This window comes from Polaribacter pacificus (assembly GCF_038024035.1).
Lineage (GTDB): Bacteria > Bacteroidota > Bacteroidia > Flavobacteriales > Flavobacteriaceae > Polaribacter > Polaribacter pacificus.
This window is the reverse complement of record NZ_CP150664.1, coordinates 230,686-288,356: the sequence shown is the minus strand read 5'-3', so window position 1 is coordinate 288,356 and position 57,671 is coordinate 230,686. Positions and strand designations below refer to the sequence as shown.

General features: G+C 34.9%; 53 protein-coding genes (1 of these 53 running past the window's edge). 29 read left to right on the top strand and 24 right to left on the bottom strand.

All coding sequences use genetic code 11. From position 1 onward, the window contains the following. Together WHC90_RS01260 and WHC90_RS01255 are read right to left on the bottom strand one after the other, a co-directional pair. Window positions 1-144, bottom strand: the start of a protein-coding gene (locus tag WHC90_RS01260; RefSeq protein WP_188598814.1) for a DEAD/DEAH box helicase. Its footprint begins 975 nt before the window's first position; only the first 144 of its 1,119 coding nucleotides appear in the window; its start codon is at window positions 142-144; its stop codon lies off the left edge, out of view. Between the two features lie 37 nt (window positions 145-181). Further along, window positions 182-580 (bottom strand): acyl-CoA thioesterase, encoded by a 399-nt coding sequence (locus WHC90_RS01255; protein ID WP_188598815.1) that lies wholly within the window; start codon window positions 578-580, stop codon window positions 182-184. Between the two features lie 132 nt (window positions 581-712). Here WHC90_RS01255 and WHC90_RS01250 point away from each other — a divergent pair, with 132 nt between their 5' ends. The 14 genes from WHC90_RS01250 to WHC90_RS01185 all read left to right on the top strand — a co-directional run bounded on the left by WHC90_RS01250 (window position 713) and on the right by WHC90_RS01185 (window position 13,938). After that, window positions 713-2,050: an MATE family efflux transporter gene (locus tag WHC90_RS01250; protein ID WP_188598816.1), complete on the top strand. Its 1,338-nt coding sequence runs from the start codon at window positions 713-715 to the stop codon at window positions 2,048-2,050. Window positions 2,051-2,200: 150 nt separating this feature from the next. Beyond that, entirely contained in the window at window positions 2,201-2,614 is a 414-nt protein-coding gene (locus WHC90_RS01245) for a hypothetical protein (protein ID WP_188598817.1), read from the top strand. 211 nt (window positions 2,615-2,825) lie between these two features. Further along, window positions 2,826-3,947, top strand: a complete 1,122-nt coding sequence (locus tag WHC90_RS01240; protein ID WP_188598818.1) for an SIR2 family protein — start codon at window positions 2,826-2,828, stop codon at window positions 3,945-3,947. Between the two features lie 3 nt (window positions 3,948-3,950). Continuing rightward, window positions 3,951-5,813 carry an ATP-binding protein gene (locus tag WHC90_RS01235; RefSeq protein ID WP_188598819.1) on the top strand — a complete coding sequence of 621 codons (1,863 nt, stop codon included), beginning with the start codon at window positions 3,951-3,953 and terminating at the stop codon, window positions 5,811-5,813. A 165-nt stretch (window positions 5,814-5,978) separates the two neighbouring features. Then, window positions 5,979-6,659, top strand: a complete 681-nt coding sequence (locus tag WHC90_RS01230; RefSeq protein WP_188598820.1) for a hypothetical protein — start codon at window positions 5,979-5,981, stop codon at window positions 6,657-6,659. Between the two features lie 341 nt (window positions 6,660-7,000). Continuing rightward, window positions 7,001-7,537 (top strand): helix-turn-helix domain-containing protein, encoded by a 537-nt coding sequence (locus tag WHC90_RS01225; protein WP_188598821.1) that lies wholly within the window; start codon window positions 7,001-7,003, stop codon window positions 7,535-7,537. A 133-nt stretch (window positions 7,538-7,670) separates the two neighbouring features. Next, window positions 7,671-9,011, top strand: a complete 1,341-nt coding sequence (locus WHC90_RS01220) for a serine hydrolase domain-containing protein (RefSeq protein ID WP_188598822.1) — start codon at window positions 7,671-7,673, stop codon at window positions 9,009-9,011. 61 nt (window positions 9,012-9,072) lie between these two features. After that, entirely contained in the window at window positions 9,073-9,972 is a 900-nt protein-coding gene (locus tag WHC90_RS01215) for a PD40 domain-containing protein (RefSeq protein WP_188598823.1), read from the top strand. 246 nt (window positions 9,973-10,218) lie between these two features. Next, entirely contained in the window at window positions 10,219-10,644 is a 426-nt protein-coding gene (locus tag WHC90_RS01210; RefSeq protein ID WP_229664927.1) for a hypothetical protein, read from the top strand. A 239-nt stretch (window positions 10,645-10,883) separates the two neighbouring features. Beyond that, window positions 10,884-11,474: a S1 family peptidase gene (locus tag WHC90_RS01205; protein ID WP_229664928.1), complete on the top strand. Its 591-nt coding sequence runs from the start codon at window positions 10,884-10,886 to the stop codon at window positions 11,472-11,474. Then, window positions 11,474-11,896, top strand: a complete 423-nt coding sequence (locus tag WHC90_RS01200; RefSeq protein ID WP_188598826.1) for a hypothetical protein — start codon at window positions 11,474-11,476, stop codon at window positions 11,894-11,896. The genes WHC90_RS01205 and WHC90_RS01200 overlap by 1 nt, the downstream gene beginning before the upstream one ends. 102 nt (window positions 11,897-11,998) lie before the next feature. Further along, on the top strand, window positions 11,999-12,580 hold the full coding sequence (locus WHC90_RS01195) for a response regulator (protein ID WP_188598827.1): 582 nt from the start codon (window positions 11,999-12,001) through the stop codon (window positions 12,578-12,580). Next, window positions 12,571-13,608 carry a sensor histidine kinase gene (locus WHC90_RS01190; protein ID WP_188598828.1) on the top strand — a complete coding sequence of 346 codons (1,038 nt, stop codon included), beginning with the start codon at window positions 12,571-12,573 and terminating at the stop codon, window positions 13,606-13,608. Before WHC90_RS01195 ends, WHC90_RS01190 begins: the two co-directional genes overlap by 10 nt. A gap of 153 nt (window positions 13,609-13,761) precedes the next feature. Beyond that, on the top strand, window positions 13,762-13,938 hold the full coding sequence (locus tag WHC90_RS01185; RefSeq protein ID WP_188598829.1) for a hypothetical protein: 177 nt from the start codon (window positions 13,762-13,764) through the stop codon (window positions 13,936-13,938). A gap of 6 nt (window positions 13,939-13,944) precedes the next feature. Here the strand turns inward: WHC90_RS01185 and WHC90_RS01180 are convergent, their stop codons facing one another. Next, window positions 13,945-14,616: a DUF2461 domain-containing protein gene (locus WHC90_RS01180; protein ID WP_188598830.1), complete on the bottom strand. Its 672-nt coding sequence runs from the start codon at window positions 14,614-14,616 to the stop codon at window positions 13,945-13,947. Window positions 14,617-14,684: 68 nt separating this feature from the next. On the opposite strand from WHC90_RS01180, the gene WHC90_RS01175 reads away from it, so the two are divergent. From WHC90_RS01175 to WHC90_RS01160, 4 genes are all read left to right on the top strand, one after another. Next, complete coding sequence (locus WHC90_RS01175) at window positions 14,685-15,497, top strand: DUF1853 family protein (protein WP_188598831.1); 813 nt, start codon at window positions 14,685-14,687, stop codon at window positions 15,495-15,497. A gap of 48 nt (window positions 15,498-15,545) precedes the next feature. Further along, complete coding sequence (locus tag WHC90_RS01170; RefSeq protein ID WP_188598832.1) at window positions 15,546-16,175, top strand: TMEM175 family protein; 630 nt, start codon at window positions 15,546-15,548, stop codon at window positions 16,173-16,175. Continuing rightward, a complete protein-coding gene (locus WHC90_RS01165) occupies window positions 16,168-16,965 on the top strand; it encodes a LytTR family DNA-binding domain-containing protein (RefSeq protein WP_188598833.1) in 798 nt (265 codons plus the stop codon). Before WHC90_RS01170 ends, WHC90_RS01165 begins: the two co-directional genes overlap by 8 nt. A gap of 93 nt (window positions 16,966-17,058) precedes the next feature. Beyond that, window positions 17,059-18,009, top strand: coding sequence for a DUF5694 domain-containing protein (locus WHC90_RS01160; protein ID WP_188598834.1), 951 nt, complete (start codon window positions 17,059-17,061; stop codon window positions 18,007-18,009). A gap of 619 nt (window positions 18,010-18,628) precedes the next feature. On the opposite strand, the gene hisIE is transcribed toward WHC90_RS01160, so the two are convergent. The 8 genes from hisIE to hisG form a co-directional block, all read right to left on the bottom strand. Continuing rightward, window positions 18,629-19,228: a bifunctional phosphoribosyl-AMP cyclohydrolase/phosphoribosyl-ATP diphosphatase HisIE gene (gene hisIE, locus WHC90_RS01155; protein WP_188598835.1), complete on the bottom strand. Its 600-nt coding sequence runs from the start codon at window positions 19,226-19,228 to the stop codon at window positions 18,629-18,631. A 92-nt stretch (window positions 19,229-19,320) separates the two neighbouring features. Beyond that, window positions 19,321-20,076, bottom strand: a complete 756-nt coding sequence (gene hisF / locus WHC90_RS01150; RefSeq protein ID WP_188598836.1) for an imidazole glycerol phosphate synthase subunit HisF — start codon at window positions 20,074-20,076, stop codon at window positions 19,321-19,323. A gap of 1 nt (window position 20,077) precedes the next feature. Next, window positions 20,078-20,815, bottom strand: coding sequence for a 1-(5-phosphoribosyl)-5-[(5-phosphoribosylamino)methylideneamino]imidazole-4-carboxamide isomerase (gene hisA / locus WHC90_RS01145; protein ID WP_188598837.1), 738 nt, complete (start codon window positions 20,813-20,815; stop codon window positions 20,078-20,080). Window positions 20,816-20,970: 155 nt separating this feature from the next. Beyond that, on the bottom strand, window positions 20,971-21,552 hold the full coding sequence (gene hisH / locus WHC90_RS01140) for an imidazole glycerol phosphate synthase subunit HisH (protein WP_188598838.1): 582 nt from the start codon (window positions 21,550-21,552) through the stop codon (window positions 20,971-20,973). Window positions 21,553-21,627: 75 nt separating this feature from the next. After that, entirely contained in the window at window positions 21,628-22,764 is a 1,137-nt protein-coding gene (gene hisB / locus WHC90_RS01135; RefSeq protein ID WP_188598839.1) for a bifunctional histidinol-phosphatase/imidazoleglycerol-phosphate dehydratase HisB, read from the bottom strand. 244 nt (window positions 22,765-23,008) lie between these two features. Then, window positions 23,009-24,064 carry a histidinol-phosphate transaminase gene (gene hisC, locus WHC90_RS01130; protein WP_188598840.1) on the bottom strand — a complete coding sequence of 352 codons (1,056 nt, stop codon included), beginning with the start codon at window positions 24,062-24,064 and terminating at the stop codon, window positions 23,009-23,011. Between the two features lie 10 nt (window positions 24,065-24,074). Next, a complete protein-coding gene (hisD, locus tag WHC90_RS01125) occupies window positions 24,075-25,358 on the bottom strand; it encodes a histidinol dehydrogenase (protein ID WP_188598841.1) in 1,284 nt (427 codons plus the stop codon). Window positions 25,359-25,390: 32 nt separating this feature from the next. Then, window positions 25,391-26,248 carry an ATP phosphoribosyltransferase gene (gene hisG, locus WHC90_RS01120; RefSeq protein WP_188598842.1) on the bottom strand — a complete coding sequence of 286 codons (858 nt, stop codon included), beginning with the start codon at window positions 26,246-26,248 and terminating at the stop codon, window positions 25,391-25,393. Window positions 26,249-26,610: 362 nt separating this feature from the next. On the opposite strand from hisG, the gene WHC90_RS01115 reads away from it, so the two are divergent. Further along, on the top strand, window positions 26,611-27,807 hold the full coding sequence (locus WHC90_RS01115; protein ID WP_188598843.1) for an MFS transporter: 1,197 nt from the start codon (window positions 26,611-26,613) through the stop codon (window positions 27,805-27,807). A 9-nt stretch (window positions 27,808-27,816) separates the two neighbouring features. On the opposite strand, the gene WHC90_RS01110 is transcribed toward WHC90_RS01115, so the two are convergent. The 4 genes from WHC90_RS01110 to WHC90_RS01095 form a co-directional block, all read right to left on the bottom strand. Then, a complete protein-coding gene (locus WHC90_RS01110) occupies window positions 27,817-28,191 on the bottom strand; it encodes a hypothetical protein (RefSeq protein ID WP_188598844.1) in 375 nt (124 codons plus the stop codon). A gap of 92 nt (window positions 28,192-28,283) precedes the next feature. Beyond that, entirely contained in the window at window positions 28,284-30,056 is a 1,773-nt protein-coding gene (gene typA / locus WHC90_RS01105) for a translational GTPase TypA (protein ID WP_188598845.1), read from the bottom strand. A 136-nt stretch (window positions 30,057-30,192) separates the two neighbouring features. Then, window positions 30,193-30,492, bottom strand: a complete 300-nt coding sequence (locus WHC90_RS01100; protein ID WP_188598846.1) for an LETM1 domain-containing protein — start codon at window positions 30,490-30,492, stop codon at window positions 30,193-30,195. Further along, window positions 30,489-31,652: a proline dehydrogenase family protein gene (locus WHC90_RS01095; RefSeq protein WP_188598847.1), complete on the bottom strand. Its 1,164-nt coding sequence runs from the start codon at window positions 31,650-31,652 to the stop codon at window positions 30,489-30,491. The genes WHC90_RS01100 and WHC90_RS01095 overlap by 4 nt, the downstream gene beginning before the upstream one ends. Window positions 31,653-31,751: 99 nt before the next feature. On the opposite strand from WHC90_RS01095, the gene aroB reads away from it, so the two are divergent. Continuing rightward, window positions 31,752-32,810, top strand: a complete 1,059-nt coding sequence (gene aroB, locus WHC90_RS01090) for a 3-dehydroquinate synthase (protein ID WP_188598848.1) — start codon at window positions 31,752-31,754, stop codon at window positions 32,808-32,810. On the opposite strand, the gene bshA is transcribed toward aroB, so the two are convergent. After that, complete coding sequence (gene bshA / locus WHC90_RS01085; protein ID WP_188598849.1) at window positions 32,807-33,937, bottom strand: N-acetyl-alpha-D-glucosaminyl L-malate synthase BshA; 1,131 nt, start codon at window positions 33,935-33,937, stop codon at window positions 32,807-32,809. The two genes, aroB and bshA, sit on opposite strands and share 4 nt — an antisense overlap. A gap of 143 nt (window positions 33,938-34,080) precedes the next feature. Then, window positions 34,081-34,929, bottom strand: a complete 849-nt coding sequence (locus WHC90_RS01080; RefSeq protein ID WP_188598850.1) for a transketolase — start codon at window positions 34,927-34,929, stop codon at window positions 34,081-34,083. Between the two features lie 334 nt (window positions 34,930-35,263). On the opposite strand from WHC90_RS01080, the gene WHC90_RS01075 reads away from it, so the two are divergent. Beyond that, the gene (locus WHC90_RS01075; RefSeq protein ID WP_188598851.1) at window positions 35,264-36,955 is read left to right on the top strand and encodes a helix-turn-helix domain-containing protein; all 1,692 of its coding nucleotides are present in this window, start codon (window positions 35,264-35,266) and stop codon (window positions 36,953-36,955) included. Between the two features lies 1 nt (window position 36,956). Here the strand turns inward: WHC90_RS01075 and WHC90_RS01070 are convergent, their stop codons facing one another. Next, complete coding sequence (locus WHC90_RS01070; protein ID WP_373284671.1) at window positions 36,957-38,141, bottom strand: asparagine synthetase B; 1,185 nt, start codon at window positions 38,139-38,141, stop codon at window positions 36,957-36,959. A gap of 111 nt (window positions 38,142-38,252) precedes the next feature. After that, complete coding sequence (dnaB, locus tag WHC90_RS01065) at window positions 38,253-39,764, bottom strand: replicative DNA helicase (protein WP_188598853.1); 1,512 nt, start codon at window positions 39,762-39,764, stop codon at window positions 38,253-38,255. Between the two features lie 136 nt (window positions 39,765-39,900). On the opposite strand from dnaB, the gene WHC90_RS01060 reads away from it, so the two are divergent. From WHC90_RS01060 to WHC90_RS01025, 8 genes are all read left to right on the top strand, one after another. Continuing rightward, complete coding sequence (locus WHC90_RS01060; protein ID WP_188598854.1) at window positions 39,901-40,983, top strand: DUF3810 domain-containing protein; 1,083 nt, start codon at window positions 39,901-39,903, stop codon at window positions 40,981-40,983. An 84-nt stretch (window positions 40,984-41,067) separates the two neighbouring features. Continuing rightward, window positions 41,068-44,031 carry an amidohydrolase family protein gene (locus WHC90_RS01055; protein WP_188598855.1) on the top strand — a complete coding sequence of 988 codons (2,964 nt, stop codon included), beginning with the start codon at window positions 41,068-41,070 and terminating at the stop codon, window positions 44,029-44,031. Window positions 44,032-44,038: 7 nt separating this feature from the next. Continuing rightward, window positions 44,039-45,334 (top strand): amidohydrolase family protein, encoded by a 1,296-nt coding sequence (locus tag WHC90_RS01050; RefSeq protein ID WP_188599269.1) that lies wholly within the window; start codon window positions 44,039-44,041, stop codon window positions 45,332-45,334. 101 nt (window positions 45,335-45,435) lie between these two features. Next, entirely contained in the window at window positions 45,436-46,233 is a 798-nt protein-coding gene (locus WHC90_RS01045; protein ID WP_188598856.1) for a TrmH family RNA methyltransferase, read from the top strand. Between the two features lie 53 nt (window positions 46,234-46,286). After that, entirely contained in the window at window positions 46,287-47,519 is a 1,233-nt protein-coding gene (locus WHC90_RS01040) for a M48 family metallopeptidase (RefSeq protein WP_188598857.1), read from the top strand. Between the two features lie 59 nt (window positions 47,520-47,578). Continuing rightward, window positions 47,579-49,795 carry a RelA/SpoT family protein gene (locus WHC90_RS01035; RefSeq protein ID WP_188598858.1) on the top strand — a complete coding sequence of 739 codons (2,217 nt, stop codon included), beginning with the start codon at window positions 47,579-47,581 and terminating at the stop codon, window positions 49,793-49,795. Window positions 49,796-49,867: 72 nt separating this feature from the next. Next, entirely contained in the window at window positions 49,868-50,320 is a 453-nt protein-coding gene (locus WHC90_RS01030) for a Fur family transcriptional regulator (protein WP_188598859.1), read from the top strand. Window positions 50,321-50,343: 23 nt separating this feature from the next. Further along, a complete protein-coding gene (locus tag WHC90_RS01025) occupies window positions 50,344-51,618 on the top strand; it encodes an adenylosuccinate synthase (RefSeq protein WP_188598860.1) in 1,275 nt (424 codons plus the stop codon). A gap of 54 nt (window positions 51,619-51,672) precedes the next feature. On the opposite strand, the gene WHC90_RS01020 is transcribed toward WHC90_RS01025, so the two are convergent. From WHC90_RS01020 to WHC90_RS01000, 5 genes are all read right to left on the bottom strand, one after another. Next, window positions 51,673-52,911 carry an alginate export family protein gene (locus WHC90_RS01020; RefSeq protein WP_188598861.1) on the bottom strand — a complete coding sequence of 413 codons (1,239 nt, stop codon included), beginning with the start codon at window positions 52,909-52,911 and terminating at the stop codon, window positions 51,673-51,675. 18 nt (window positions 52,912-52,929) lie between these two features. Next, window positions 52,930-53,649, bottom strand: coding sequence for an SCO family protein (locus tag WHC90_RS01015; protein ID WP_188598862.1), 720 nt, complete (start codon window positions 53,647-53,649; stop codon window positions 52,930-52,932). 7 nt (window positions 53,650-53,656) lie between these two features. Further along, window positions 53,657-54,427 (bottom strand): formylglycine-generating enzyme family protein, encoded by a 771-nt coding sequence (locus WHC90_RS01010; RefSeq protein WP_188598863.1) that lies wholly within the window; start codon window positions 54,425-54,427, stop codon window positions 53,657-53,659. A 7-nt stretch (window positions 54,428-54,434) separates the two neighbouring features. Further along, on the bottom strand, window positions 54,435-55,883 hold the full coding sequence (gene nirK, locus WHC90_RS01005) for a copper-containing nitrite reductase (RefSeq protein WP_188598864.1): 1,449 nt from the start codon (window positions 55,881-55,883) through the stop codon (window positions 54,435-54,437). A gap of 208 nt (window positions 55,884-56,091) precedes the next feature. Further along, window positions 56,092-57,525, bottom strand: a complete 1,434-nt coding sequence (locus tag WHC90_RS01000) for a pyridoxal phosphate-dependent decarboxylase family protein (RefSeq protein ID WP_188598865.1) — start codon at window positions 57,523-57,525, stop codon at window positions 56,092-56,094. Window positions 57,526-57,671: the final 146 nt, after the last annotated feature.

Here is a 57,671-nt window from a genome sequence, read left to right as displayed (position 1 = left end):
TTGAGCCAAACCAACAAAATCTGTAGGTTCTTTAAGCAAAACCGGAAGTGCTTTTTCTTGTATATCGGTAGGGTTCTTAATCTTTAACTCATCAAGAGCTTTGATAAAATCTTTGGCTATTCCAAGCTGATTAAATGTAGACATAGGGTATCTTTTTAAGGCTACAAAGGTACATATATTTCTACGCTTGTAGTACTTTTAAAATCTTTTCTGTAATTCTGGCAGGCTTTAATGTATCTGCGTGTAACATGCACCAAACAGTTTTTGCTTTTACTAGCAAAACACCGTCTTTTAAAATCTCTATATGACGTACAGATGTGACTCCTGTAGTGGCTCCTACCCAAGTTTTAAAAGTGAGCAGATCACCTAACAAGGCCTGACCTTTATAATCAATTTCATGTCGGGTAACCACCCAAACAAAATTAAGATCTGGATTGTTTTTTGTTAAATCGCTCCAGTGTTTGGTAGAAATATCTTGAATCCACTGTACATAGACCACGTTGTTGACGTGATTTAGCGTATCAATTTCATCAGCAGTTACTATATGAGAGTAAGTAAATATATTTTTGGGGGTATCCATATAATCATTTAAGCTACAAAATTACAAAAACCTTAAAAAAAACACCTTTTTTAAATCCTAAAAAATCTTTAACATTTTTTTCAGAAACTTCACAAAGAAAGGATGCATCTTTGTAGGTAGTAAAAGCACTTCATGAACAAGATCGCCAACGAACTCGGTACCGAAAAGATTAGTAAACTATTACTCAAGCAAGCCATCCCGGCTTCTATCGGAATTTTGGTGATGTCTTTAAACATGATCGTTGACACCATTTTTGTGGGTCAATGGATTGGAGTAATGGCCATTGCTGCCGTTACTGTGGTGCTGCCAATTGCCTTTTTAATTTCGTCTATCGGAATGGGAATCGGAATTGGAGGTAGCTCTATCATCTCAAGAGCTTTGGGTGCCGACAAAACAGAAAAAGCCTTCTTGGTATTTGGCAATCAGATTACGCTAACTGTAGCGCTGTCTGTTACCTTTGTTATCCTCGGTGTGTTTTTTGGGCAACCTATTTTGCAATTGTTTGGCGCAAACGGAGACATTATGACTCCTGCAGCAGACTATTTTTATGTAATTATTTGGGGAGTGCCTTTTTTGGCCTTTGCCATGATGGGCAATCCGGTTATTAGAGCGGTGGGCAAGCCCAATTACGCCATGATGACCATGATTTATCCTGCCTTTGCCAATATAATTTTAGACGTTGTTTTTATCAAATTTTTAAATCTAGGCATGTATGGTGCAGGTTTGGCAACCACCATCTCTTATGCAGTAAGTGGACTTTTTGTACTCTGGTTTTTCTTATCAAAAAGATCCGATCTAAAAATCATGCCCAAATACTTTAAAATTAAGTTGAGCATCCTTAAAGAAATTATTGCTTTGGGTGGTGTGACCATTGTAAGACAAGGAACCATTAGTATTTTGGTTATCATCTTAAATTTTACGCTATTTAAATACGGTGGCGAAGTTTCTATTGCCGTTTACGGAATCATCAATCGGGTGATGATGTTTTCACTGTTCCCTGTATTGGGAGTTACCCAAGGATTTTTGCCTATTGCTGGCTATAATTATGGAGCCAATAACACAGAGCGCGTATACCAAACCATTAAAACGGCCGTACTCTTTGGAACCGTCATTGCCACGGTAATTTTTATTGGCATTATGCTGTTTCCTACCCAAATTGCAGCCATTTTTACCAAAGACACTGAGCTTTTAGCAATTACTCCTGATGCCCTTGTCATTGCCTTTTTGGCCACACCCGTGATTACTGCACAGCTAATAGGATCAGCCTATTTTCAGGCGATTGGCAAGGCCTTGCCTGCCCTACTCTTAACCCTGCTTAAACAGGGCTTCTTTTTAATTCCTTTGGTCTTTATCTTGCCTTGTTTTTACGGCGTTACTGGCGTTTGGATGGCCTTCCCTATTGCCGATGTCTTGTCTACAGCCATTACCGTAATTTACCTACGACGCAATTTGGCGAAGAATCGCGATTAACACCCACTACTTTTTTATTTCCACAACTCTGTTGATACCCTTTAGAACACTTTTTTTTAAAAGTAGTTGCAAATACGTCAATTTTAGTATCTTAGTTTTTTAAATAATGGGCAACTAGACATTGCTAAAAATTGCAAAAAAGAAAAAGAAATGAAACGAATACACACACTACTCTTAGGGCTTACAGTCCTACTTGCCTCTTGCACAGAAAAACCACTAGAAGACCCTCAACTGTCTAAAGTTCTTGAAGAATTAAAAGTAGCAGGTCAATTTGAGCAGGTACGTTATGAGTTTCCTGGGACTAGCAGTAAAAAAATACAGCAGCAAAAATTGCTTAAAGTCATCTTTACAAATACTAGCCAAGAAGATTTTGATGAAGAAAAATTTGGACAAAAAGCTGCCCAAAAAATTTACCAACTAAACTCAGACACCAAGAAGCTAGAAACCATTTGGATTGCACTAAGTGGCAGCAAAAAAAGCAAGCGTATTACTGTAGGAGATACCCCTGTAGATGTAAAGCTCTCTGGACGAAATTTAATGTATCAGACGGCTAGTTTTAAATAAAATTAGCAGGTTTCCTCTTACTCTACCTTGAAAATTGTTGATAAATATTAGCTTACTTACGGTTTTCCTGCACTTTTAAATTGCTCGTTTTTAGTATCTTGGCTTTTGCAACTGAACAAAGGCTTTGATAAAAGGAATTTTATTGGGGTTGTAAGGAGTTGGCGTGTATGCGAAAAAAGACAACATTGAACAATAAACAACCAAGTAAATAATGGATATAGAAAAATACAAAAACACAATCCAAGACTGTAATCTGAATTTCCTTGTTGGTTCAGGTCTTTCTGTTCCCTACTTTTCTACACTCGGAAATATTGAAGTTTTATTAACTGAACTTGATAAAAATACGACTCTCACACCAAATGAAAAAACGATTATTAGAGCTTCAATTTTAGGAAAGTACTTCAAAACTGTAATCAGCAAAAACCCACAGATTATTGACGAAACTATTCCTGATGTTAGTAGAGATGAGGTTTTAGTTAACTATAAAAATTTCTTGGTCTACTTAAACACAATTGTTCTAAAAAGAAAAAGTACCATCCTTAACAAACAAGTAAATTTATTCACGACAAACATTGATATATTTTTTGAAAAGGCATTAGAAAACAATCAATTAGAATATAACGATGGTTTTTATGGACGATTTAAGCCAACTTTCAATCTAACTAATTTTAAGAATTCTTTATTTAAAAAAAGTCTTCATTACGATAACACTTCAGAAATTCCCGTTTTCAATTTATTAAAAGTTCATGGTTCCCTGACTTGGGAATCAGATAAAGATAAAATAGTTTATTCAGGTTTGCGAGCAATTGATGATGTCCAAGTTAAATTTAATGCTGTTGAATCAGATTTGATTGATTTTACTAAATCAGCAACTATCGACTCTCATTTTACAACAGAAGTTAAGAGCAAAACTATTTCATCAAACTATTCCGAATTCTTAGAGGAGTATAAAAAATTCGCTGTCGTAAACCCTACAAAAGAAAAGTTTCAAGACACAATTTTGAACTTACAATATTATGAGCTTTTAAGATTGTTTTCGAACGAATTGGAAAAAGAGAATACTATTCTCATAGTATTTGGATTTTCAATGGCAGATGAGCATATAAGAGAAATCGTTACAAGAGCTGCAAATTCAAATCCGACTTTGACAATTAAAGTATTTGCATACGACAATAGTGCAAAACTTGAAATAGAAGCAAACCTTAAAAAAGGAAGTGCTGCAATTCGTTACAATAATATTGAAGTCATAGAAATTGAGGATACCACTAAAAAGTTCGATTTTAAAACTTTCAATGATGAGTTTCTGAAAGCAATCCTAGACAAAATTGATTAAAATATGTCAAATGAAAGTATAGTCGAAGATTCAATCTTTAGGATTGGCAAAGTAACTTCCGTTGATGGTAGAACTATTAAGGTCTCTGTAGACAAAGCGAAGAATTCTTCCCATTTAATATATAAGGGTGATTTAATTAAAAATGTATCCGTTGGCAGCTACATCAAAATAATTAAAGGATTCACAATAATTATTGGCAAAGTTGAGGGAGAATTTACGTATGAAGACAAAATTATTTCTTCAAAAGAATATAGTAGCGATAAGGAGAAAATAAATAGAACCCTAAGTGTCAGTTTACTAGGTTTTTTCAACAAGAAGGAATTTGAACGAGGAATTAAGGAAATGCCATTAGTGGATAGTGAATGTTACCTATTAAACAGAATAGAATTTAATCAAGTTCATGACTTTATTAGAAAAACTGATGAACCACTAGTTATTGGTACTCTGACCTTAGAAAAGGGTCAAAAAATAACGGTTGGTATTGATAGCTTATTTGCTAGTCACATAGGAATATTTGGAAATACAGGAAGTGGGAAGTCATATACTTTAGCAAAACTCTATTTTGAGCTTTTTAAAATCTACAAGAACAATGAGAAATTCAAGCAGAAATCAAATTTCTTTTTGTTAGATTTTAATGGGGAATATGTTACCGAGTCAGAAAATGTTATAATCCCGAAAGATTATAAAAATATTTATAGGTTGACCACAAAAAATAATGATGGTCAAAAGTATCCTATTTCAAAGGAAACACTTTATGACCATTCATTTTGGGCAATCGTACTTGAAGCGACAGAGAAAACTCAAACACCATTTTTAAGACGTGCAATTGGAAATAAATCACTTGCTGAAAAAATTAAAACGAATGATAGTCTAAAAGAACTAATTAAAAACACCTTTTGGCTTGGGATTGCAAAGAATGATGGTGAATTAGGTCAAAAAGTATTAATAGAGTTTTTATCTGAACTTTATTATTCATTAGGCCATTCAAATTTACTTAACATTAGAGATGCTATTAGAGAAAGAATTACATTCTATGCAAAAGATAATAAAAGAGAGTTTGTATACATAGACACAAAAGGTGAATGGTATTGGGATAACAATATGAAAACCAAAATTTTAGAACACTTTGAAGAATTAGAATTGCCAGATATAGAAATTAATGATTTAGATGTTCTTAAACTTCAAATCATATTTCAATACTATGATGAAATTATTAAGGGGTTTGCTAACATCGAGCATTTGGCACCTTTAATAAAACGATTGGGAAAAAACTTTAGTGACATTAGAAAGGTCATCGAAGCGAAAGAAGATGTATCAACTTCTAAAAACTTTACAATAGTATCTCTCAAGGAAGTCAATATTCACATGCGTAAGATTTTACCATTGTTACTATGCAAACAACTTTATGAAAAACAGAAGACTAAAAATGACGAGACCTCTCATTTAAATATAATTATTGACGAAGCGCACAATATTCTTTCTAGGGATTCCAACAGAGAGAGCGAACAATGGAAAGATTATAGACTTGAAACTTTTGAAGAAATAATAAAAGAAGGTCGAAAATTTGGTGTTTTTCTAACATTGGCTAGTCAAAGACCTTCAGACATATCTTCAACTATAATATCACAATTACACAATTATTTCCTGCATAGATTAATAAACAACAATGATATTATTGCTGTAGAAAAAACCATCTCATATCTTGACAAACTATCTTTTGAGTATTTACCAATACTACCTACTGGCACATGTATTTTAGCAGGACTTTCAGCCCAAGTACCTGTGGTTATTGATATTGGAGCGATTGACGAAGAGTTCGAACCAAACAACAAAACTAGAAGCTTGATTGAGAATTGGAAAGAATAAAGCACGACACACCAACACCGTATAAAATTAATTGCTAGTGCTGGTTTACTTATGAAAATCCCTGCCTGCCGCAGGCAAGCTCACGGACTTTCTATCTGTGATTTATTTGCTAAATTAGGTGCTTAACCACGCCACTACTCATAGCCAGACCGTCAAGCAACATTAATGAAAAACAGCAGTATTTACATAGTAAGTTTAGTATTATTACTGAATGTATTTTCTTGCAAAAAAGATACTAAACTGAAAAAAAACGAGCCAAAAACTGAAACAAAAGAAACTATTGTAAAAATTAAGAAAAATAAAATTTCGACAATAGAAAGAGATTCGACTTTGGAACTTCAAAAAGTAGATTTACTTTACACATATTCTGACAAACAAATTGACACGTTATTAGGATTTTGTAATTGCGAAAAGAACGTTAAACAAAACACCTTAAAAATTCAAATCAGAACTGAATTTCCTTCATTGAGTGAACTTAAAAAAGGAAATAGAAGTGCAACTGAATTTCAAATGGGAATAGAAAGACAATATAGATTTCTGACTTTTTATTTGAGAGATTCTATTGTGGAAAAAACAAATATTTTTAAAGCATCAACAGAATCACAGTTTGAAAATAAAAAAATAGATTCAAGTTCAATTAAAAATTATGAAATTAAAATTAGCAGATTTGACTATAAAATTGCTCAAAATGTTTGGGGAAGTTATGAATTAGAATTGCCAAATCCTTTTGGTTTTATTGAAAATGATTTTAAAATAAAAGGAACATTCCATTGTAATAATTGGAAAATTGTAGACTATGAAGAATTGCCAGATTGGACTATAAAAGGAAATAATTATATTGAATAAAAAACGTTGCCTAACACCGAGTACCTTGCCTGCGGATTTCCTGCCGAAGTGCAGGCAGGCAGGTAATTCATTACTAGTACTCACCTACTTACAAAACCCCTGCCTGCGCCAGACAGGTTCGGTTGATGGATTTATGAATGGGCAAGTAATTTTGTAGCTGCTTAAATAAAAACCACCACCAACACCATCTAAAATGTACAGCTTCAGGTGAGATTTTAGGTCAAAATAAAAGGACTATTTAATTTGTATAATTTCATTAACTTGCCTGCGGAAGACAGGCACAAAACACCTTGTGCGCAAGTATCAAAATTTGTCACTACTATAATTAATCGCTTAAAATAATGTCTAAACTTACTGAATATAGAGAAAAACTAAATTATACTCAAAGTGAACTTTCTCAAAAATCAGGCATCTCTGTAAGAACTATACAACGAATAGAATCTGGAGCAAATCTTAAAGGGCATACACTTAAAGCCATTGCTTTGGCTTTACAAGTAGATCCTTCTGAATTGAATGAAAGTTCTAAAGGAAAAACCGAATACAACTACCCTCTTATCAAACTCATAAACCTAGCTTCTTTATTATTTCTTATCCCTTTTGCAAATATTTTTATTCCATTTTTAATCGTGCATTTTAAAAAGGAAAAAAACATCATTACCAAACAAATTGTTTCTATTCAGATTTTGTGGACAATCATTTCTGTTGCGCTATTTTTTACCGCCGAAATTTTAAAAAATGAACTGCTACTAAACGAACAACTACCCTTCTTTGTTTTATTTATTTGTATGCTTATCAATGGCTATATCATTCTTAGAAATGCTATGGAAATTGGCAAAAACAACCAACTCCGTATTAAGCTGAATTACAGCATTATATAAATTATGTCAGCAAATTGACGCTATATTGTCGTGCGTTATTTTCCATTTTTATTTTGACATTCTTAGATATTTGCACCCTGGTCTATACCATAGTCCATGTTACATTTATTTATTCTTAAATCAGTCAAAAAAAATGAGAACAACCTTTGCAGTATTAATTTCTATTCTAGTATTTTTTTCTTGTCAAGACAAAAATAAAAATGCATCATTATCCGCTAATAAACCAGCAAACATCCCTTTAAAAATAGACAGCCTCTTAATTAAGTATGAGCAAAACGGGGCGTTTATGGGAAGTGTAATCCTTAGTCAAAAAGGAAAAACAATCTATAAAAACACTGTTGGTTATAGTGATGTTGAAACAAAAAAGAAAGCGAGTACAAACACAAGGTACCGCATTGGTTCTGTTACTAAAACATTTACAGCTACCCTAGTCTTTAAGGCCATAGAAGAGCATAAACTAGGCCTTAACCAAACTATAGAAAGCTATTTTCCCAACATAAAAAATGCAGATAAGATTAGCATTGCTCATTTACTGCAACACAGAAGTGGTGTTCAAAGTTATACAAAAGACAAATGGTTTTTTGAGAACCGAACCCAATACATATCCTCAGAAGATATGCTAGCTAAAATTTCTACCTATCAAAGCGATTTTGATCCAAATACTCAAGCAGAATATAGCAATTCAAATTATTTTTTATTGGCCTTAATTCTTGAGAAAATTTACAACAGTTCTTATGACACCCTATTGCAAGAGAACATCTGTAAGCCACTTGGCTTAAATGATACCTATGTGGGGAAAGAAATTAATATCCAAGCCAATGAATCGTATTCATACAGCTATGATAAAAAATGGCTAAAGTTTCCTGAAACTCATTTGTCAAGTGCCAAAGGAACTGGATCAATAGTTTCTACACCAAAAGATTTGAATCGTTTTTTTGAAAATTTACTTACAGGTAAAATCCTATCAGAAAAAAACCTGCTGCTAATGAAGGATATAAAAGACAGGTTTGGAATGGGGCTTTTTAGGTACAAAATAAATGACAGACAGGGTTTTGGACATCGTGGACGTATCGATGAATTTAGAGCTACGTCAATTTATTTTGCCAAAGAAAATTTAACCTTTACCTTGGTTTCTAACGGCTCTAAAATGGACATCAATGAGCTGTATCAAGAAATTATCAAGGTCTATTTAAATGATGCACTTGTAGAAATATCAGAAAATGACCTTAAAAATTTTGTAGGCGTTTATGTTTCTCAAAGTGACCCTGACGATACCGTTGTTTTTATTCAAGACAAGAATGTTTTGGTCAACTTTATAAAGAATGAATTTAAAGCTCCACTAGTCTATAAAGGAAACAATAGGTTTGTTTTGGAACAAATGTATGCAGAATCCATATCATTTACTTTTTCTGCCGATGGCAAGCAAATGGTGTTTGAACAAAGTGGCGGCAAATGGGACTACATAAAAGAGTAACTCTGTGTAATTAACTACGGTATAAAAAAGCTTAATTAATTAAACACAAATAACTTAAACAATGAGGCCTATCAACTTTATAATTTTAATACTGGTAATTACACTAATTTTAAATGCTTGTAAGAATAAAAATCCTAAAACAAATTACAATGATTCATCAGCTATAGAAATCGCTTATTTTGGACAAAAACCACCAGGTTTAATTCCTGAAATTTTTGATGACAGCTTCTTATCAGAAAATAACTGGAAATTAAAAGGTGTCGCTCAAGATATGAAACAAGTTTACCTCTCATCCAATGATGACTCACCCTTTTTCCGTTCTGTTATTGTCTTCCAGCAAGACGAAAATCAATACAATGTTTGGAATAAGTATAAGTTTACCCCAGCAAGCAACGGAAATGATAGTATTTTTTATTGTAAAAATAAATACATAGAACGAACTGATGCTGGTTGGTCAGAAATAAAAAGTCTTGGTTCTATGTTTGAAAGAGAAGACTGGGGTATTATGAGCCTGTCTGTATCTAGTAAAGGAACTTATGTTTTTGACGATTATAAAAACAATGATGTTATCCGCATATCGACAATTAAGGATGGTAAACGTGAGAAGCCAAGACTGCTTGGCAAAGAGATTAACACAGGTAAATTTACATGTCATCCCTTCATTGCGCCAGATGATTCTTATTTAATATGGGAGAGTGAGCGAGAAGGTGGATACGGAGGAACAGATTTATATGTCAGTTTTAAGCAGCAAGATGGTTCTTGGGGAACCGCAATTAATATGGGAAATGATATAAATACGTCTATAGAAGATGGCAGCGCAAATGTAACACCCGATGGGAAATATTTATTTTTTACTAGGATAGAAGAAAAGGCAAAAGAAGATGGATCTAAATATTGGACTGAACAAAAACGCTATTGGGTATCTGCGCAGGTTATTGAGAACCTTAGAACTAAAGAATAAATCATACGTTTGGTAAAAGTATATAAAAATAATAATGCTTTAATGGGCAAAACAAAAAAAGTAAGTGATTGAAAATCCGCTACTAACTATAAACAATACTTTTTTCAACCATATAAAAGATGAACAACTATGATAATACCTAATATGAATAAGATTTCAATTTTTACGTTTCTTATTGGAACAATAATTTTTACCCAATCTTGTCAAAAAGGAAAAAGCAGCTTAACTGATTTGGAAAAAAAAACAATGATTGATTCAGCAAAAGTTACGGTTAATAAAGTCTTTGAAGCCTCTAACAATCTAAAATTTATAGAGGGATTAGCTTATTATTCTGGAGAATCTGACAGCTATTATACAAACAACGGCACCGTACTAAGTTTGGCTGATTTAAAAAAATCATATGATCAAATTGGTTCATCAGTTGAGATTTTAAAAAACACCATAGATACATGGAACCCAACCGTTTTATCTAAAAATACAGTTGCATTTACCTTAGCCATACATATAAAAATAAAACTTGTTGGAACTCCTGAGTACAATGGTCAGCTTGTTTGGTCTGGAATTGTTCAAAAAAGAAATGACAAATGGATGATTATTCAAAGTCACGAATCTTGGTTAAACTGTATTGAAGTAATCACTGCTTTAACAGCATCAGGCACTACTGAAAACTAAAGTTAGTACTTCTCCTCTTTCTATTTCCAGAACATTGTTGATAACATTTAGAACACTTACGGCTTAACCGTAATTTAAATAACTGAATTTTAGTACATTGGCATTTGAAACTTGTTATGAGCTGAGATGGAAGGAGTTTATGTGAGTTTATAAGGAGTTGTAAGCAATTAAATAAAACCATGAATATATTTACACAAATAGTCGTTGTCGTTGGAAAGATAACACCAAATGGAGTCAGCATGTTAGGCACTGGATTTATCATTTCAAATGATGGTAAAATTGCAACTACTAAACATGTTGTAGGTTCTGACCCTTCAAATTTAGTAATACTTGCTCCACACATTACGGATATTAATTCTTATCAAGACACATCCGATACACGGTGTACACCAGTTCAAACTACTGTTCTAGAAATGGACCCAATTAAGGATTTATGTGTTTTAAAAGCTGATATTACATTTTCAGGGACTCTACCGCAATTAGGCTCTTTTGATGAAGTGAATATTGGAGAAAAAGTTGGTATTTTTGGTTATCCTCATTGTGTTGCAGGAAGAAGAGTATTGACTTTTCAAGAAACGGAAATCGGAGCAAAAGTTTTGTTAGAATCTAACTCAATTAAATCAAAACATGCTGTAATAAATACACAGGCAAGACCTGGTCAGTCGGGCGGAATAATTTTCTCTCCTAAACTTGGAAAGGTAATTGGGATACTAGTTGGAGCGTATGCCCCAAATCAAGGAGGAGGAATTTCACTTGGCGGAATCAATCCACAAGAGCTACATCAAACAACTCATTGTATTTCTGCTGAATACATAAATGACATGATATAATGGAAGCTATTAAAGATATAAATTTAGAGGACTGGTTGTCTGAATTGAAGGTATACCAAAAAAACTCAATTGAACAATTAGTCAGTGAGTTTGGAGAAGAAGAAGCCATGGAAAAATGGCTATCCGCAAATGGACCGAAGGACAATGTGCCATTTGGTGGTATTCAAACTAATGACAGTAAACCATTTCTAGATAAATTTAAAGCTGAGTTTAAAAAATTTATTTGTAATCACCCTGACTATGAAGAAGAACATAATAAGCTAAATGTGGAGTCTCCTGTTACTAAGGCAATTTGGATTTCAATTATATCAGCTGCTTTGGGAGCAACTTTAGGTTTTGCAGCCACCTTATTAGCTCCGGTTGTAGCGATTATGCTTTCAATTGTTGGTAAGATGGGAATAAAAGCATATTGTGAAAATTAAATAAACTGTGCCCAACAACACCTATACACAATGCTCTTCGGGACACTGCGCGTAGCCAAACCGTTGTGGTTAATATTAACGAACCCTTGAAATTTAAGAAATATGATTGAATTTTTAAAAGAAAATTATGAATGGTTATTCGGAGGAATTGGAGTAACTACCTTGTTTTTAATTTTAGACAAAATTGTATTTAAAAGTAAAAAAAAATCTGAAAAAGGAGATAAAAACAAGAATAAAAATTCAATTACTATAACTAACAATATTGGAAAGCAAGAAACCGAAGAAAAGCCAAAAATTGAATCGAAAAAAGATAAATCTAACTTGCGAATTTTATTTATTGATGACCAACATACAAAGTTCAAAATGGTTTCAATCTTAAAAAAATCTGGTTGGAAAAACACAAATTCGGTAAAAGACATAACCGATTTAGATGATTATAAAGCGAAAGAAGCTGATATTATATTCGTTGATATTAATGGAGTTGGAAAAACACTTTTTAAAGATGAAGGATTAGGGTTAGCATCTGCTTTAAAGAAAAAATACCCTAAAAAGAAAATTGTAATTTATTCTGCAGAAACGAAAGGAGATAGATTTCACAAAGCATTAAGGGAAGTAGATGATTGTTTATCTAAAAATGCAGAACCTTATCAATTCATTAATTTAATTGAAACTTTATGTCAATAAATCATTTTTCTGTAATTGATAATGAAAATGAAGATGTTGCTTCAAATTTGAAGGAAAAGTGTCAGTCTTGCTATTCCCAAACTGAACATCAAGGTAGAATTATAGACTGTCCTTTGTATCATACAAAAAGGAGAAACGGTAAAATACATAATAGTAATGGAGTTACTTTTCTTTGCTGTGCAAAGACAAAAACAACTAAATTATTTAAAGAAAAATTAGATGCTTTAGCATATGCATATCACGATTTAAAAATACCAATAGAATCAATTAAAACCAATTTAAAAGTTAGTGAGCAAAAAAGAGTTAACCGATTGGTACATAATCTAACAACGATTAATGGAAAAACAATTCAAGAAGTTTATGATTTAGTACCTCAAGAAGTTCTTACTTCTGACTTTAATTCTCAAATACCTAAAATCACTGAAATTATCAAAGCCAACCCAAAAGATACAGCACTTATGTTCTTGAGATTAGCTAAACATAATATTCATATGAAGTCTGAATTTTCTATCTATAAAAAACTTGATAGAGCAAATCCTTCAATAGAAAAAAGAAATCATCCAATTCACAAAGTATTGATGAATGTTTTACATTCCTTTTTTGTTGATTTTTCAGATAAAGATGTTTACGTAAATGTCGGAGAGAGTAGAAGTTCTGTCCATTGCGATTATGAAACTTTACAAGTTGCACTTTATCATTTAATAGAAAATGCTTCAAAGTATGTCAAACCAAAATCGACTATAAATATCATTTTCAAAGAACAGGATAATAGGATAAATGTTCATTTTAAAATGACCAGCCTACATATTGAAGAAAAAGAATATTCTAAACTTTTTATAGAAGGCTTTTCTGGAAGTGAAGCTAAAAAAACTTATAAAGATGGAGAAGGAATTGGAATGTGGAGAATTAAGCAAATGCTGGAATTAAACGATTTCACGATAGAAGTTAGCCCAGGAAAAGAAATTGAGAATCTAAATGGGTTTAGATTTTCTGATAATGAATTTATAATTGGATTAAAAAAATACTAACCACAACACCCATTATAATTCATTGCAAGCACTCACCTACCTACAAAATCCCTACCTACGGCAGGCAAAGCTCACGGATGATTAAAATGAGTTTGTTTTTTTCTGTAACAAAAAACAGCAAAACCATACGAATAGCCTAAATATGATGTACTTATGAAAAAATCAAACAATTATTTGCTATTGTCTGCGCTTTTTATCCTGGGCTTTTTAGTTATCCAATACACAGACATCTATGGAGACGCTGTCTGGTTTAAGTGGTTTCTTATTATTGCTGGTGCAAGCTTTCTAATTGGGAGTGTTACAGAAAGAAAGAAGGAGCGTAAAAAATAAAGACCGCTACAACAAGGATTCTCCGTTTAGGTTGGTGGTTAAGACATCGCTAAACAAATCAAAAAAGGGACGCAAGGCTTTGTAACTATTGTCTAGCTCTTCTAAAAAGTTGGGTGCGAGGACTTCTGCATCGGTAAAATTACGCACGGCAATAAAGCCTTTTTTACGCAGCAAATCTACATCTGGGTGCTCTTTGTCAAAACCTCTGGGTGCAGATTTTAGCTCATGGCCTTCAAATTTTCCACCAAAGTATTTTGTAAAATCCTTGTCTGCTAGAATGGCTCTAAACTCTGAGGCATCTAGCTCTATTTCTTTGCGGATGCGTTGCAAATCTTCTTTGTTAGGCTCCCAAAAACCACCTGCTAAAAAACTTTCTCCCGGTCTGATTCTCAAATAGTAGCCACCGCGCAACTGCTTGCCCAAACGAGAAAATGAACCTGCAAAATGCGGTTGGTATGGGGTTTTGTCTTTAGAAAAACGCACATCTCTGTAAATTCTAAACAGCTTAAACTTATCTATCTCATCGTGCTTTTCTAAAGAGGCTCTAATGGCTCCATAAAAGGCTTTCGCGTGGTCTTGGTGTTCTTTAAACAGCTCTTTGCGCTCTGTAAACCACTCGCGTTGGTTGTTTTGTTTAAGTTCTGATAAAAAATGAAAGGCGTCTTTATTAAATTGCATGCTGGTAGTGTTAAAAAAAATGAAGTTACAAAAGATATTCCAAATACTGTTGTACTTTAGAGACCCAAATGAGCAGATTGAGCAAACAAATTCAGCTACGCTACGAGGGCTTTTTACAAACACCCAGTTTGTGGACCAAAGAGGCCTTGTACACCCTTGATCCTTTTGAGATAAACCCAGCATCTAGCATTTTTAACCTGCCTTTGGATGAAAAACTTAGGCTGGGCAAGTATGTAGAGCGCTTTGTATCTTTTCAGTTACAGCAAGAGGCATCCATTAACATCATTGCAGAAAATATTCAGATTCAAAAAGATAAAATTACCCTAGGCGAGGTTGATTGCCTACTCTATAAAGAAGAACAGCCCATACATTTAGAAGTGGTGTACAAGTTCTATTTGTATGATCCAAATGTTGGCAGTACAGAAATCGATCATTTTATCGGCCCTAACAGAAAAGATTCACTACTAGAAAAACTAAATAAGCTTAAAGACAAACAGCTTCCTTTGGTGTTTAAAGAAGAGGCTAAATCTTATTTAGACAGGTATAAAATGGATGCTAGCAAACTAAAGCAGCAGGTCTATTTTAAGGCACAGCTGTTTGTGCCCTATGCTGCACAAGAAATCCGCCTAGATCGCTTAAATGAGTCCTGTATTACAGGTTTTTACCTAAACCCAACAGAACTACAACTCTTTACAGATTGCAAATTTTACCTTCCAGAAAAAAAAGACTGGTTGCTGGCTCCTAGCACACAGGTAGCTTGGCTTAGCTTTCCAGATTTTCATCAAAAAATGACTGTTTTTTTGGCTGATAAAATTTCAAAACTCTGTTGGCTTAAAAAACCCAATGGGACCATCCATAAAATCTTTGTAGTTTGGTGGTAGATTTTAAAACGAATTAAATAAATTTGACAACAAGCCAAAAAATAAACTATGGAAAAAGAAACTTTTGATAAAGGAAGAGTCATTAGCTTTAGCGATGCCGTCTTTTCTATTGCAATGACCTTATTGGTCTTAGAAGTGGTGATTCCTAGTTATAACGAGTTAAAAACCAGCAATACTTGGCTGATTTTACAAAATAGAATCCCTAGTTTTATTGGATTGATCGTTAGTTTTATGGTAACGGCTGTGTATTGGATTGCTCATATGAGAGTCATGAAACACGTGTCTACCGTAAACAGCACTTTGCTTTGGCTAAACATCTTTCTCTTGTTTTTTATCGTGCTACTCCCCTTTTCTACAGCATTTTATGTAAAGGGGTTTGATTATATCGCTCCCTTTGCCTTTTACTGTTTTAACCTTGCTGCCATTGGATTGTTTAATTTTTTAATGAATACCTATGTTATAAAAAAAGAAAAAGGACTCACTGGCATTACACCCGTTTTAGGTAGCTATTTAAAAGCGCGTTCCTTTAATGCCTTTATTGTTTGGGCATTGGCAGGTATCCTAGCTTTTGTATTTCCTTTTACAGCACGATTTTTATTTATCTTATTGTTTGTATTTGAGTTCTTCATTAACAAATATTTCAAGAAAAAACTAAAAAAAGAAGCCACCATTGAATAAAGACTATCCTTTTGATCCGTCCGTAAAAAACCATCTTTTGATTGCCCTTGGTTTGGCAATTTGGATTTTTATTTTCCTGTATTTTACAGAACCTTTTGACGTTAATGAACTAATGACCAATGAAAAGCTCCTGTATTTATCTGGTTATGGACTCTTAGGAGGCATTTTATACAGTATTTCATTACCGTTTCAGTATTGGATGTATAAAAAAAATAAAGGCGTCTGGACGATCGGGCTAGAGTTATTGTTCTTTGCGGTCTTTATACTTATTACCATTGTATTGGTTCGTTTGTTTTATTTGCAGTTTGTTGTTAATTGGCATCCCAATGCCCATGATTTATCTTATCATATTACATCTATCATCATCCCTGCGCTCTCTACCATTTTACCCATTCTTGTGGTCGGTAGATTTGCTTTTGGTAAATACCATAGCAAAAAACGAAACCAACAAAAAATTGACATCAAAGGCGAAGGGAATTATGAAGGACTTCGTTTGTTTTTAAATGAGGTTGTTTGCATTCAATCTTCAGACAATTATATCGAGGTGTTTTACCTTTCTGGAAATGAAATTAAAAAAAGCTTGATTAGAAATAAACTGTCTGTTATTGCAGATGAGTTTCCAGAATTGTTAAGAACCCATCGCTCCTTTTTAATCAATCCATTTCATTTTGTGCAATGGAAAACAGAAAACAGCAAACTTTTTACCCTGTTAACTCACCACATAGAGGTGCCAGTTTCTAGAACCTATCAAACTGCGGTAAAAGAGCTTCTGAATTCTACCACAAGCTAGGGTTATTTCGCCCCAAAGCCCCATTAATATTGAATAGTATTGTTTTTTGCTTCTACATTTGTCTCATCAAATTAATCATTTAAAAAACATATTATGAAAACTCAAATCACTTTTATCGCAGCCTTCATCTTATCAATCTTTATTACATCGGCACAAAACAAACAACAAGAAATCATTATCATAGGTACCATGCATACCGTTCCTAAAATTGTAAAGAACAGTTATAAACCAATGTTGCGTTTTGCTAAAAAATACAAACCAGAAGCTATTTATGTAGAGTCGCCAATGGCAAATGATTCTATTTCTTGGGAGTATTTAAAAGATGGCTGGTCTACTGGATACAAACGTTTTTATAAACTGTCTGATTCTCTTAAAAAAACCTTTGATTTTAACGAGGCAAAATTCAACAGCTTACTCAACAAAGAATTTGTTGACATGAACCAGCAAGATTTGGACTATCTAATCAATTCATTCATTTACAAAAGAGATAATGGAAATTATGAGCTGTACTCCTATATTAAAAAATACGGTGTACAGGGTGCAAAAAAACCAACCAGACATGAAGATGGTGATTTAACTTATAAATTGGCCTTGGCAATGAATCAAAAGCTGGTTATTAATGTAGATGATCAACAGACCAATAAAGAGTATCATATTGGATGGGACAAGTGCAATAAAGAAGGCGTGAGCAACGGAAACAACAAAGCCAACAATGTCTTAAACAAGAAGAACTATAACAGCGCTATTTTACCAGCCATTTTTAGAGGACTGGGGAAACATACCAACAAAAGAAAATCTTTACAACAGCTACACGATATGGCCTCATTTTCTTATGTGGTAACCGATACTGAAGGTTGTAAAGAAGGAAGAAAGTATTTTGATGAAAGAAATATGAGAATTGCTAAGAACATTGCAGCGCAAGTTCTAAACTCTGACAAGCAAAAACATATGGTTATCATTGGTGCAGCTCACGTAATTGGTTTAGAAAAAGAATTCAAAGAAAAATATCCAAACCTTAAAGTAGTATTGATGAATGAGTATTAATAGCTACTGTTCTTAAAACAAGAAACACTTTAAAAATGGTCTTCGAGCGGAGTCGAGAAGCACAGATCTAAAAAGCAAAGCTGCAAACACATGCTATCTGTTCTCGACTCCGCTCGAACACCGTTAAATACTTGCTGGGACTTTTTAAATAGGGTCTTCGAGCGGAGTCGAGAAGCGGAAGTCTAATTTAAAACCCTACACAATTACTCCAACTAAACTCTAAAACTCACGCCAGTAATCGTCATAGAATCTGGAGGCGAGCGTCAATGACTTGAAACGAGCGTAAAAAGAAAAGCTGTTTGACACTGAACGTAGAGAAGTGGAGTTTTTTTCTTTTAGTGAGTGAGAGTACAATTGACCGTTGAAGATTCAAGACTAGATTTTTTTGGTTCTTTCCTGCCAGCCGCAGGCAGGTTTTATCAATGAAAAAAAGGAACAAATCAATTTTGAAAGCAAAAACTTTAACTTACATCATGTTTTTCTAATCAGTGCTGTATCAACCTTCTTACTTTTGATAGGTTTTAGCAATGAAAAAAAGAACAAATAAAAGAATTCTCTAAAATTCTGTCTGTTCTCGACTCCGCTCGAACACCGTTAAAACCCCTTTTTAACCTTCCCTTTATTTCTGCCTCTTCTTTAATTCAGCTTCAATATCTTTTAAGGTAAATCCTTTTGCCTGCAACAACATCAAATAGTGAAATAGCAAATCTGCAGACTCATAAACAAACAATTCATCGTTAGAATCCATAGCTTCAATAACAGTTTCTACAGCCTCCTCTCCTACTTTTTGAGCCACTTTATTAATCCCTTTTGCAAACAAACTAGCCACATACGATTTCTCTGAATCTTTATTGGCTACTCTATCAGCAATCACAGTTTCTAAGGTAGAAAAGAAGCCATAATTAGGGCTGTTCTCCTCGGCCCAGCAGGTATCCGTCCCTTTGTGGCAGGTTGGTCCAGTAGGCTGTACTTGGATAAGCAAGCTATCATTATCGCAGTCTAATTTTGTATCGATGAGTTGTAGGGTGTTTCCACTCTCTTCTCCTTTGGTCCACAAGCGATTTTTAGTTCTGCTAAAAAAAGTTACCAACTTGGTTTTCTGTGTTTTATCAAAGGCTTCTTGGTTCATATAACCCAACATCAATACATTTTTTGTGATGGCATCCTGAATGATAGCAGGGACCAATCCGTCGTTGTTTTTATTAAAATCTATGTTCATTTTTTGTTTTTTTATATTTTATTGTCAATTCGAGTGATTTCGAAGGATGAGAAATTGTATCGAGAACCCTTCCTTAGTTACTCTCAATCAATTTACAACCTCACCGGAATCCCTTCTTTTTCTAATGCCTTTTTTAAATCGATAATCTCTATTTCACCAAAATGAAAAACACTTGCGGCCAAGGCAGCATCGGCTTTACCAGTGGTAAAAGTATCTACAAAATGCTGCACCGTTCCTGCTCCACCTGAAGCGATAATCGGAATATTTAAGGTACTCGATAATTTGTTTAAAGCCTCATTGGCAAAACCTGCTTTGGTACCGTCGTTGTTCATAGAAGTAAATAAAATTTCTCCTGCACCACGTTGTTCTACTTCTTTTGCCCAATCAAACAAATTGAGCTCGGTAGGAATGGTCCCGCCTGCTAGATGAACCATCCACTCACCATGAAGCTGTTTTGCGTCAATGGCAACTACCACACATTGGCTTCCAAACTTCTCAGCCAACTCATTGACCAAGGCTGGTCTTTTGATGGCTGATGAATTGATAGACACCTTGTCTGCTCCAGATTGTAACAAGGCATCAACATCGGCAACCGAAGAGATTCCACCACCAACGGTAAACGGAATATTGACTTGTTCGGCAACTTTCAATACCAATTCTCTCATGGTCTTTCTTCCTTCTAGAGTTGCAGAGATGTCTAGTAAAACCAGTTCATCAGCGCCCAATTCTGCATACTGCTTAGCCAAGATTACTGGGTCTCCTGCATCAATTAGGTTGACAAAATTAACCCCTTTTACGGTTCTTCCATTTTTGATATCCAAACAAGGTATGATTCTTTTTGTGAGCATATTACTTGTTTAAAATAAAGTTTTCCAATTGCTTTAAGCTAATTTTATTCTCATAAATAGCCTTTCCTATAATCACTCCTTCACAGCCATTCTCTGCTAGTTGAGGTAGCTCATCAAAGGTAGAGATCCCACCAGAAGCGATTAATTTTAACTCCTTTACATGGGCTAAGATTTGCTTGTAAATTTCAAAACTTGGTCCTTGCAACATCCCATCTTTAGAGATGTCTGTACAAATTACAGAGGCAATCCCTTTTTGCTGATAGTCTTTTATAAACGGAATCAAGGCCAAACTGCTTTCTTCTTGCCAGCCATTTGTCGCTATTTTACCTCCAGAAGAATCAGGATAAAAATCAGCTCCTAAGATAATTTTATCGGCTCCATATTTCTCAATCCAATTTTCAAAAACAATAGGATTTTTAACGGCTATGCTACCACCAGTAATTTGATTTGCTCCAGAATTAAAGGCAATCTCTAAATCTTTATCTGATTTTAACCCACCGCCAAAATCAATTTTTAAGCTTGTTTTACTGGCAATTTGCTCTAAAACCTTATAGTTGATAATGGTGCTTGCCTTTGCGCCATCCAAATCAACCAAATGCAGATAGGTGATTCCTGCCTGCTCAAATTCTTTGGCAACCTCTAGTGGGTTTTCATTGTATATTTTTTTGGTATTGTAATCTCCTTTTGATAATCGAACACATTTTCCGTCGATGATGTCTATTGCTGGTATGATTCTCATTTACTAGTTATTAGTTGTTACTATTTAGTTGTCATTTCGAAATGAGCTTTTTAGCGATTGAGAAATCTCACCATAAGATTCCTCCTCATTAGCTTCGCTAGATACTTTCAATCAAAATACATTTTGATTTCAGTAGTGTTCGGAATGACATTGCTCTATAATTCTATAAAATTCTTCAAAATCTGCTCCCCCGCTAAACCACTTTTCTCAGGGTGAAACTGCACACCGTAAAAATTATTTTTTTGCATGGCAGATGCATAGTTTAACTCATAGTTGGTGCAGGCAATCGCCTCATCACATAACTGAGCATAATAACTATGAACCAAATACATATATTCTTTTTCTTTAATCCCTTTAAACAGCGGTGATCTTAACTGGGTAATCTCGTTCCAGCCCATTTGCGGAACTTTTACCGCCGATGAAAACTTCTTGACCTCCACGTTAAAAATACCCAAGCCTTGCGTGTTTCCTTCTTCTGTAGCAGTACACATTAGCTGCATGCCTAGACAAATGCCCAATACGGGTTGTGTTAGTGTTGGAATAAGCTGGTCTAAACCACTTTTCTGCAACATGCTCATGGCAGAACTCGCTTCTCCAACTCCAGGAAAAATAACGCGATCAGCCGTTTTTATTTCTTCTATATCCTTTGATAAAATAGCATCAACACCCAATCTTTTAAAAGCAAATTGGATGCTTTTGATGTTTCCGGCTCCGTAATCTATAATGATGACTTTCATGGTAATTCTTATTTTTTAGTACTTCGTGTTTAGTTAAAATCACTCCTAACTTAAAACGCAGCACATACAACTCATTTAAAGCATTCCTTTGGTTGATGGTAAAAACATCTTGTTTGGATCTCTTTTTACAGCCATTTTCATTGCCTTGGCAAAAGCTTTAAAAATCCCTTCAATCTTGTGGTGCTCATTAATGCCTTCTGCTTTGATGTTTAGATTGCATTTTGCGCCATCTGTAAACGATTTAAAGAGGTGAAAAAACATTTCTGTTGGCAGGTCTCCAATTTTTTCTCTCTTAAATTCTGCATCCCATTCCAACCAGTTTCTACCGCCAAAATCAACAGCAACCTGTGCCAAACAATCGTCCATAGGCAAACAAAAACCATAGCGCTCAATCCCCAATTTATTACCCAATGCTTTGTTAAACAACTCACCAAGAGCAATCATGGTATCTTCTATGGTGTGGTGCTCATCGACGGCCAAATCGCCATCCACCTTAATGGTTAAATCCATCGCTCCGTGCCTACCTATCTGATCTAGCATATGATCAAAGAAGGACAAACCAGTTGAGATGTCATTTTTTCCAGATCCATCTAAATTTACCTTGATGTAAATCTTGGTTTCATTGGTGTTTCTCGTAATTTCTGCTACGCGATCTTTTAATTTTAAAAACTCATAAATCTCTGACCAATCAGTGCTTGTTAAGGCGATACAGTCTAAAATTTCTTGCCTAGAAGTTTCTATTTCATCGGCACCCAGTTGCGGGTCTTCAGCTAAGAAAATCCCTTTAGCTCCTAGGTTTTTAGCCAATTCCATGTCTGTAATTCGGTCTCCCAAGACATACGAATTTTCCAAATCATAGTCCTCAGAAAAATATGCAGTTAACAAACCAGTTCTTGGCTTACGCGTTTCAGCATTTTCTTCTGGAAAGGTTTTGTCGATTAAAATCTCCGAAAAAACAACACCTTCTTTTTCAAAAGCTGAGATAATTTTATTTTGCGCAGGCCAAAAGGTTTCTTCTGGAAAAGAATCAGTTCCTAAACCATCTTGATTGGTCACCATCACCAGTTCATAATCTAGTTCTGAAGCAATTTTTGCCATGTACTGAAATACTTTTGGGTAGAACTCTAGCTTTTCTAAGCTATCCAATTGATAATCTACTGGCGGTTCTAGTACTAGGGTTCCGTCTCTGTCTATAAATAATACTTTTTTCATTTTTAACATCTTTGCTGTCAATTACTATTTTGTGTTTCTGAACTTGTGTCAGAAGTTATTTTATGTTGTCATTCCCGTGACCACGGGTATGAAAATCCGTTGTTGCTTGTACTTTTGTTCTCCTTTTTACTGTCATTTCGAAATGAGCTTTTTAAGCGATTGAGAAATCTCAAGAAGCCCACTCTGGTCTTAATGAAATTCCTTGTCTATATTGACTCGGAATGACATTTTGTTAAAACGATTATCATTTCGATAGCGATAAAAGTTCACTGATTAATTTCTCATTTTCTTTTTGGGTTCCAACTGTTAAACGCAAACAATTTTCACACAAAGGCTCATGGGTTCTGTTTCTTACAACGATGCCTTTTTCTATCAACTGATTGTAGCGTTTTGTAGCATCATCTACCTGTACCAAAACAAAGTTACAATCCGTTGGGTATATTTTTTGAATACAAGAAACCTCTTTTAATGTCGCTAACAAAAGGCTTCGTTGACGCTTTATTTCTAAAACCTCTTTTTCTACTTTCGCTATATTTAACAAGCGCTCTAGCGCTTTTTGCTGAGTTAATTCATTGACGTTATAAGGCGGTTTTATCAGCTTTAAAACAGTTATAATTTCTTCTGAAGCATAACAAACACCTAATCTAATCCCTGCCATTCCATAAGCTTTAGAGAGTGTTTGACTAATGACTAAGTTAGGGAATTCTGACAGTCTTTCTAACCAGCTTTTTTCTGCTGAAAAATCAATATAGGCTTCATCAATAACCACCAAGCCATTAAAGTTGTTCAAGATTTCTTCTACACTTTCTACACTAAAACTATTTCCTGATGGGTTGTTTGGAGAACACAAAAACAAGAGTTTACTATTGGCATCTACCGACTCTAAAATCTGGTTGACTTTAGGTTGAAAATCAGTAGTCAATACGATCTTTTTGTTGGCTACAGCATTGATGTTTGCCAAGACATCATACATTCCGTAAGTTGGTGGTAAGCTTATAATATTGTCTTTATTGGGCTCACAAAAGGCTCTAAACAACAGGTCTAATATCTCATCACTTCCATTGCCCAAAAGCATGTTTTTTGCAGCCACATTTTTAATGCCAGACAACAAATCCTTTACAGCGTTTTGCTGCGGATCTGGGTAGCGATTTACACCATTCTGAAACGGGTTTTCATTGGCATCTAAGAAAATCATCTCTTGGGTGCTGGCGTCTTTGTACTCATCTCTCGCCGATGAATAGGGCTTTAGAGATTTGATGTTTTCTCTAAGCAGGTTATTTATGTTGAATTTTGTTTTCATGGACTTTTGTTTATTGTAGCTCTTTTAATCGAATCGAAACCGCATTTTTATGGGCTTGAAGCCCTTCTGCGGCTGCCATTAACTCAATAGCAGAACCAATCGTTTGCAAGCCTTCTTTTGATATTTTTTGGTAGCTAATGCTTTTCTGAAAACTGTCTAAATTAACTCCAGAATAGGCCTTAGAAAATCCGTTAGTCGGCAACGTGTGATTAGTCCCTGAAGCGTAATCGCCTGCACTTTCTGGTGTATAATTGCCGATAAAAATGGAACCTGCATTTTCTATATTAGCTACAAAAAAGTCATTGTTTCTAGTGGCAATAATTAAGTGTTCTGGTGCATAATCATTGATTAGTTCTAGTGCAACATCAACATCTTCTATTAAAATGGCTTTAGAATTGTCCAATGCTTTTTGAGCGATCTCTTTTCTAGGTAGCGCTAACAATTGCTCTTGCAATTCAGCCTGAACAGCCGTAATCATCTCCATGGCATCTGATACCAACACTACTTGACTGTCTGCTCCGTGCTCTGCTTGGCTTAGTAAATCTGCTGCCACAAAAGCTGCATTTGCAGAGGCATCTGCAACCACCAAGACCTCACTAGGTCCTGCTGGCATATCTATAGCCACACCGTATTTGGTCGCAATTTGCTTTGCTACCGTTACATATTGATTTCCTGGTCCAAAGATTTTAGAAACCTTAGGAATGCTTTCTGTACCAAAGGTCATCCCTGCAATGGCCTGAATACCTCCTACCTTAAAGATTTTTGTAACCCCACATAAATTTGCAGCATACAAGATTGCTGGGTGAATCATCCCTTCTTTGTTTGGTGGAGTACACAATACAATCTCTTTACATCCTGCCAATTGTGCAGGAATCGCCAACATTAAAACCGTAGAAAACAAAGGTGCTGATCCTCCAGGTATGTACAAGCCCACTTTAGAAATTGGCTTTTTTTCTTGCCAACATTGAACACCTGCTGTTGTTTCTACAAAAACTTTCTCAGTTTTTTGAGCTGCGTGAAACTTTGTAATATTGTTTTTTGCAAGTTCAATTGCTGCTTTTAACTCAGAAGAAACTAGGTTGTTTGCCTCCTCAATTGCTGCTTTTGATAGCACCAAGCTTTCTAAAACAACAGCATCAAATTGTTCTGTATACTTTAAAACAGCCTTGTCTCCATTCTCTTTAACCGCATTAAAAACAGTTAGCACGCTTTCTTCTATAGCATCCACTGTTTTAGTAGGTCTTTCTAAGAGTTTTGACCAGTCTTTTTTTTCTGGATTGTTTATGAATTTCATAAGGGTATATTTGTATTTGGAATGATCGTTAATTAAAGTACCATTTTTTCAATCGGGCATACCAAGATGCTTTCGGCTCCTTTTTCTTTTAGCTCGTCTATAATTTCCCAAAATTGACTCTTAGGAATCACAGAGTGCACTGAGCTCCATCCAGAAACAGCCAATGGCAATACCGTAGGGCTTTTCATTCCTGGTAATACTGCAATAATCTGTTCTAACTTATCATTTGGAGCATTTAAAAGCACATATTTTGAGTTGCGTCCTTTTAAAACAGATTGAATTCTAAATTGTAATTTGTTTAAGAGTTGTTGGTTTTCTGCTGATATTTTAGCCGATACCGCCAAGACTGCTTCAGAAGTTAATAGCACTTCTACCTCTTTTAAATTGTTTTTAAACAAGGTACTTCCGCTAGAAACGATATCACAAATTCCGTCAGCCAAACCAATGTTTGGGGCAATTTCTACAGAACCGTTAATAATGTGCAATTGAGACTTGATGCCTTTTTGATCTAAATAATTTTGGATGGTATTTGGATACGAAGTGGCAATGCGCTTATCATTAAAATAAGAGAGGCCCGTATATTTTTGATTTTTTGGGATGGCTAAAGACACCTTGCATTTAGAAAAACCCAAACGCTCTGCAATGGCAATGTCTTGACCTTTCTCTATCAATACGTTTTCGCCAATAATGGCGATGTCTACGACCCCATCTTTTAAATATTGAGGGATATCTCCGTTTCTTAAATAAAAGACCTCTAATGGAAAGTTACTCGCATTGGCTTTTAACTGATCTTTTCCGTTGTCAATAGAAATTCCACACTCTTTTAAGATGGCTAGTGAATCTTCGTTTAATCTTCCTGATTTTTGAATGGCTATTCTTAATTTACTCATTTTGTTTTTTGATAAATGTTTGAGTAAACCGATGGAATTCTTTGGTAAGAAAAAACCCGTTTGATTTACTCAAACGGGTTTTAAAATATATGTTGATTTTATTCAATACAATTTCAGTTCGCTTGAGTGCAAATATGAAAATGATGATGATGGATTTGAATAAAAGTCATGTCTTTGTTTTTAACGTTGCAAATATTGTAATTTTATTTTTAACTACGCAACTGATCTTTGCCTTTTTTTTTGACAAATTTCATTTTTATCAAATTTTAGTAAATTGTTTAAAATTGAACACCTATTGTTTCTTCTTAAAACCCACAGTTGCATTAAAAAATCTTAATTACATTTGCTAGCAATCTTTATACATGCAAAAAGCAAAACTGATACTTCCTATTATTGTGATCTCTCAATTTCTTGGCACTTCGCTATGGTTTGCTGGGAATGCGGTCTTGGCTGATCTGGTGATCAATTTTAACTTGGATGCAACTGCCTTACAAAGTCTAACTTCTGCTGTACAGTTTGGTTTTATTACAGGGACGCTCTTGTTTGCCTTGCTTACCATTGCTGATCGTTTTTCTCCATCCAAAGTCTTTTTTGTCTGCGCCATTTTAGGAGCTACATTTAATGCCGGTTTGGTTTTAGAAGGCAATACGCTAACTAGCATCTTAGGTTTGCGGTTTTTAACGGGATTCTTCTTAGCTGGGATTTATCCAGTTGGGATGAAAATTGCCACAGATTATTATCAAAAAGGGCTTGGAAAATCCTTAGGTTATTTGGTGGGTGCCTTGGTTTTAGGGACTGCATTTCCACACTTATTAAAAGATCAATTGCAGGCTTTTCCTTGGGAACGCATTATTCTATTTATATCTCTTTTAGCTAGTCTGGGTGGTCTTCTACTCTATCTTTTTGTACCAAATGGGCCCTTTAGAAAAAAGAGTACTGGCTTACAACTTAACAGTTGTATAAAGGTCTTTAAAAATACCGCTTTTAGAAAAGCGGCTTTTGGCTATTTTGGTCATATGTGGGAGCTCTATACTTTTTGGGCTTTTGTGCCTATTTTATTAAAAACATATGCCTCATTGCATCCAAACACCAATTTTAACATCCCATTACTCTCATTCTTTTGTATTGCCGTAGGAAGCCTCGCTTGTGTCTTAGGAAGTAGTATTGCAGAAAAGTTTGGCGCTAAAAAAACAGCAATGTCTAGTTTGTTCTTATCCTGCTGCTGTTGCTTGCTTTCGCCACTCTTCTTTTTAGTAGGCAGTGAAACTGTTTTTGTTGTTTTTCTACTTTTCTGGGGGATGGTTGTCATCGCCGATTCACCCTTGTTCTCTCAGCTAGTTGCAGAAAATGCACCACAAAAAGACAAAGGAACTGCTTTGACCATCGTAAATTGTATTGGTTTTTCATTGACCATCCTTAGCATACAAGTGATCAGTTATTTTTACGAAACTGCAAATACGAACCTAGTCTTTATGCTATTAGCGATAGGCCCAGTTTTAGGCTTGTTGGCATTGAGGAAAAAGAGGAATACAGAAGTTTTTTCTGAGGCTAGAGAATAAGTAGCAAGCCTACTCTGGTTGAATCTCTGGTAATTTATTGGTAAAGCTTGGTGCGGTATCTCTGTAAGAAACTGCTTTCTTTTTAGAAACAAGGATTAACAAATCATAGCTTAAGGTAAACAAAGTACCCGTTCTAAACGTTTCTAAAAGGAGTGTTTCTAACTGAGCTTTTGCTTCGTTTAAAGTCAATTTTTTAAATTCATTGGCATCAGCATAGCGGTATTTAAATTGAAAAACTTCTTTGCCTTCAATCACAAACAAACGAACATACACATTTAAAAGGCCTTCGTTTTTTCTTAGAGGTTTGCTTAGGGTTAGTTTTACAAATTCATCGTCCGCAACACTCTGCTGTAGGGCTTCAAAAAATTCTTTAAATTGACTCATAGTGCAAAGATAAATTGTTTACAACAAAAAAACACCACTTAAAAGTGGCGTTTTTGATTTTTATAAGATCCTGAAACAAGTTCAGTCTAAAATTATGCTTTAAAAGTAATCTTACGCATACGTAAGCTTAAAGGAGTTACTTCTAAATACTCATCAGCTTTAATATACTCCATGTTTTCCTCTAAAGAAAAATCTACTTTTGGAGCAATTTTCATAGCATCATCAGTACCAGATTTACGCATGTTTGTCAATTGTTTTCCTTTGATCAAGTTTACAGCCATATCTTCTGACTTTGAATTCTCACCAATTACTTGACCTACATATATTTCTTGATTCACATCAATAAAGAAACGTCCTCTATCTTGCAAACGGTTTAATGCGTAAGCTGTTGCTTTACCAGCAGCAGAAGAAACGATCGCTCCTTTGATATCTTCAGCAAATTCACCTTTATAAGGTCCGTACTCACTAAATCTATGGTTGATAATTGCTGTACCAGCAGTTGCTGTTAAAATTTTATTTCTCAAACCAATCAATCCTCTAGATGGAATTGAAAACTCTAAGTGTTGTAAATCTCCTTTAGGCTCCATAATCAATAAGTCTCCTTTACGCAAAGACACTAAGTTTACAGCCTTAGAAGCAGCTTCTTCAGGTACATCAATAGACAATGTTTCCATTGGCTCATGTTTCTTACCATCAATTTCTTTAATAATTACTTGTGGTCTTCCCACTTGTAATTCATATCCTTCTCTACGCATCGTCTCTATCAATACTGATAAGTGTAAAACACCACGACCAAATACATTAAACTTGTCTTCAGAATCTGTAGTCTCAACTTTTAAAGCCAAGTTCTTTTCTAATTCTTTAAACAGTCTGTCACGAATATGACGAGAAGTTACGTATTTACCTTCTTTACCAAAGAATGGAGAGTTGTTAATTGTAAACAACATACTCATGGTAGGTTGATCAATCTCTGTTCTTGGCAAAGCTTCTGGATTTTCTAAATCAGCAATAGTATCACCAATTTCAAATCCTTCAATTCCTGTAATAGCACAAATGTCTCCACAAGGAACTTTATCTACCTGAATTTTACCCATTCCTTCGAATACGTGCAATTCTTTAATTCTTACTTTTTTAGTAGTACCATCAGCCTTACACAACATATAATCTTTACCAGCTTCTAGATCTCCACGGAAAATACGTCCAATAGCAATTCTTCCTGTAAAAGAAGAGAAGTCTAATGAAGTAATTTGCATTTGAGGAGTTCCTGGATTGTATTTAGCTTCTGGAATAGATTCTAATACTGCATCTAATAAAGGAATGATATTGTCTGTTTGATTTTTCCAATCAGTACTCATCCAATTGTTCTTAGCAGAACCATAGATCGTAGCAAAATCTAATTGCTCTTCTGTAGCTTCTAATGCAAACATTAAATCAAATACTTTTTCATGTACTAAATCTGGAGTACAGTTTTCTTTATCTACTTTGTTTACAACTACAATTGGTGTTAATCCCAATTCTAAAGCCTTACCTAATACAAAACGAGTTTGTGGCATTGGACCTTCAAAAGCATCTACCAATAATAAAACACCATCTGCCATTTTTAACACACGCTCTACTTCTCCACCAAAATCGGCGTGACCAGGAGTGTCAATTACGTTAATTTTTGTGTTCTTGTAATTTACAGATACATTTTTAGAAAGAATGGTAATTCCTCTTTCACGTTCTAAGTCATTGTTATCCAATAACAAATCTGTACGAACTTTACGGTCATCTAAAATTTTTGCTTGGTCGATAATCTTATCTACCAAAGTAGTCTTTCCGTGATCGACGTGGGCTATAATAGCGATATTTCTAATTGATTGCATAGGTGCTTATTTTGAAGCTGCAAAAGTAGTGTATTATTATTTAAATTTTACTTTTTTAATTTGGGAATTGCAAAATATACTAATTAAGGTGTATCCTAGTGGTAAAATATGGATACTAAAACACTTAATCGCTACTTTACTTGTTTAGTTCTTCATCATCTTCTCGAAATGCGCTAGGCAGCATTTCTGGAATCAATTTAATGAGTAATGGCAATAAAATGGCACCTCCAGGCAACATAAAAACAGCAAAAGATGGGATGCTTTTGCAAATGTCAAAGAGTTGTTGTTTTACCTTTCCTCTTTCTTCTTCAGTAAGTTTATGCTGGGTAGATTTTTTTAGCAAAAAAACAAGCTCCTTACTCTCTTTTATTTCTTTAGCAAGTCGTTTTTTGTTTTTTTGAATACTTTCTTTAATCTCTGTTACCGTTGTACTCACAAGGTTTTTCTGCGTTGTTTTTCTGTTTTGATCAAGTTTAGCTCTCTGCTGGTCTGACCTGCAACAGATGTATTTTCTTCTGCTCTTCTAATTAGATAGGGCATCACATCTCTTACCGGACCAAAAGGTAAGTATTTTGCTACATTATATCCTTCATTTGCCAAATTAAAACTGATGTTGTCACTCATTCCGTACAACTGTCCAAACCACAAGCGTTTATCGCCTTTATCTATTTGACTCTTCTCTGCTAATTCCATTAACAAATAAGAACTAAGCTCATTGTGAGTCCCAGCAAATACAGCCATATTTGGATGTTCAACCATATAAGAAATGGCTTCGTTATAATTGTCATCCGTAGCGTTTTTATCAACACAAATTGGAGAATCATAGCCCATTTCTTCTGCTCTTGCACGCTCCTTTTCCATATAAGCACCGCGAACTACTTTCATTCCAATATGAAATCCTTTTTGATGAGCTTTTTGATGTAAGTTTTTCAAATAGTCCATACGATCATGTCTGTACATCTGAAGCGTATTAAAAACAATCGCTTTTTCTGTATTGTACTGCTCCATCAACTCTTCGATTAACACATCTGCTGCTCCTTGCATCCAGCTTTCTTCTGCATCGATTAACAATGGTATATCATGTGCAACAGCTGATTTACAAACCGTATGGTAGCGCTCTACAACGCGTAGCCATTCTGATTTTTCATCCGTAGTTAATTCTTTTCCTTCTGTTAGTTTTTGATACAAAGCAAAACGTCCAAAACCCGTAGGCTTAAACACAGCAAAAGGGATGGCTTTGTTTTCTGTACCAAATTCGATGGTTTTTAGGGTCTTATTTAAAGCAAGATCAAACTGATCTTCTGTTTCTTTACCTTCGACTGAATAATCTAAGATAGAATGTACATGTTTGGTGTACATATTTTTAATGTTCGGCAAACAATCCTCTTCGGTCACACCTCCACAAAAATGATCAAAAACTGTCGATCTAATTAAGCCTTCTACGGGTAGATGTGCTTTTAAAGCAAAATTAGTCACGGCCGTACCTATACGTACCATCGGCTGACTTTGGATCATTTTAAATAAAAAATATGCTCGCTCTAATTGAGAATCAGATTTTAATGTAAAAGCAACTTCTGTGTTGTTAAAAAGCTTCATAACGATACCGTTCAAAAAAAATTTATGGCAACAAAGATAGGTACAAAGCCCAAATAATTCAATATTTTCTATGTATTTTGCGCAGATAATTAACACGCAATGAAATCAATACAAGCCAGTAGCTACCCTATTCATTTTCAGGAACTTGGATACAAATCACTTGAAACCATATTAGCACAAAATACCTATTCATCTCTCTTTATATTGGTTGATGAAAACACAATGGAATATTGCTATCCAAAATTTATGGCAAATTTACATACAGATCTGCCTATAGAAGTCATAGAAATTGAAGCTGGAGAAATTCATAAAAACTTAGAAACATGTATGGGTGTTTGGAGTGCTTTAACAGAGCTAAATGCAGATCGTCACAGTGTGCTAATTACTTTGGGTGGTGGTGTGATTACTGATCTTGGAGGTTTTGTGGCTGCTACTTACAAAAGAGGTATTGATTTTATCAATGTACCTACCACATTGCTAAGTATGGTTGATGCTTCGGTTGGCGGTAAAACAGGAGTAGATTTGGGTGTTTTAAAAAACCAAATAGGGCTTTTTGCCAATCCTCAAATGGTTTTGGTGGATCCCGAGTATTTAGAGACTGTTACAGCGCGTGAAATTAGATCTGGAACAGCAGAAATAATTAAGTATGGCATTACGTATGACCAAAACTTATACCAACAAATAAAGAAGAACAACAAACTCAATATTACTAAATTAATTCACAAATCTATTGAGATAAAAAATGAGGTTGTTTTACAGGATCCTAAAGAAAAGCACCTTCGAAAGATTTTAAATTTTGGACATACCATCGGCCATGCTGTTGAGTCTTATTTTTTAGAATCTCAGGAGAAAGAAAATTTAACCCATGGTGAAGCCATTGCAATAGGAATGGTTTGTGAGACTTACATCTCTAGTGTCTTGTTTGATTTTCCTAAGTCAGAGCTCCAAGAGTTTAAAGAAATGATTCTTTCTATTTATGGAAAAATACCTATTGACACCCGTGAATACAGCGCTATTATGGATCTGTTAAAGCACGACAAAAAAAACAACGGAGGTCAGGTAAATTTTGTACTCTTAAATGATATAGAAAAATACGAAATTGACTGTAAAGTTCCTGAAGATTTAATCATTGCGAGTCTAAATTATTACAGGTCTTAAACTTTTACTCTTAGCGATTCGTAGATTTCTTCATAAATCGGTAAGATATTCTTTAGTGAGAATTTCTTAGCGTGATTCTTTGCATTGCTTTTAAAACGCTCTAGAGTTTCATCATTTTTAAGGATGGTTAAGGTATTATTAGCCATGTCTTCAATATCACCTATAGGGCTTAAAAATCCGGTAACTCCATGAACATTAACCTCTGGAAGCCCTCCTGAATTTGTTGATATTACAGGGGTTTCTGCTGCCATAGCCTCTAAAGCTGCCAATCCAAAACTCTCTGTTTCAGAAGGTAAAATAAAGACATCTGTATAGCAGAGTATTTTTGCAACTTCATTGCTGTTCCCTAAGAAAATAACTTTGTCATAAATACCCAATTTCTTTGCCAACAATTCTGCATTTCTTTTTTCAGGTCCATCTCCGACCATTAATAATTTTGAAGGGACTGTTTTTTGAACCCGCTCAAAAATTTTAATCACATCTTGTGTTCTTTTTACGGGTCTAAAATTACTCACATGTGTTAAAATGCGTTCTTCAGGCTCAGCCAATGCGATTCTTTGACATTCACCATGGCTCTCTTTAAGGTACTTATCTATATCAATAAAGTTGTGAACTACTTTAATTTCATTGGTAATATGAAACAAGCGCAGGGTGTCTTCTTTTAAACTTTTAGAAACTGCGGTAACTACATCTGAGTGGTTAATGCTAAACGCTACGGCTGTCTTATAACTTGGATGACTTCCAACTAAGGTAATATCAGTTCCGTGCAAGGTGGTCACCACCTTAATATCTATGCCTTTTTCTTTAAGCATTTGCTTGGCCATATAAGCCGCATAAGCATGTGGAATGGCGTAATGCACATGCAAGATCTCTAATTGATGCTTTTCTACCACCTCTACCATCCTAGTTGACAAGGCCAGCTCATAGGGCTGGTACTGAAACAGTGGATATTCTTCCATGATCACTTCATGAAAGTGCAAATTATGAGAAATAAAATCCAGGCGAACAGGTTGGTTGTAGGTGATAAAATGTACTTCATGACCATTGTCAGCCAAGGCCATTCCTAATTCTGTTGCAACAACCCCACTCCCACCAAAGGTTGGATAACATACGATACCTATTCTCATAATTTATTTATCTTCTAATCTCTCTGACGTAAAGATACTTTTTTACTTACAGATGTTTTTTTATTGTTGCGAAAATTATTCATAAAAAAATCCCACACGATGTGCAGGATTAAATTTATAAAGTTTCTAAAGTAAATTCAGAATTAGTAATCTCCTAAAGTTTCTGGGTTTTGAGCCAACGCTGATTCTAATTGCTCATCGTTAGGCGCTTTACCATGCCAAGCATGTGTGTGCATCATAAAGTCTACACCGTTCCCCATTTCTGTGTGTAATAAAACACAAACTGGCTTGCCTTTTCCGGTTCTAGATTTTGCATCAGCCATACCCTCTAGTATCGCTTTCATAGAATTCCCTTCTTTAATATCTAAAACATCCCAACCAAAAGCCTCAAATTTAGCTCTAATGCTTCCCATTGGCAATACATCATCAGTTGCTCCATCAATTTGCTTACCGTTTAAATCTACAGTTGAGATTAAATTGTCAATCTTTTTTGCTGATGCGTACATGGCAGATTCCCAAATTTGACCTTCTTGCAATTCACCATCACCGTGTAAGGTATAAACCAAGTGGCTATCCTTATTTAATTTTTTTGCTTCTGCAGCCCCGATTCCAACACTCATTCCTTGTCCTAAAGAACCAGATGCAATTCTAATTCCTTCTAGACCTTCATGGGTGGTTGGATGTCCTTGCAAACGAGAGTTTAATTTTCTAAAACTAGCAAGCTCTTCTACTGGGAAAAAGCCCGTATGTGCTAAAACACTATAAAAAACTGGAGAAATATGACCATTTGATAAAAAGAACAAGTCTTCATTTTTACCATCCATGGTAAACTCAGTAGAGTATTCCATAATTTCTTGATACAATGCAGTAATAAATTCTGCACAGCCTAAAGACCCACCTGGATGCCCTGAATTAACAGCGTGTACCATGCGTAAAATATCTCTTCGTACTTGTTGGGTAAAAATCTCTAATCGTTCTATAGTTGTAGACATGAATGTTGTGTTTGTAGCAGACAAAAGTAATCCATTCAAAAGGATTTTACAAAGTCATTTTTCAATTTTATTAACAATCTTAACCACAAAAAAGCAAGAACAGTTGTTTTAGTACTTTTTTTTAAAAAAAATCATTCCTAACACTTCACAAAAGACAAAAACAACTAATTACCAGTACGTTAAATACAAAAAAACAACATAGTAGCCTTAAAAATTACAGTACTGATTTTATAAAAACAGGGTACTAAATAGCCTCAAAACCTGTGAATATTATTAAAAACAAAAAGAATACTTACAAAATCAGTATTTTTGATTAACCCTAAATACCTTTACTATGAAAAAGCTCTTCCTCCCAAGGACGCTTTTTATTATGTTCCTTTTTAGCGCAAGCAATTTTTTGCCTGCTCAAACCAAGACAGAAGTCAATGACAGTTTAAAAGCATATAGCTACCGACAATTGTCAGAGAAGTTCTATGCTTCTAAATCAGATTCTCTAAAAGCGATTATATACGCAAAAGCTTATTTAACAAAAGCAACTTTAGCTCAAGACACAATGGAGATAGCAAATGGTTATTACTTTTTAAGCGATGTCACCAAAGACCCCAGTTACTATATTAATTACCTCACCGAAATCATTAACAAATATCAAAAAACAAACAACAAAAAATACCCTGCCTTGCCATATTTAGAGTTAGGCGATTATTATTATAACAGAGGTAAATACGATTTAGCATTGAGTTATTATATCAAGGCAAAAAACAGTAGCATAACAAATCAAAATGAAGAAGTTAAGTTTGTTGCCATCCAAAGATTAGCTTTATTAAAATCAATAAATGAAGACAATAAAGCTGCTTTAAAACTATTTAAAGAATTATACAACAACTATAAAAACAAAAATACTGAAAATGACAATAATTATCATTCATTATTAATTAATATAACCATTTCTTTTATTAAACTAAATGAGTATGATTCAGCAAGCTACTATAATAAAAAGGTACGTGAATTACTTCTAAAATCGAATAACACTTCATTAGTTAGTTACACTATATATCATAAAGCAAAAATTGAATACCTCAAAAAGAACTACACTGAAGCTATCGTGAATTTTAAAAAATCCTTACCAGGCTTGTTAAATGATCAAAACTACAATTTAGCATCAGCATGTTACAACTTTCTTCAACAAGCTTATGAGGAAACTGGAAACAATCAAAAAGCCATAGTCTATGCGCTAAAAATTGATTCACTTTATAAAAAAAACAAGTTTTATCACTCAAGCCAAAGATCCGCCTATAAAGGTTTAATTGCCCATTACAGAGCGCAAAAAAACGATCATAAAGAATTGGAGTACATCAACAAATACATTCGTGTGGATAGCGCACTAAATTCAAATGCGCTAAAAATGCGTAAAAACTTAACCAACAACTACGACATCCCTAAGCTGCTCGAAGAACGTAAAGCCTTGGTGAATCGTTTAGAAAATCGCTTGACCACAACTAAAAAATGGTTGATGGGCATAGGGGTCATTAGCCTTGTTTTTATACTGTACTTTGCTTACCAGGCCCGTAGAAATAAGGTTTATAAAAAGCGGTTTACCTCACTTATCAATAGTCAGAAGACCGGAGAATCAAATGCCGAAGAGCAAGCTATTGAATATGGAAACGACCTTCCAGAAGAGGTCGTCACAGAACTGCTACAGTGTTTGGACCTGTTTGAGAAAAATCATAAATACCTGTCAAAAAAAATAACCTTGCCATCATTAGCAAAGAGCTTTCATACAAATTCTAGTTATCTTTCTAAGGTGATCAATCAATATAAAAAACAGTCTTTTCGTAATTATATTAACAAACTCCGAATCGATTATGCTGTAGAGCGTTTAAAAACTGATCGTGTTTTTAGAAAATACACACATAAGGCTATTGGAGAAGAAGTTGGTTTTAAAAGTACAGAAGCTTTTACCAAAGCTTTTTACAAGCATACGGGTATCAAAGCTTCGTTTTTTATCACAGAGTTTGAAAAATTTTAGGCTAGGTTTTTTGCTCTTTCTTTTTAGCTGCAGGAAACAACACATTGTTTAATATCAAACGATACCCTGGTGAGTTTGGATGCAAATCCAATTCCGTTTTAGGGTCTCCAACGCGGTGTTGGTAATCTTCTGGATCATGTCCCCCGTAAAAAGTAAACATCCCCTTCCCTTTGGTTCCATGAATATATCTGGCCTCTCGATTGGTTTTATTTTCTGCCATAACCAATACCGTTGCTTTGATTGTGTTTCTATCAAAGGCTGTGGTTTGCCCCATAAAACCCTTTACCAATTGTGTGTGATTTTGGGTTAACATGGTAGGTACCTGATCCCATTTTGCTGAGTATTCTTGCAAGGTAAAATAATCAGATGTTTTAGGAATTCTTCGTTTGGTGGTCATATCTATAGAAGAAAACTCATAGGTTTCTGGATTTCTAACCAAGGTATAATTTTCAAAGGCAAAGGTGTTGTTAAAGTTTAACTTCTCTTGATAATTTGGCTCTGAAGGATCTCCATCAAACATGGCTTCTGCAATGTCTACACCTTCGGCCGAAAGCGCAATATCAAAACTATCTGTTGCAGAACACATAGCAAACATAAAACCTCCTCCGTAAACAAAATCTCTAATCTTTTTAGAAACTGCTAATTTTTCTTGAGAGACTTTCTGATAGCCTAACTTTTTAGCCAAGACTTCTGCTGCTAATTTACTTTCTATATACCAGGGAGTGGTCCTAAAAGACCCATAAAAACGACCGTACTGCCCAGTAAAATCTTCGTGGTGCAAATGCAACCATTCATATTTTACCAATTGATCAGAAAGTACCTCTTCATCATAAATTACATCAAAAGGGATCTCTGCATATTTTAAAACCATTGTTACAGCATCATCCCAAGGCATTTTATCTTTGGGAGAGTAAACGGCAATTTTTGGTGCCTTCTCTAGAGTAACAGCTTCTTGATTTTTAGAAGGCGAAGCGATTTCTTGGAGTATTAATTGGGCTTTTGCATCTGAGATTATCTGATAAGAAACTCCTCTAATTTGACTTTCTTTTTCTATGGAAGCACTGTGCTCAATTAAGAACGCACCACCATCATAATTGAGTAGCCATTTTGCTTTGATTCCTTTTTCTAACGAATAAAATACGATCCCATAAGCCTTAAGATGATTTTTCTGATTCTCTGCACTCATCGGAATGTAAATAAAGGATGCCCAAATAGAATTGGTTAGCAATAAAAATGAGAGTATGGAAATATATCTTTTCAATAAATTTATTTTAAAAACTAGGTGCTTATTTGCTGGTTAAAAAGGCATCATATCATCATCTTCTTCAGAGCCAAAGGCATCTTGAGGGCTGCTAAACTGATCAGGAGTTACATTCATTTTTGATTGAAACTCACTGCTAAAGCCTTCTTCTAAATCTGAGAATTTAGCCAAATGTCCAGTAAATTTAAGGCGAATATTCTCCAAACCACCATTACGGTGTTTGGCTACGATAAACTCTCCTTGTCCTTCACAAGAGGTATGCTCATCATCATCCCATTCTGTAACACCATAATACTCTGGACGGAAAATAAATGATACGATATCTGCATCCTGCTCAATAGCTCCAGACTCACGTAAATCAGATAACAAAGGTCGTTTGCTTCCTCCACGGGTTTCTACCGCACGAGACAATTGTGATAAGGCAATAACAGGTACTTCTAATTCTTTGGCCAAGGCTTTTAAGTTTCTAGAAATTGTAGAAATTTCTTGCTCACGATTTCCTCCACCTTTACCAGAACCTCCAGCTGTCATCAACTGTAAATAATCAATCACGATAATTCGAACACCGTGTTGCGAAACCAAACGTCGGGCTTTTGCTCTTAGATCAAAAATAGACAGTGAGGGTGTATCATCTATATAAATAGGTGCATCTGATAGTTTCTTAACTTTTACATTAAGCTGCTCCCACTCATGTGCTTCTAAATTTCCTTTACGCAGTTTTTCTGAAGTCAATCCAGTTTCTGAAGAAATCATACGTGTAATTAACTGTACAGATGACATCTCTAGTGAGAATAAGGCAACTGCATGTCCAAAATCTATGGCCATATTTTTTGCCATAGAAATAACAAAGGCGGTCTTACCCATACCCGGACGAGCAGCAATAATAATTAAATCAGAAGGTTGCCAACCAGAGGTTAGCGCATCTAGTTTAGAGAATCCGGTAGCCAGACCACTCATCCCTTCTTGATTAGAAATATCTTGAATCTTTCTTAGGGCCTGCTTTACAAGATCTCCTGCGTCTTCAGATCCCTTTTTTAGATTTCCTTGAGTTACTTCAAAGAGTTTTGCTTCGGCTTCATCTAGTAGATCAAACACATCCATGGTTTCATCATAAGCGCTTTCTATGATATCACTTGAAATGGAAATTAATTTTCGTTGAATGTATTTCTGTAAAATAATTCTGGCGTGGTATTCTATATGTGCAGATGAGGCTACTTTTTGCGTTAGGTTGATCAGGTAAAAATCTCCTCCGACTAAGTCTAGCTTTCCATCTTTCCGCAATTGAGCAGAAACTGTTAGCAAATCTGTAGGCTCAGAATTCTGAAACAAGGTATAAATGGCAGCATAGATTTCTTGATGTCTTTTATCGTAAAAAGCATCAGGATGAAGAATGTCAATTACATCATCAATCCCCTTCTTATCAATCATCATCGCCCCTAATACTGCTACTTCAAAATCAATCGCCTGTGGAGGTAATTTTCCTTTTTCCAAGCCAATAATTCGGGCTTTATCTATCCGTTTTCCAGGTATAAATTTTGTTTCTTCCATGAAAGCAAATGTAGTTTTTTAGGTTGATACTTACTGTACAGTTTTTTAATTTCTTTATGCACAAAAATGAAAGGTTAATTGTTATTAACCTGTTGATAAACACTCAAGATTCAATATATTGATTATTTTTGGAACCATGAAACGCAAAAAAACACTTTTAATACTAACCCTGCTCCTCCCTGTTCAGATTGTTTTGGTGCAGTGGTTTTCAAAATACCCTCAACATATTGAGCAGGTATATTCGAATGGTATGTACCCACACATCAGTCGTTTTTTAAGAGTGTTATTTGGTTGGATGCCCTTTTCTATGGGCGATGTATTGATTTTTGGGCTTATCTTGTTTTTGTTTTATAAATTACTGCAAATTATTGGAAGTAAATTTAAAAAAACACTCATAAAAACGCTACAAATTACCGCATTATTTTCTGTGCTCTACGGATGCTTTTATCTCTTTTGGGGATTTAATTATTTTAGAGAACCCCTTGCTAAGAATCTAAACATTAAGAATGCTCAATACACTACACGTCAATTACTAGACCTCAATGAAAAACTAGTCTTATTATTAAATGAAACACACTCAAAGCTAACAAGCAATGATAGCTTGCTAGTAAACAATGCCTATACAACTCAAGACTTATACCATCAAGCAACCGTTGGTTATGATTTTTTAGCAAAAACCTATCCTCAATTTGCCTATAGTACACCTTCCGTTAAAAGCTCTTTAATGAGTTTGGCACAAACCTACAATAGTACTTTGGGCTATTTAAACCCTATCACTGGTGAAGCCCAAATTAATAATAGAATTCCAAAAACTAGTATTCCTGCAACTACCTGCCATGAGATGGCACATCAAATAGGTTGGGCTGCAGAAAATGAAGCTAATTTTGTTGGCTTTTTAGCAGCCACCTCTAACCCTGACTTGTTTTTTCAGTATTCTGGCTACCGGATGGCCTTTAGCTATGCATTTGCTGAATTGAGAAAAAGAAATGCTGCTTTGGCAAGTATCGTTTGGGAAAAGGTACATTTAGGAATCGTTAAGGATTACCAAGAAACCTCAAAATTCTGGCAGGCCTATCAAAACCCCATTGAACCTTATATTAAAAAAGGGTACAACTCTTATTTAAAAGCCAACAAACAAGCAAACGGAATCGACTCTTATGATTATGTAGTTGATTTACTCATTGGCTATTACGCTATTGAAGCTCCAAAAGATTCTTAAAATTTTGTTAAATTGGGGCTCAAACTCAAAATCCACAAACCATATCAATACATTTACTAAAATTAATTAACTAACTTATTTCTCATGAAAAAAACACTGCTTTTATTGTTGATTTTGTGCACTAGCCTGCTACAAGCTCAAGAATATTTCCCAACAAACTCGGGAGTAAAGACAACAGAAAATACGGCAATGGCGTTTACCAATGCTACTATTTATGTGAGTCCGACAGAAATTGTAAAAAAAGGAACTTTACTTATTAAAGATGGTAAAGTTGTCTCTGTAGGTCGCAACGTAAAGATTCCTAAAGGAACTCCAACGATGGATCTTGATGGAAAATCAATTTATCCTTCTTTTGTAGAATTGTATTCTAACTTTGGAATGAAAGCTCCACAAGCCAACAGAACTGCAACTAGATCTGGAGCTCAATATGAAGCAGGTAGAACCGGTTATTACTGGAATGACCATATTAGACCAGAAACCAATTCTTTGGAGAGTTTTGCTTTTGACAGCAGAAAAGCTTCAGAAATGATCAAAGCAGGTTTTGGTGTAGTCAACACTCATTTACAAGATGGAATTGTTCGTGGATCAGGAATCTTGGTCGCTTTAAACCCAAATTCTACAGATGCATATAGAATATTAGACACCAGATCTGCCCAATATCTTTCTCTAAGAAAAAGCAGCACATCTAGACAAATTTATCCAAACTCTATTATGGGGTCTACTGCCTTACTTAGACAAGTATATTTTGATGCTGAATGGTATGCAACAGGTAAAGCAAAAAACAAAGATCTTTCTTTAGAGGCATTTAACAGAAACAAAAACTTAGTTCAAATCTTTGACGCAGGAGGAAACAATTTAAACTCTTTACGTGTTGATAAAATTGGAGATGAAAATGGTGTTCAATACACTATTGTAGGAAGCGGTTTAGAATATGAAAACATCAATTCAATTAAAAACTCAAATGCAACCTATATTGTTCCTATCAACTTTAGAAATGCATACGATGTTTCTAACCCATACATGGCAAATCAATTAGATTTAAGTGATATGAGAAAATGGACTCAAGAGCCTTCTAATTTAGCTGTATTGGCTAAAAACAAGGTGCCTTTTACCATTACAACACATCAATTAAAATCGTTGAGTGGTTTTCAAAAGAATATCCAAAAAGCAATTACTTACGGATTGGACGAAACCAAAGCCTTAGAAGCCTTAACCACTGTACCTGCTAAAATTTTAGGAAAATCTGATGAGATCGGAACCCTAAAAGCAGGAAGCTATGCAAACTTCTTAATTACTTCTGGAGCAATTTTTGACTCTAGTACTGTACTTTATGAAAACTGGGTACAAGGTGCCAAAAATGTCATTAAAGACATGAATATTAAGGATGTTTCTGGAGATTATACTTTAACCTATGCAAACCAAAAGCTTAATCTTAGTATCAAAGGAAAATCAGCAACAGTAACTCAAGGGAAAACCAAATTAAAAAATAGATTTTCTTATGGAGATGACTGGATGCAGTTAACCTTAAACAACCAAGAAGACCCAACCAAATTTACTCGTTTTGTAGGTACTTTAGCTGGAGATGGCACTACTTTTAAAGGTGTAGTTGTTGATGAAAAAGGTACAGAAATGCAATGGACAGCTTTTAAAGCTACTGGAAAAAAAGAATCAGCGAAAAGCTCTAAAAAAGGAAAAACTGTTAGCCCTTATGTAGCTAAGGTTACTTATCCGAATGTGGCTTATGGTTTTGAGACAAAACCAAAACAAGAAACCTTGTTGATTAAAAACACGACCGTATGGACTAGTGAAAAAGACGGTGTTTTAAAAAATACAGATGTATTGATTAAAAATGGGAAGATTTCTCAGATTGGTAAAAACTTAAGCGCAAGAGGTGCTAAAGTAATAGACGGTACCAACAAGCATTTAACTGCTGGAATCATTGATGAGCATACACATATCGCTTTATCATCATCAAACGAGTCTGGACACAATTCTACCGCAGAAGTAACCATGGAAGATGCAATCAATCCAGCTGACATGAATATTTACAGAAATTTAGCAGGTGGTGTAACTTCTGCTCAATTACTTCACGGATCTGCCAATCCAATTGGAGGGCGTTCTGCCATCATCAAATTAAAATGGGGTGAAGAAGCAGATAAAATGATCTATACCAATGCTCCTAAATTTATCAAGTTTGCTTTGGGTGAAAATGTAAAGCAATCACGTAGTCAAAATGGAGTTCGTTTTCCTCAAACAAGAATGGGAGTAGAACAAGTATTTACTGATTATTTTCAACGTGCTAAAGAATACGATGCACTTAAGAAAAGTGGAAAACCATACAGAAAAGATTTAGAGCTTGAAACGCTAGCAGAAATCATTAACAAAGAACGTTTTGTAACTGCACACTCATATGTACAAAGTGAAATCAATATGTTGATGAAAGTTGCTGATCGTTTTAATTTTAACATCAATACATTGACACATATCTTAGAAGGATACAAAGTTGCTGATAAAATGAAAGCACATGGCGCAGGAGGATCAACCTTTGCAGATTGGTGGGCATACAAATATGAAGTAAATGATGCGATTCCTTACAATGCTGCAATTATGGCAAGTCAAGGGATTACAGTTGCTATCAACTCTGATGATAGAGAAATGTCTAGACGATTGAATCAAGAAGCTGCAAAAATCACAAAATACGGTGGTGTATCAGAAGTTGATGCATGGAATATGGTAACCATCAACCCTGCTAAACTCTTACATTTAGATGATAGAGTTGGAAGTATAAAAGTTGGTAAAGACGCAGATGTTGTTTTGTGGTCAGACCATCCGTTATCTATTTATGCAAAAGCAGAAAAAACCATTATAGAAGGAACTGTTTATTTTGATATGGAACAAGACCTACTTAAAAGAGCTGCTATCAAAAAAGAGCGTAGCCTGTTGATGAATATGATGCTGAATGAAAAAATTAATGGTGGAAAAGTACAGCCTCCTGTAAAGAGAATACAAAGAGAGCTTCATTGTGATACCGAAGAATTATTAAACTAGAAAAATGATGAAAAAACAACTGATATATAGCATCCTATTTATATGTATGATAGGAATAGGCTTTGCACAGCAAACGCCTGGATCAAAACAAACAGCTCCTTTTTCTATAGAAGGTGCAACTGCCCACTTGGGTGATGGTACTGTGATAGAAAATTCATTAATCATGGTTTCTGATGGTAAGATAAGTTTTGTTGGAAGTGCCAACATGCGAATTGCTCGTATGGGTAAAGTAATCAATGCCAAAGGAAAACACGTTTATCCTGGTTTTATTGTTTCTAATACCACTCTTGGATTGGGTGAAATCGATGCGGTAAAAGCCTCAATAGACGAACGTGAAATTGGTGCATTTTTGCCACATATTAGAAGTATTGTTGCTTATAATGCAGAATCTAAAGTAGTAGAGAGTATGCGTCCAAACGGAGTTTTAATGGGACAAATAACACCAAGAGGTGGTATGGTTTCTGGAACTTCTTCGCTTGTACAATTTGATGCTTGGAACTGGGAGGATGCCATTATTAAAGCTGATGAAGGAATTCATGCTTCTTGGCCAAACAGTCTTACTTTTGGAAGATGGTGGTTAGGAGAAGACAACGGTGCAAAAGCAAATCCTAATTACACAAAAAGCATAGCTCTTTTTAAAGAAAAAATTGAAAATGCAAAAACGTATTTGGCTGGACCAAGAAACCCAAAGAACCTTGTTTACGAGGCGATGGAAGGCTTGTTAAATGGGACAACAAAATTATATGTGCATGTCGATGGTCAAAAAGAGATTATAGATGCTGTTAATTTTGCTAAAGACTACGGAATTAAATTGGTTATTGTAAACGGAGACGAGGCCTATAAAGTTGCAGACGTTTTGGTTAAAAACAATGTACCAGTAATTGTACAAAGAGCACATAGAATTCCTGGAGGAGATGATTCTGATTATGATTTTTCTTATAAATTAGCAAAATTATTGGTAGAAAAAGGAGTAACTGTTGCTATTGGAATGGATGGAGACATGGAGCGTATGAGTGCCAGAAACTTGCCTTTTTACGCAGGAACTTATGCTGCCTATGGTTTAGGAAAAGAAGAAGCTTTAAAGCTGATTACCTCAAACCCAGCTAAAATTTTAGGTGTAGAAGATCGAGTAGGAACTTTAGCTGTTGGAAAAGACGCTACCCTATTTATTTCTGAAGGAGATGCCTTAGACATGAGAACAAATGTTCTTTCTCATGCATTTATCCAAGGGAGAACCTTGAGTTTAGAATCACATCAAACCACCTTGTGGAAACGATATGCCAATAAATACAAAAATCAATAATTGCAAAAGCAATACTTGTAAAAGCTCTGAAGAAATTCAGGGCTTTTCTTTTTTATAGAAACTATCTTTAGTTTTCTTATTTTTGCTCTTTAACTATCGCCATGTCAAAACAAATCTTAAGCATCCAAAACCCTGTGATTAAATCGTTGCTAAAGCTTCAAGAGAAATCTAGAGAACGAAAAAAATCTGGGCGCTTTATTATAGAGGGCATTCGCGAAATTGAAATGGCTAAGCTAGCGGGCTATGAGTTTGAAACACTTTTGTTCTATCCAGATCAACTAACAGAACTAGAAGCTTCCAAACATCGAACTGAGCAAACTGAATTGATAGAGATTTCAAAAGATATTTATCAAAAAATTGCCTACCGAGAAACCACAGAAGGAATCATCGCTATTGCCAAAACTAAAACATTTGCATTGGCTGATATCCAATTTAAAACCAGCACTCCCCTAGTTTTAGTTGCGGAGGCTCCAGAAAAACCTGGAAATATTGGCGCACTTTTAAGAACTGCTGATGCTGCAAACGTTGATGCAGTCTTCATCGCAAACCCTAAGACAGATCTTTACAATCCAAATATAATTCGCTCTAGTGTGGGTTGTCTTTTTACCAACCAAATTGGTATAGGGACTACAGAAGAAATTGTTGCCTTTTTAAAGGAGCACAACATTCATCTTTATGCCACTACTTTACAGAACTCTAATCGTTATGATACTGAAGACTACACAGCTCCAACTGCAATTGCAGTAGGAACAGAAGCTACGGGCTTGTCAGAAGCGTTTAGAAAGGCAGCAACACAAAATATTAACATCCCTATGCAAGGAGCTATTGATTCTATGAATGTTTCCGTAGCAGCTGCCATTGTTATTTTTGAAGCCAAAAGGCAACGTGGTTTTAAATAGTCTTATTTATTCATTAATTTATAGAGTTGCTTTATATCTTACACACATTTACCATGACTTCTACTGTTTTATTCTACATCTTAATCGCCATTTTACTCATCAACTATATTGTTGATCAAGTTTTAGATGCATTAAACTCAAAACATTTTAATGATCCAATTCCTGATGTATTACAAGATGTGTACGATGAAAAAGAATACAAAAAATCTCAGGCCTATAAAAAGACAAATGCTCAGTTTTCTACGCTAACTAGTTCTATTTCTTTGCTTGTAACCTTGGGATTTTTCTTTGCTGATGGATTTAAATTTGTCGATGATCTTGCAAGGAGTTTTTCTAATAATCCCATTGGCATTTCACTCATTTTCTTTGGGGTAATCCTTATAGGTTCAGACTTATTGAGTACGCCATTTTCTTATTATAAAACCTTTGTTATTGAAGAAAAATTTGGCTTTAACAAAACAACGATTAAAACATTCATTATTGATAAGGTCAAAGGAGTATTGATGACGATAGTTTTCGGTGGCGGCATTTTGGCATTAATCGTTTGGTTTTATCAGTTTGCAGGAACTTCTTTTTGGCTGTATGCATGGGGGTTAATTAGCCTCTTTTCTGTTTTCATGAACATGTTTTACGCTAAATTAATTGTCCCTTTGTTTAACAAACAAACTCCCTTAGAAGATGGCGCTTTAAAGACTGCTATTGAAAAATATGCTCAAAAAGTAGGATTTAAAATCAACAATATTTTTGTTATTGATGGTTCTAAGCGTTCTACCAAAGCCAATGCCTATTTCTCTGGATTTGGAAAGGAAAAAAGAATCACCTTATACGATACCTTAATCAATGATTTAGAAACAGAAGAAATTGTTGCTGTACTTGCTCATGAGGTTGGCCACTACAAGCGCAAGCACATACTTGTTAACTTATTTTTATCTATCTTATTAACAGGGTTTACGCTCTGGTTGCTGTCTTTATTTATTAGTCTTCCGATCTTTTCTGAAGCCCTAGGAATTAATATCCCTAGTTTTCATATTGGACTTCTTGTTTTTGGTATTTGCTATTCACCACTATCAGAACTAACTGGTTTGGGCATGAATCTTATCTCTAGAAAATTTGAATACCAGGCTGATACGTATGCCAAAGAGACTTTTAATAGCGATTCTTTAATTGGATCTCTGAAAAAATTATCAAAAAATAGCTTGAGTAATTTAACCCCTCACCCAGCCTATGTTTTTGTAAATTATTCACACCCAACACTTTTACAACGCTATCAAAATCTTAAAAATTAGCAGTTAATTAAAGAACAAAAAGACTTGCTTATTAAGATACTTTATCCTATTTTTAAGTTATGGCGTATACAGTTAGCATAGAAGAAGAAAACAAAGAAATAGCCAGTCGCTATAAAGATTTGTTAAAAGGGACCTACCAGACCTTGTCTAAGGAGGGTAAAAAGTTAATACGCTCTGCTTTTGATTTGGCTGTTGAAGCCCATTCTGAGCAACGTCGAAAAACAGGAGAGCCTTATATTTATCATCCGATTGCGGTTGCTAAAATTGTTGCCTATGAAATTGGCTTAGGTGCCACTTCTATTGCTGCAGCCTTACTACACGATGTGGTAGAAGACACGGATTATACCGTAGAAGACATGGAGCGTCTTTTTGGAGAAAATGTTGCTCGGATTGTAAGTGGTCTTACTAAAATTTCGCATTTAAAAAAGGACAAAGACTTTTCTATACAAGCAGAAAACTTTAGAAAAATGCTGCTTACTTTAAATGATGATGTCCGTGTAATCTTAATAAAAATTGCAGATCGTTTGCACAATATGCAAACTATGGATGCCATGCCAGCTCATAAGCAGGTAAAAATCGCTTCAGAAACCCTATACATTTATGCTCCGCTAGCCCATCGTTTAGGGCTTTATAATATCAAAACTGAGTTAGAAGATTTGGGTTTAAAATATACCGAACCTGAGGTCTATTCTGATATATTAAGCAAAATAAAAGCGAGCAAAGAAGACCAACAAAAATACATTGAGTCCTTTTCTAATAAATTGCATGAAGCACTTAAAAAAGAAGATTTTCAATATGTAATTAAAGGGCGTTCAAAATCTATTTTTTCTATCCGTAGAAAGATGCGCAAGCAAAATGTTTCTTATGATGAAGTCTATGACAAGTTTGCCATTCGAATTATTTACAAACCGACTTCTAAAGATGAAAAGTTCGACGCTTGGAAAATCTATTCAATTGTTACGGATCACTTTAAGCCCAACCCTTCTCGTTTAAGAGATTGGATCTCACAGCCTAAATCTACTGGCTATGAAGCTTTGCACATTACCGTGATTGGCCCAGAAAGCCAATGGGTAGAGGTACAAATCCGCTCTGAAAGAATGGATGAGATCGCAGAAAAAGGCTATGCTGCCCATTTTAAATACAAGCAAGGCGAAGTTCGAGAAAACGGTTTAGAAGGCTGGTTAAACAAACTTAAAGAGACCTTAGAGAATCACAGCATAGATGCCGTCGATTTTGTTGAGGATTTCAAACTCAATTTGTATTCAAAAGAAATCTTTGTATTTACACCAAAAGGAGATCTAAAATCTTTGCCAAAAGGAGCTTCTGCCCTTGATTTTGCCTTTTCTATTCATACCGATGTTGGTTTAAAATGTAGAGGTGCTAAAGTAAACGGTAAACTAGTGCCCTTAAGTCATGAACTTAAAAGTGGTGATCAGGTTGAAGTGCAAACGACTGCAGCAAATAAACCCAATGTTCGTTGGCTTGATTTTGTAATTACGGCTAGAGCTAGAACAAAAATTAAGGCGGCTTTAAAAGATGAGGAAAAGAGAATTGCAGAAGAAGGAAAAGCCATCTTAACCAGAAAACTCAGACATTTAAAAATTAGTATCAATGACAAGGTTGTCAATGAAATGGTTAGTTATTTTCAGTTGAGAACAAGTTTTGATTTGTTCTATAGAATTGGAAACGGCGCCATAGACAACACGCAACTAAAAGCTTTTGTCAGTCAAAAAAACAATGCTTTTATCAGCTTTTTTAAAAACAAATTAAAAAGAAGCCCAAATAAGAACGCAACTGACAAGGAAGAAGTTACCAGTAAATATGATGCATTGGTATTTGGACAGGATGATGAGCAATTAGACTATAAACTTGCCAAATGTTGTAATCCAATTCCTGGAGATGATGTTTTTGGTTTTGTAACCATTAATGATGGGATTAAGGTGCATAAAAAAGATTGCCCAAATGCCATTTCTATGCAATCCAATTATGCTTATCGGGTAATGCCAGCCACTTGGATCGATTCTTCTAAAGAAGAGTTTACTGCCATTTTACACATTAGTGGAATTGATAAGAAAGGGATTGTAAACAACCTAACAAAAATAATTTCGAGCAATATGGATGTCTATATTAACAACATCAATATTTCTGGAAACCAAGGGGTTTTTGATGGAAAACTTTCTATTAGTGTCAAAAACAAATCGCAGTTAACAAAGCTGATTACCAGTATAAAAAAAGTAGATGGGGTTCAAAAGATTGAACGTGTTAATACAATGTAAATATCAATTGACAAAAAGCTGTACTATTTTGATAAATAAGCTTAAATTTGTCGTTTCGTAAAATTCAAAAAAATGGGTACTCAAGAAAATCAAGATATTGTAAAAAATGTCTTTACTGCATTTTTGGAATCTAAAAAACATAGAAAAACTCCTGAAAGATATGCCATCCTTCAAGAAATTTATGATTTGAAAGAGCATTTTGATATCGAATCTTTGTATATCAACATGAAAAACAAAAATTACAGAGTTAGTAGAGCTACATTGTACAATACCATAGAGTTGTTACTAGAATGTGGCTTGGTTCGCAAGCATCAGTTTGGAGGACAAAGTATGGCCCATTATGAAAAGAGCTATTTTGACAAGCAACACGATCATGTTATCTTAACAGATACTGGTGAAGTAAAAGAATTTTGCGACCCAAGAATACAGGTAATTAAAAAAACGATTGAAGAGGTTTTTAATATTGATATTCACAATCATTCTCTTTATTTTTACGGTACCACCAAAACAACAAAACAAAACTAACAACTATATACAACACAGAACTAATGGCTGTAGATTTATTACTAGGATTGCAATGGGGCGATGAAGGAAAAGGAAAAATTGTAGATGTACTTACAAAAGATTACGACATCATTGCTCGATTTCAAGGAGGACCCAATGCTGGTCACACTTTAATTTTTGATGGTACAAAACACGTATTACACACAATTCCTTCTGGAATTTTCCACAAGACAGCGATGAATGTTGTTGGAAACGGTGTGGTGATAGACCCAGTGATCTTTAAAAAAGAACTGGAAAACCTTGACAAACACAAAATTGACTACACTAGTAAATTATTAATCTCTAGAAAAGCTCATTTAATCTTACCGACACATCGTTTGTTAGATGCTGCTTCTGAAACCTCTAAAGGAAAAGCAAAGATTGGCTCTACTTTAAAAGGAATTGGCCCAACCTACATGGATAAAACCGGTAGAAACGGGATGCGTGTTGGTGATTTAGAACTAGAAAACTGGAAAGAAAAATACGATGCACTTACAGAGAAGCATCTTAAAATGTTACAATTCTTTGATGTTCAAGTTGAGTTTAATTTGGATGAATTAGAGGCTGAATTCATTAGAGGTATTGATAAGTTGAGAAACTTACAATTTATTGATAGTGAAGAATACTTAAACCAAGCAATCAAAGCAAAAAAGACCATCCTTGCAGAAGGAGCTCAAGGTTCTTTATTAGACATTGATTTTGGTACCTATCCTTTTGTAACTTCATCTAATACAACAGCTGCAGGAGCCTGTACTGGTTTAGGAGTTGCTCCAAATAAAATTGGAGAAGTATACGGTATTTTTAAGGCCTATACTACACGTGTTGGTTCTGGTCCATTTCCTACTGAATTATTTGATAAGGACGGAGAGACAATGGCTTCTGTAGGTCATGAATTTGGCGCAACAACAGGGAGACCTAGACGCTGCGGTTGGTTAGACCTAGTGGCATTAAAATATGCAGTAGATGTAAATGGAGTTACACAGTTAATGATGATGAAAGGCGATGTGCTTTCTGGTTTTGAAAGCTTAAAAATTTGTACTTCTTATGTATATCAAGGAAAAGAAATCACTCACTTCCCTTACAATATTGAGCCAGAAAACATTTCTGTAAAATACACAGAGTTTAAAGGTTGGAAAGCAGATTTAACTGGGATGACTAACCAAGAGCAATTGCCAAAAAATTTATTGGATTATATTGCCTTTATTGAACAAGAAACCGGAGTTCCAGTAACCATCGTTTCTGTAGGACCTGATAGAAAACAAACCATTACTAGAAAGTAATATTTATAACAAAAAAAACCTCTTTGAAATTCAAAGAGGTTTTTTTTATTTACTTTAAAAAAGTGTGGGCTTAAACACCACCATAAACCAGAGCCAAGAATTATTTTCTTTGTGATCACCTCCTTTTAAAAACTCCAAAGATTTAGAACCAAACATCTTAGAGTACCCGCCACTAAAAGCGATATCATTACTAAATTTATAGCCAACACTTGTGTCGATTTCTGTACCTAAGTTTCTCGATAATATAAAATTCCCATTATACATGTCTTCAGCAGCAGAAAAAAAGTGTGGAACAATCTTAGCTGAAAACTTATTTTTTTGATAGCTTATAGATGCATATAGATCAAGCAATCCAACAGAATTGCTATGGTTGCCCACATAAAAATAATCCATCCATCCATTAAACTTATGATTGGTTCCAAAGATTGGATTAAACGATTTCATATCGGTACTAGTGTCATTACTGTCTTTACCAGACAAGGATTCTACACCCAAGGCTATTGAATACACGTCTGACAATTGATAATAAATGTTTCCTGTAAAATACTGTGCAGAAACTGTATTGTTTTGAAGGGTTCCGGTCTGAAAATAACTAGCACCATCCAGAGATAATTTACCTTTCTGATATTGAATTCTTCCTCCAAAAGTTTGCGAATACTGGATTGTTTTGTTTGGATCAAATAAAAGCTCAACTCCTGTATTTAAAGCTAAAAGACTCATATGAATACGATTTCTTTTAAAATGATACCAAGCATACTGAAATGTTTTATATCCTGCAATATTGCTGTAATTAGTAGAAACCCCTGATTGTGAATCGGCATTTAAAGCAAAACCAACATCCAATTGATCTCCATTATTAAATCTTTTTTTAGCGATGGCTGCATCATGACTACGCGCTTGTTGAGCCCAACCTACATTTCCAAATATTCGACTGTCATCATACACGATTTCCTGTCTTCCTAATTGTAGTTTTAATTGATCAGAAAAGACAATAGCAGCCCAAGCCTCATGCAAGGAATTTAAGTTATCCGAAGCAGAAAGTGTACTCACATCACCCCATACACGCACATTTTGTAAGGCAATTTTAAACGCTAACTGGTCTTGTGTAAAAAAGAAGTTTAGCCGTGTTCTTTGTGATATAAAATTTGTGCCTTTTGCTCCCGTATTTAAAAGGGTCTGAAACCCGTGTTTGTTTTCAAAACGAGGTCTGAGTTCTGCTGTAAGGTTAAATTGTTGCGCCACAAGTGTTGCCTGTGCACATAGCAAGATTACCAATAAAAGTTTGTTTCTCATCTTAGTTTTTATTTAAATTTAATTGGCAGTTGCACTTGCTAGAATTTGAGCAACTGTTTCTTTATTATCAACTCCCAAGCCTTCTTGCTGATGCACAAGCTCACCTTGAGGATTAAACACTGTGATGATATTTGAATGAGAAAAATCTAAAGGAGATATCTCTTTGTATTTTACAGATAAAACATTGGCAAATTCTCTAACGCCATCTACAGTTCCTTGTAAAAAAGTGTAGTTCTCCTCATCCATATAGTTCTCTTTTGCAAATTCTTTTAGTCGTTGAGGAGTATCGTTTTTAGGGTCAATACTCACAAAAACATACTGTACTTTACTTGTGAGCTTTTCTGGAATTTCTTTGGCGATATTTCTCATATCTGCAACCAATCTTGGACAAGCTGCCTTGCAAGTGGTATAGATCATGACCATTACCAAGGTTTTTCCTTGCAATTCTTTTAAGCGAATGCTTTTATTGTTTTGCGTATTCCATTTTGATGTTAGATTAAAAATAGAATTTTCAGAAATTTCATCTGACAATTCGGGTATTTTTTCTGATGTTACTACTGGTTTTAAATCCATGTTACACACCGGACATTGACCTTCTTTATGGTAGATCTTCTCGCCTTCGCATTTCATTGGACATTGATAAGTAATGGTTGCTATTTCTTTTGATTTGGGTTCTTTACAGGCCCCAAATGAAACCAAAGCTATGACGAGTATTAAAAAGTATTTTGTATAGTTCATGGTGTTGTTATTTAATATCTTTTACACATCTAAACCCAAGGTTTTTCATAGTGTATTTGGCTTTTAAGCTACCTCTAATGGCATAACGCATAAAAGCGGCATAGTTCATTAAATCTGTGGCGTTAATTGCTGCACTTCCGCAAAACAGCTCACTGTTCTTATCTACATCATTTCTAGATTCCCCAGTAATAAGTACCGAGTTAAAATCAGAAGTCCACTCCCAAACCAATCCGTGCATATCATAGACCTTCCAATAATTTTTAAAGGTAGACCCAACCACATTATCAAAGGTTTTTGGCTTCTCATACCAGCTTAAGATGTATTTGTTGTAGTTTTCTAGACTTCTTGCATCTGCTACGGTTTCATTAGACATGGCTACGTATTCCCATTCATCAACAGTTGGCAATCGTTTTCCTTGAATCTCACAATAGTTTTTTGCGGCAAACCAAGACACATTGGTAATAGGTGAATTTAATTGTTGTTCTGGGCCTAATTGCGTATCATTTATCCAATCAATTAAATAGCGTTCATCTGCAAAAAGACGAATAACTTTTGATTTTCTCCAAGTTGGATTCTCTTTGACAAATTTTAAAAAATCGTCATTGGTTACTGGATATACATCCATTAAAAAATCAGCAACCTGAACCTTTACTCCTTCTCTACCGTACAAAGGGGTATACTCACCACCTTTGATAGGTACCATTTTAGATTGACAATTCACCAAAGATGAGTTGAGTAGTACAAACAAGCAAATTGTCAATCTTAAAATAGTTTTCATCTGTTCTTTATTTAACTTTCTTAACGCGATCAACAGTTACGTTGGTTTTGTTATTACCCCAAGAATTGTAGATATAAGTCATTACATCAGCAATTTCTATATCAGAAATGTTTTGAGCTGTCATGACACTGTTGTATTTTTTACCATTTACGGTAATCTCTCCAGTTTTACCGTGCTTAACGATACCGATAGCTCTATCGACGTTAGCATTTAAGTAATCTGATTTTGCCAAAGGAGGAAATGCATTAGGAATCCCTTGTCCAGTTGCTTGGTGACAGGCAAAACAAGTTTTCATATAGACTTGCTTTCCATCAGCTATTTTTTGTGCTAATGACTTTTCTTGCACTACAGCTACTGTCTTAGTCTTAGCTTCTTTAGGCATTGATTGTATAGACCCTCCTTCTGGTAAATAAATTCCTTCTTGTTTAATTCCAGAATATACTTTTTTGTTTTCTTCTCCTTTTACTTTTAACATTCCCAAAGCTCCTTTATTAAAGGCTCTAAAAATAGCGTGGTCTACTAGGATAAATGTTCCTGGAACTTCTACTTTAAAATCAACGATGGTGGCTCCACCTGCTGGGATTGAAGTGGTCTGTACATTTTTATTCATAACAGAACCACCTTCTACATGGACGTTGTCAAATATCTCACCAATAACATGGAATGAAGAAGTTAAATTTGGGCCTCCGTTACCAACAAAAAGTCGAACTGTTTCTCCAACATTTGCCGTAATTGCATTGTCTCCGGTAAGAGCACCAACTTTTCCATTAAACACTACATAATCAGCATCTTCTTCAACCGCTTTTTTCATATCAAAAGACTGCAAACCACGTTCTCCATTATCACCACTTGTATAGAAATCACCCTGCATGATGTAGTACTCTTTATCTACAGGTGGCAAACCACCCTCTGGCTCAACTAAAATCAAACCGTACATGCCGTTTGCAATATGCATTCCTACTGGTGCGGTAGCACAGTGATATACATATAGACCTGGATTTAAGGTTTTAAAAGAAAAGGTTTTTTTATGACCTGGAGCAACAAATGATGATTCTGCTCCTCCTCCTGGACCAGTCACTGCATGTAAATCTATATTGTGTGGCAGTTTATTATCTGGGTGGTTAGACAAGGTAAACTCTACCTCATCACCCACTCTGGTTCTAATAAAGCTTCCAGGAACAGAACCTCCAAAAGTCCAATAAACATACTTTACTCCATCAGCCATTTCTCCTTCTTTCTCGATAATTTCCATATCGACCAACAGTTTTTTAGCAGGTCTGTTTCCTACAGGTTGTGGAACAAAAGGTGGAGCTGTTAGCTCTGCTTTTACAGTACCTTGAATAACTATTGCTGCAGAATCTTTAGCAGCTAGGACTTTCTTATCATCATCAGAGCAGCCAAAGATTAGTAAAATCCCTAGCAATAATGTGAAAGCTTGTGTTTTGTGAATTTTCATTTTGGTTCGTTTTTAAGTTTGCACTAACATCTTAAAATACATTGAGGCTTTTCTTTGCCAAAATCATTTAATTTGTCTTCTTTTAATAATAAAGGATATATTTGTCCTTTATATATAGCAAATTTACGAACCCTAAGCAATGAAAAACATGACATTTGTCATCTAGTCAGATAATTAAACGAAAAAAATAAGAAAAGATCTAGAAAACCTAAATACCTGATTTTAATATTTCAGTAGCATACTCATGACATTGTTGTAATGTTTCAGTAATGTCATTAAAGGTAGTTTTAGGGTTGATCAAACACATGCGCAAAACAACCTGGTTTTGTAAAACTGTCGTTACCAATAAGGCTTCTTTTGAGTCCATCACTTTGGCAGATATTTGTTGATTTAGGGAATCCAATTGCTTTTCAGTTAAATCCATGCCTATTGGATTGTACCTAAAATTAATCACGGCCAAAGTCGCTGGCGATACAATTTCCCAGTTTTTACTTTTGCGAAGCATGTCTTCGGTCTCTTCTGCTAAATCAATATTATAGGTGATGGCTTCTTTAAAAGCATTTAATCCAAAAGTTTTAATCGACATATAAAACTTTAGAGCTCTAAAACGTCTTGTTAATTGGATTCCATAATCATAAAAATTAATTTCTGACTCATTGCCTTCTATATCTCTAAGATACTCTGGTTTTTCACTAAACGTATTGCTTAACCACGAGGCATCTTTTACCAACAAGCAACCAATCTCATAGGGCTGAAAAAACCATTTGTGAGGATCTACTGTTAATGAATCAGCTCTCTCAATACCTCTTAACACTCTACTCCCCTTTTCTGATAGTATGGCTGCACCACCATAAGCGCCATCAACATGCATCCATAAATCTTCTTTTTCACAGATATCTGCAATGGTATCTAAAGGATCTACGGTTCCTGTATTGGTAGTTCCTGCCGATGCAATAATACAAAAGGGTTGATTACCTTCTAAACGATCTTTTGCTATGGCATTCTTTAATTTATTAAAACTGATTCTAAATTCTAAATCGGTTGGAATAATTCTAATTTGCTCTTTTTTAAAGCCCAAAACCCTGATGGCTTTGATATTGGAAGAATGCGCTTGATCTGACAAATAAATAACTGCTTTAGAAAAATCATCACCACATTTTATTCTTCGTGCCGTTACCAAGGCAGTTAGGTTTGCCATTGAGCCACCACTGGTAAATATTCCTCCTCCTTTGGCTACTGGAAAATGAAACATCTTTAAAAGCCAGTTCATCGTCACAATTTCTAGTTCTGCTGCTGCAGGTGAAACGATCCATCCCCCAGAAAAAATATTAAAACCTGTTGCCAAAGTATCTGCTAAAGCACTGATATAATTGCTTGGCCCTGGCACAAAAGAAAACATTTTAGGATGCGACGTTAGGTTGCTAAAAGGAATGACATTTTCCATCACAAAATCAAGTACTTTGTCTGCAGGCATTGGCGTGTCTGGAGCCTCTTGTAAAAAAACAGCATCCATTTCTTTTCTTGTTGCCGAAGAAACCGGTTTTTTTGATTCTATCGTATCAAAATGCTCAGCTAAAATGTCAATAATTTTATAGCCATAGGCTTTCATTTCTTCTTTCGATAAATCAAAGGTAGTCTTCATAAGTAGTGATTAAATTCTTTTGCAAAATTACGGATTCAATCTTGTTTAAAAACAACAAAAGCGACTAATTTTACTTAAAAAACTTTCACTTTTCTTTGACAACATTGCATCTATATTTTAGTATTTTTGTAAAAAACAAAAAGAAC

What these genes read in the sequence shown, in the direction of transcription:
- WHC90_RS01255 (WP_188598815.1), bottom strand. Translation starts at nt 580, where the DNA reads ATGGATACCCCCAAAAATATATTTACTTACTCTCATATAGTAACTGCT.
- WHC90_RS01250 (WP_188598816.1), top strand. Translation starts at nt 713, where the DNA reads ATGAACAAGATCGCCAACGAACTCGGTACCGAAAAGATTAGTAAACTA.
- WHC90_RS01245 (WP_188598817.1), top strand. Translation starts at nt 2,201, where the DNA reads ATGAAACGAATACACACACTACTCTTAGGGCTTACAGTCCTACTTGCC.
- WHC90_RS01240 (WP_188598818.1), top strand. Translation starts at nt 2,826, where the DNA reads ATGGATATAGAAAAATACAAAAACACAATCCAAGACTGTAATCTGAAT.
- WHC90_RS01235 (WP_188598819.1), top strand. Translation starts at nt 3,951, where the DNA reads ATGTCAAATGAAAGTATAGTCGAAGATTCAATCTTTAGGATTGGCAAA.
- WHC90_RS01230 (WP_188598820.1), top strand. Translation starts at nt 5,979, where the DNA reads ATGAAAAACAGCAGTATTTACATAGTAAGTTTAGTATTATTACTGAAT.
- WHC90_RS01225 (WP_188598821.1), top strand. Translation starts at nt 7,001, where the DNA reads ATGTCTAAACTTACTGAATATAGAGAAAAACTAAATTATACTCAAAGT.
- WHC90_RS01220 (WP_188598822.1), top strand. Translation starts at nt 7,671, where the DNA reads ATGAGAACAACCTTTGCAGTATTAATTTCTATTCTAGTATTTTTTTCT.
- WHC90_RS01215 (WP_188598823.1), top strand. Translation starts at nt 9,073, where the DNA reads ATGAGGCCTATCAACTTTATAATTTTAATACTGGTAATTACACTAATT.
- WHC90_RS01210 (WP_229664927.1), top strand. Translation starts at nt 10,219, where the DNA reads ATGATTGATTCAGCAAAAGTTACGGTTAATAAAGTCTTTGAAGCCTCT.
- WHC90_RS01205 (WP_229664928.1), top strand. Translation starts at nt 10,884, where the DNA reads ATGTTAGGCACTGGATTTATCATTTCAAATGATGGTAAAATTGCAACT.
- WHC90_RS01200 (WP_188598826.1), top strand. Translation starts at nt 11,474, where the DNA reads ATGGAAGCTATTAAAGATATAAATTTAGAGGACTGGTTGTCTGAATTG.
- WHC90_RS01195 (WP_188598827.1), top strand. Translation starts at nt 11,999, where the DNA reads ATGATTGAATTTTTAAAAGAAAATTATGAATGGTTATTCGGAGGAATT.
- WHC90_RS01190 (WP_188598828.1), top strand. Translation starts at nt 12,571, where the DNA reads ATGTCAATAAATCATTTTTCTGTAATTGATAATGAAAATGAAGATGTT.
- WHC90_RS01185 (WP_188598829.1), top strand. Translation starts at nt 13,762, where the DNA reads ATGAAAAAATCAAACAATTATTTGCTATTGTCTGCGCTTTTTATCCTG.
- WHC90_RS01180 (WP_188598830.1), bottom strand. Translation starts at nt 14,616, where the DNA reads ATGCAATTTAATAAAGACGCCTTTCATTTTTTATCAGAACTTAAACAA.
- WHC90_RS01175 (WP_188598831.1), top strand. Translation starts at nt 14,685, where the DNA reads ATGAGCAGATTGAGCAAACAAATTCAGCTACGCTACGAGGGCTTTTTA.
- WHC90_RS01170 (WP_188598832.1), top strand. Translation starts at nt 15,546, where the DNA reads ATGGAAAAAGAAACTTTTGATAAAGGAAGAGTCATTAGCTTTAGCGAT.
- WHC90_RS01160 (WP_188598834.1), top strand. Translation starts at nt 17,059, where the DNA reads ATGAAAACTCAAATCACTTTTATCGCAGCCTTCATCTTATCAATCTTT.
- hisIE (WP_188598835.1), bottom strand. Translation starts at nt 19,228, where the DNA reads ATGAACATAGATTTTAATAAAAACAACGACGGATTGGTCCCTGCTATC.
- hisF (WP_188598836.1), bottom strand. Translation starts at nt 20,076, where the DNA reads ATGCTCACAAAAAGAATCATACCTTGTTTGGATATCAAAAATGGAAGA.
- hisA (WP_188598837.1), bottom strand. Translation starts at nt 20,815, where the DNA reads ATGAGAATCATACCAGCAATAGACATCATCGACGGAAAATGTGTTCGA.
- hisH (WP_188598838.1), bottom strand. Translation starts at nt 21,552, where the DNA reads ATGAAAGTCATCATTATAGATTACGGAGCCGGAAACATCAAAAGCATC.
- hisB (WP_188598839.1), bottom strand. Translation starts at nt 22,764, where the DNA reads ATGAAAAAAGTATTATTTATAGACAGAGACGGAACCCTAGTACTAGAA.
- hisC (WP_188598840.1), bottom strand. Translation starts at nt 24,064, where the DNA reads ATGAAAACAAAATTCAACATAAATAACCTGCTTAGAGAAAACATCAAA.
- hisD (WP_188598841.1), bottom strand. Translation starts at nt 25,358, where the DNA reads ATGAAATTCATAAACAATCCAGAAAAAAAAGACTGGTCAAAACTCTTA.
- hisG (WP_188598842.1), bottom strand. Translation starts at nt 26,248, where the DNA reads ATGAGTAAATTAAGAATAGCCATTCAAAAATCAGGAAGATTAAACGAA.
- WHC90_RS01115 (WP_188598843.1), top strand. Translation starts at nt 26,611, where the DNA reads ATGCAAAAAGCAAAACTGATACTTCCTATTATTGTGATCTCTCAATTT.
- WHC90_RS01110 (WP_188598844.1), bottom strand. Translation starts at nt 28,191, where the DNA reads ATGAGTCAATTTAAAGAATTTTTTGAAGCCCTACAGCAGAGTGTTGCG.
- typA (WP_188598845.1), bottom strand. Translation starts at nt 30,056, where the DNA reads ATGCAATCAATTAGAAATATCGCTATTATAGCCCACGTCGATCACGGA.
- WHC90_RS01095 (WP_188598847.1), bottom strand. Translation starts at nt 31,652, where the DNA reads ATGAAGCTTTTTAACAACACAGAAGTTGCTTTTACATTAAAATCTGAT.
- aroB (WP_188598848.1), top strand. Translation starts at nt 31,752, where the DNA reads ATGAAATCAATACAAGCCAGTAGCTACCCTATTCATTTTCAGGAACTT.
- bshA (WP_188598849.1), bottom strand. Translation starts at nt 33,937, where the DNA reads ATGAGAATAGGTATCGTATGTTATCCAACCTTTGGTGGGAGTGGGGTT.
- WHC90_RS01080 (WP_188598850.1), bottom strand. Translation starts at nt 34,929, where the DNA reads ATGTCTACAACTATAGAACGATTAGAGATTTTTACCCAACAAGTACGA.
- WHC90_RS01075 (WP_188598851.1), top strand. Translation starts at nt 35,264, where the DNA reads ATGAAAAAGCTCTTCCTCCCAAGGACGCTTTTTATTATGTTCCTTTTT.
- WHC90_RS01070 (WP_373284671.1), bottom strand. Translation starts at nt 38,141, where the DNA reads ATGAGTGCAGAGAATCAGAAAAATCATCTTAAGGCTTATGGGATCGTA.
- dnaB (WP_188598853.1), bottom strand. Translation starts at nt 39,764, where the DNA reads ATGGAAGAAACAAAATTTATACCTGGAAAACGGATAGATAAAGCCCGA.
- WHC90_RS01060 (WP_188598854.1), top strand. Translation starts at nt 39,901, where the DNA reads ATGAAACGCAAAAAAACACTTTTAATACTAACCCTGCTCCTCCCTGTT.
- WHC90_RS01055 (WP_188598855.1), top strand. Translation starts at nt 41,068, where the DNA reads ATGAAAAAAACACTGCTTTTATTGTTGATTTTGTGCACTAGCCTGCTA.
- WHC90_RS01050 (WP_188599269.1), top strand. Translation starts at nt 44,039, where the DNA reads ATGAAAAAACAACTGATATATAGCATCCTATTTATATGTATGATAGGA.
- WHC90_RS01045 (WP_188598856.1), top strand. Translation starts at nt 45,436, where the DNA reads ATGTCAAAACAAATCTTAAGCATCCAAAACCCTGTGATTAAATCGTTG.
- WHC90_RS01040 (WP_188598857.1), top strand. Translation starts at nt 46,287, where the DNA reads ATGACTTCTACTGTTTTATTCTACATCTTAATCGCCATTTTACTCATC.
- WHC90_RS01035 (WP_188598858.1), top strand. Translation starts at nt 47,579, where the DNA reads ATGGCGTATACAGTTAGCATAGAAGAAGAAAACAAAGAAATAGCCAGT.
- WHC90_RS01030 (WP_188598859.1), top strand. Translation starts at nt 49,868, where the DNA reads ATGGGTACTCAAGAAAATCAAGATATTGTAAAAAATGTCTTTACTGCA.
- WHC90_RS01025 (WP_188598860.1), top strand. Translation starts at nt 50,344, where the DNA reads ATGGCTGTAGATTTATTACTAGGATTGCAATGGGGCGATGAAGGAAAA.
- WHC90_RS01020 (WP_188598861.1), bottom strand. Translation starts at nt 52,911, where the DNA reads ATGAGAAACAAACTTTTATTGGTAATCTTGCTATGTGCACAGGCAACA.
- WHC90_RS01015 (WP_188598862.1), bottom strand. Translation starts at nt 53,649, where the DNA reads ATGAACTATACAAAATACTTTTTAATACTCGTCATAGCTTTGGTTTCA.
- WHC90_RS01010 (WP_188598863.1), bottom strand. Translation starts at nt 54,427, where the DNA reads ATGAAAACTATTTTAAGATTGACAATTTGCTTGTTTGTACTACTCAAC.
- nirK (WP_188598864.1), bottom strand. Translation starts at nt 55,883, where the DNA reads ATGAAAATTCACAAAACACAAGCTTTCACATTATTGCTAGGGATTTTA.
- WHC90_RS01000 (WP_188598865.1), bottom strand. Translation starts at nt 57,525, where the DNA reads ATGAAGACTACCTTTGATTTATCGAAAGAAGAAATGAAAGCCTATGGC.